At 28.7% G+C, this 57,671-nt stretch carries 66 protein-coding genes and 2 pseudogenes (1 of these 68 running past the window's edge); 62 read left to right on the top strand and 6 right to left on the bottom strand.

Translation table 11 applies throughout. The features are described 5' to 3' along the window. The 8 genes from HBE96_RS13350 to HBE96_RS13315 all read left to right on the top strand — a co-directional run. Positions 1-371, top strand: partial view of a DUF1835 domain-containing protein gene (locus tag HBE96_RS13350; protein ID WP_169298233.1) — the 3' portion only. 658 nt of this gene lie to the left of the window's left edge; only the last 371 of its 1,029 coding nucleotides appear in the window; the start codon falls outside the window, past its left edge; the stop codon is at positions 369-371. Positions 372-986: 615 nt separating this feature from the next. Next, complete coding sequence (locus tag HBE96_RS13345) at positions 987-2,015, top strand: DUF1835 domain-containing protein (protein ID WP_169298232.1); 1,029 nt, start codon at positions 987-989, stop codon at positions 2,013-2,015. Positions 2,016-2,088: 73 nt separating this feature from the next. Then, entirely contained in the window at positions 2,089-3,537 is a 1,449-nt protein-coding gene (locus HBE96_RS13340; RefSeq protein WP_169298231.1) for a sensor histidine kinase, read from the top strand. Positions 3,538-3,736: 199 nt separating this feature from the next. Then, positions 3,737-4,846: a LolA family protein gene (locus HBE96_RS13335; protein WP_169298230.1), complete on the top strand. Its 1,110-nt coding sequence runs from the start codon at positions 3,737-3,739 to the stop codon at positions 4,844-4,846. A gap of 970 nt (positions 4,847-5,816) precedes the next feature. Beyond that, entirely contained in the window at positions 5,817-6,266 is a 450-nt protein-coding gene (locus HBE96_RS13330) for an ASCH domain-containing protein (RefSeq protein WP_169298229.1), read from the top strand. 55 nt (positions 6,267-6,321) lie between these two features. Beyond that, positions 6,322-6,843: a GNAT family N-acetyltransferase gene (locus HBE96_RS13325; protein ID WP_169298228.1), complete on the top strand. Its 522-nt coding sequence runs from the start codon at positions 6,322-6,324 to the stop codon at positions 6,841-6,843. Positions 6,844-7,098: 255 nt separating this feature from the next. Continuing rightward, complete coding sequence (locus HBE96_RS13320) at positions 7,099-7,239, top strand: WYL domain-containing protein (protein WP_243186932.1); 141 nt, start codon at positions 7,099-7,101, stop codon at positions 7,237-7,239. Positions 7,240-7,339: 100 nt separating this feature from the next. Continuing rightward, positions 7,340-7,966, top strand: a complete 627-nt coding sequence (locus tag HBE96_RS13315; RefSeq protein ID WP_169298227.1) for a type 1 glutamine amidotransferase family protein — start codon at positions 7,340-7,342, stop codon at positions 7,964-7,966. A gap of 159 nt (positions 7,967-8,125) precedes the next feature. Here HBE96_RS13315 and HBE96_RS13310 read toward each other — a convergent pair whose 3' ends face one another. Continuing rightward, complete coding sequence (locus HBE96_RS13310; RefSeq protein ID WP_169298178.1) at positions 8,126-8,539, bottom strand: hypothetical protein; 414 nt, start codon at positions 8,537-8,539, stop codon at positions 8,126-8,128. A gap of 512 nt (positions 8,540-9,051) precedes the next feature. Between HBE96_RS13310 and HBE96_RS13300 the strand changes: the two genes are divergently transcribed. The 4 genes from HBE96_RS13300 to HBE96_RS13285 all read left to right on the top strand — a co-directional run bounded on the left by HBE96_RS13300 (position 9,052) and on the right by HBE96_RS13285 (position 12,818). Then, positions 9,052-9,732 (top strand): ABC transporter ATP-binding protein, encoded by a 681-nt coding sequence (locus HBE96_RS13300; RefSeq protein WP_169298226.1) that lies wholly within the window; start codon positions 9,052-9,054, stop codon positions 9,730-9,732. Between the two features lie 4 nt (positions 9,733-9,736). Continuing rightward, complete coding sequence (locus HBE96_RS13295; RefSeq protein ID WP_169298225.1) at positions 9,737-10,399, top strand: hypothetical protein; 663 nt, start codon at positions 9,737-9,739, stop codon at positions 10,397-10,399. Positions 10,400-11,128: 729 nt separating this feature from the next. Then, positions 11,129-12,091, top strand: a complete 963-nt coding sequence (locus HBE96_RS13290) for a helix-turn-helix transcriptional regulator (protein WP_169298224.1) — start codon at positions 11,129-11,131, stop codon at positions 12,089-12,091. A gap of 100 nt (positions 12,092-12,191) precedes the next feature. Further along, complete coding sequence (locus HBE96_RS13285) at positions 12,192-12,818, top strand: type 1 glutamine amidotransferase family protein (RefSeq protein ID WP_169298223.1); 627 nt, start codon at positions 12,192-12,194, stop codon at positions 12,816-12,818. 159 nt (positions 12,819-12,977) lie between these two features. Here the strand turns inward: HBE96_RS13285 and HBE96_RS26685 are convergent, their stop codons facing one another. After that, a complete protein-coding gene (locus HBE96_RS26685) occupies positions 12,978-13,109 on the bottom strand; it encodes a hypothetical protein (RefSeq protein ID WP_281064349.1) in 132 nt (43 codons plus the stop codon). Between the two features lie 90 nt (positions 13,110-13,199). On the opposite strand from HBE96_RS26685, the pseudogene HBE96_RS13280 reads away from it, so the two are divergent. Beyond that, positions 13,200-13,379: pseudogene (locus HBE96_RS13280) on the top strand (hypothetical protein); the annotation flags it as partial. Between the two features lie 441 nt (positions 13,380-13,820). On the opposite strand, the gene pdxR reads toward HBE96_RS13280, so the two are convergent. Further along, positions 13,821-15,227, bottom strand: coding sequence for a MocR-like pyridoxine biosynthesis transcription factor PdxR (pdxR, locus tag HBE96_RS13275; protein WP_169298222.1), 1,407 nt, complete (start codon positions 15,225-15,227; stop codon positions 13,821-13,823). A 102-nt stretch (positions 15,228-15,329) separates the two neighbouring features. Here pdxR and HBE96_RS13270 point away from each other — a divergent pair, with 102 nt between their 5' ends. From HBE96_RS13270 to HBE96_RS13150, 25 genes are all read left to right on the top strand, one after another. Beyond that, entirely contained in the window at positions 15,330-15,755 is a 426-nt protein-coding gene (locus tag HBE96_RS13270) for a CGGC domain-containing protein (protein WP_169298221.1), read from the top strand. A 226-nt stretch (positions 15,756-15,981) separates the two neighbouring features. After that, positions 15,982-16,161 carry a hypothetical protein gene (locus tag HBE96_RS13265; protein WP_206154930.1) on the top strand — a complete coding sequence of 60 codons (180 nt, stop codon included), beginning with the start codon at positions 15,982-15,984 and terminating at the stop codon, positions 16,159-16,161. Between the two features lie 295 nt (positions 16,162-16,456). Next, positions 16,457-16,930, top strand: coding sequence for a pyridoxamine 5'-phosphate oxidase family protein (locus HBE96_RS13260; RefSeq protein WP_169298220.1), 474 nt, complete (start codon positions 16,457-16,459; stop codon positions 16,928-16,930). 375 nt (positions 16,931-17,305) lie between these two features. Continuing rightward, positions 17,306-17,530, top strand: a complete 225-nt coding sequence (locus HBE96_RS13255) for a DUF1659 domain-containing protein (protein WP_169298219.1) — start codon at positions 17,306-17,308, stop codon at positions 17,528-17,530. Between the two features lie 112 nt (positions 17,531-17,642). Next, entirely contained in the window at positions 17,643-18,182 is a 540-nt protein-coding gene (locus HBE96_RS13250; protein ID WP_342590183.1) for an RNA polymerase sigma factor, read from the top strand. Positions 18,183-18,331: 149 nt separating this feature from the next. Beyond that, positions 18,332-18,799, top strand: coding sequence for a VOC family protein (locus tag HBE96_RS13245; RefSeq protein WP_169298217.1), 468 nt, complete (start codon positions 18,332-18,334; stop codon positions 18,797-18,799). A gap of 398 nt (positions 18,800-19,197) precedes the next feature. Further along, a complete protein-coding gene (locus HBE96_RS13240; RefSeq protein ID WP_169298216.1) occupies positions 19,198-19,821 on the top strand; it encodes a VanZ family protein in 624 nt (207 codons plus the stop codon). A gap of 377 nt (positions 19,822-20,198) precedes the next feature. After that, positions 20,199-21,875 (top strand): AAA family ATPase, encoded by a 1,677-nt coding sequence (locus tag HBE96_RS13235; protein WP_169298215.1) that lies wholly within the window; start codon positions 20,199-20,201, stop codon positions 21,873-21,875. A 426-nt stretch (positions 21,876-22,301) separates the two neighbouring features. Continuing rightward, the gene (dmpI, locus tag HBE96_RS13230) at positions 22,302-22,511 is read left to right on the top strand and encodes a 4-oxalocrotonate tautomerase DmpI (protein ID WP_169298214.1); all 210 of its coding nucleotides are present in this window, start codon (positions 22,302-22,304) and stop codon (positions 22,509-22,511) included. A 94-nt stretch (positions 22,512-22,605) separates the two neighbouring features. Then, positions 22,606-23,097, top strand: coding sequence for an NUDIX hydrolase (locus HBE96_RS13225; protein ID WP_169298213.1), 492 nt, complete (start codon positions 22,606-22,608; stop codon positions 23,095-23,097). 219 nt (positions 23,098-23,316) lie between these two features. Next, a complete protein-coding gene (locus HBE96_RS13220; RefSeq protein WP_169298212.1) occupies positions 23,317-23,754 on the top strand; it encodes a hypothetical protein in 438 nt (145 codons plus the stop codon). A gap of 1,080 nt (positions 23,755-24,834) precedes the next feature. Continuing rightward, entirely contained in the window at positions 24,835-25,212 is a 378-nt protein-coding gene (locus HBE96_RS13215; protein ID WP_206154929.1) for a MarR family winged helix-turn-helix transcriptional regulator, read from the top strand. Between the two features lie 12 nt (positions 25,213-25,224). Further along, positions 25,225-25,740 carry a GNAT family N-acetyltransferase gene (locus tag HBE96_RS13210; RefSeq protein ID WP_169298211.1) on the top strand — a complete coding sequence of 172 codons (516 nt, stop codon included), beginning with the start codon at positions 25,225-25,227 and terminating at the stop codon, positions 25,738-25,740. 53 nt (positions 25,741-25,793) lie between these two features. Further along, complete coding sequence (locus tag HBE96_RS13205) at positions 25,794-26,711, top strand: AEC family transporter (protein ID WP_169298210.1); 918 nt, start codon at positions 25,794-25,796, stop codon at positions 26,709-26,711. 221 nt (positions 26,712-26,932) lie between these two features. Beyond that, entirely contained in the window at positions 26,933-27,427 is a 495-nt protein-coding gene (locus HBE96_RS13200; RefSeq protein WP_169298209.1) for a GNAT family N-acetyltransferase, read from the top strand. Positions 27,428-27,706: 279 nt separating this feature from the next. Next, entirely contained in the window at positions 27,707-28,087 is a 381-nt protein-coding gene (locus HBE96_RS13195; protein ID WP_169298208.1) for an SdpI family protein, read from the top strand. 397 nt (positions 28,088-28,484) lie between these two features. Further along, on the top strand, positions 28,485-29,519 hold the full coding sequence (locus HBE96_RS13190) for a helix-turn-helix domain-containing protein (RefSeq protein WP_169298207.1): 1,035 nt from the start codon (positions 28,485-28,487) through the stop codon (positions 29,517-29,519). A 233-nt stretch (positions 29,520-29,752) separates the two neighbouring features. After that, positions 29,753-30,463 carry an MBL fold metallo-hydrolase gene (locus HBE96_RS13185; protein ID WP_169298206.1) on the top strand — a complete coding sequence of 237 codons (711 nt, stop codon included), beginning with the start codon at positions 29,753-29,755 and terminating at the stop codon, positions 30,461-30,463. Positions 30,464-30,523: 60 nt separating this feature from the next. Then, the gene (locus HBE96_RS13180; RefSeq protein ID WP_169298205.1) at positions 30,524-30,889 is read left to right on the top strand and encodes a winged helix-turn-helix transcriptional regulator; all 366 of its coding nucleotides are present in this window, start codon (positions 30,524-30,526) and stop codon (positions 30,887-30,889) included. An 84-nt stretch (positions 30,890-30,973) separates the two neighbouring features. Then, positions 30,974-31,477, top strand: coding sequence for a YbhB/YbcL family Raf kinase inhibitor-like protein (locus tag HBE96_RS13175; protein WP_169298204.1), 504 nt, complete (start codon positions 30,974-30,976; stop codon positions 31,475-31,477). Positions 31,478-31,646: 169 nt separating this feature from the next. Then, the gene (locus HBE96_RS13170) at positions 31,647-32,405 is read left to right on the top strand and encodes a hypothetical protein (RefSeq protein ID WP_169298203.1); all 759 of its coding nucleotides are present in this window, start codon (positions 31,647-31,649) and stop codon (positions 32,403-32,405) included. Positions 32,406-32,465: 60 nt separating this feature from the next. Beyond that, positions 32,466-32,951, top strand: a complete 486-nt coding sequence (locus HBE96_RS13165) for a DUF7832 domain-containing protein (protein ID WP_169298177.1) — start codon at positions 32,466-32,468, stop codon at positions 32,949-32,951. A 49-nt stretch (positions 32,952-33,000) separates the two neighbouring features. Continuing rightward, positions 33,001-33,528 (top strand): NUDIX hydrolase, encoded by a 528-nt coding sequence (locus HBE96_RS13160; protein ID WP_169298202.1) that lies wholly within the window; start codon positions 33,001-33,003, stop codon positions 33,526-33,528. Between the two features lie 153 nt (positions 33,529-33,681). Continuing rightward, positions 33,682-34,158: a GNAT family N-acetyltransferase gene (locus HBE96_RS13155; protein WP_425350735.1), complete on the top strand. Its 477-nt coding sequence runs from the start codon at positions 33,682-33,684 to the stop codon at positions 34,156-34,158. 58 nt (positions 34,159-34,216) lie between these two features. Beyond that, complete coding sequence (locus HBE96_RS13150) at positions 34,217-35,056, top strand: alpha/beta fold hydrolase (RefSeq protein WP_206154928.1); 840 nt, start codon at positions 34,217-34,219, stop codon at positions 35,054-35,056. Positions 35,057-35,189: 133 nt separating this feature from the next. Here the strand turns inward: HBE96_RS13150 and HBE96_RS13145 are convergent, their stop codons facing one another. After that, positions 35,190-35,705, bottom strand: coding sequence for a TetR/AcrR family transcriptional regulator (locus HBE96_RS13145; RefSeq protein WP_169298200.1), 516 nt, complete (start codon positions 35,703-35,705; stop codon positions 35,190-35,192). Positions 35,706-35,812: 107 nt separating this feature from the next. On the opposite strand from HBE96_RS13145, the gene HBE96_RS13140 reads away from it, so the two are divergent. The 17 genes from HBE96_RS13140 (at position 35,813) to HBE96_RS13060 (ending at position 48,691) form a co-directional block, all read left to right on the top strand. Further along, positions 35,813-36,748, top strand: coding sequence for an alpha/beta hydrolase family protein (locus HBE96_RS13140; protein WP_169298199.1), 936 nt, complete (start codon positions 35,813-35,815; stop codon positions 36,746-36,748). Positions 36,749-36,826: 78 nt separating this feature from the next. Continuing rightward, a complete protein-coding gene (locus HBE96_RS13135; RefSeq protein WP_169298198.1) occupies positions 36,827-36,991 on the top strand; it encodes a hypothetical protein in 165 nt (54 codons plus the stop codon). A gap of 9 nt (positions 36,992-37,000) precedes the next feature. Beyond that, positions 37,001-37,537, top strand: coding sequence for an alpha/beta hydrolase (locus HBE96_RS13130; protein WP_169298197.1), 537 nt, complete (start codon positions 37,001-37,003; stop codon positions 37,535-37,537). 116 nt (positions 37,538-37,653) lie between these two features. Beyond that, on the top strand, positions 37,654-37,812 hold the full coding sequence (locus tag HBE96_RS13125; RefSeq protein WP_169298196.1) for a hypothetical protein: 159 nt from the start codon (positions 37,654-37,656) through the stop codon (positions 37,810-37,812). Positions 37,813-37,977: 165 nt separating this feature from the next. Further along, complete coding sequence (locus HBE96_RS13120; protein ID WP_169298195.1) at positions 37,978-38,136, top strand: hypothetical protein; 159 nt, start codon at positions 37,978-37,980, stop codon at positions 38,134-38,136. 211 nt (positions 38,137-38,347) lie between these two features. Beyond that, positions 38,348-38,743 carry a MerR family transcriptional regulator gene (locus HBE96_RS13115; protein ID WP_169298194.1) on the top strand — a complete coding sequence of 132 codons (396 nt, stop codon included), beginning with the start codon at positions 38,348-38,350 and terminating at the stop codon, positions 38,741-38,743. 84 nt (positions 38,744-38,827) lie between these two features. After that, complete coding sequence (locus HBE96_RS13110) at positions 38,828-39,472, top strand: flavodoxin family protein (RefSeq protein ID WP_169298193.1); 645 nt, start codon at positions 38,828-38,830, stop codon at positions 39,470-39,472. A 587-nt stretch (positions 39,473-40,059) separates the two neighbouring features. Further along, complete coding sequence (locus tag HBE96_RS13105) at positions 40,060-40,872, top strand: Rpn family recombination-promoting nuclease/putative transposase (protein ID WP_169298462.1); 813 nt, start codon at positions 40,060-40,062, stop codon at positions 40,870-40,872. A 410-nt stretch (positions 40,873-41,282) separates the two neighbouring features. Beyond that, positions 41,283-41,708, top strand: coding sequence for a GNAT family N-acetyltransferase (locus HBE96_RS13100; RefSeq protein WP_169298192.1), 426 nt, complete (start codon positions 41,283-41,285; stop codon positions 41,706-41,708). A gap of 343 nt (positions 41,709-42,051) precedes the next feature. Beyond that, the gene (locus HBE96_RS13095; protein ID WP_169298191.1) at positions 42,052-42,621 is read left to right on the top strand and encodes a GNAT family N-acetyltransferase; all 570 of its coding nucleotides are present in this window, start codon (positions 42,052-42,054) and stop codon (positions 42,619-42,621) included. Between the two features lie 501 nt (positions 42,622-43,122). Next, positions 43,123-43,446, top strand: a complete 324-nt coding sequence (locus tag HBE96_RS13090; protein WP_169298190.1) for a hypothetical protein — start codon at positions 43,123-43,125, stop codon at positions 43,444-43,446. A gap of 487 nt (positions 43,447-43,933) precedes the next feature. Beyond that, positions 43,934-44,587 (top strand): hypothetical protein, encoded by a 654-nt coding sequence (locus tag HBE96_RS13085; RefSeq protein WP_169298189.1) that lies wholly within the window; start codon positions 43,934-43,936, stop codon positions 44,585-44,587. Positions 44,588-44,714: 127 nt separating this feature from the next. Continuing rightward, complete coding sequence (locus HBE96_RS13080) at positions 44,715-45,344, top strand: HD domain-containing protein (RefSeq protein ID WP_169298188.1); 630 nt, start codon at positions 44,715-44,717, stop codon at positions 45,342-45,344. Positions 45,345-45,598: 254 nt separating this feature from the next. Beyond that, a complete protein-coding gene (locus HBE96_RS13075; RefSeq protein WP_243186931.1) occupies positions 45,599-45,802 on the top strand; it encodes a hypothetical protein in 204 nt (67 codons plus the stop codon). A gap of 102 nt (positions 45,803-45,904) precedes the next feature. Then, positions 45,905-46,342: a MarR family winged helix-turn-helix transcriptional regulator gene (locus HBE96_RS13070; protein WP_169298187.1), complete on the top strand. Its 438-nt coding sequence runs from the start codon at positions 45,905-45,907 to the stop codon at positions 46,340-46,342. A gap of 84 nt (positions 46,343-46,426) precedes the next feature. Further along, the gene (locus tag HBE96_RS13065) at positions 46,427-47,788 is read left to right on the top strand and encodes an MATE family efflux transporter (protein ID WP_169298186.1); all 1,362 of its coding nucleotides are present in this window, start codon (positions 46,427-46,429) and stop codon (positions 47,786-47,788) included. Positions 47,789-47,932: 144 nt separating this feature from the next. Then, entirely contained in the window at positions 47,933-48,691 is a 759-nt protein-coding gene (locus tag HBE96_RS13060; protein WP_169298185.1) for a hypothetical protein, read from the top strand. A gap of 286 nt (positions 48,692-48,977) precedes the next feature. Here HBE96_RS13060 and HBE96_RS13055 read toward each other — a convergent pair. Then, a pseudogene (locus HBE96_RS13055) lies at positions 48,978-49,409 on the bottom strand (4Fe-4S binding protein); the annotation flags it as partial. Between the two features lie 208 nt (positions 49,410-49,617). On the opposite strand from HBE96_RS13055, the gene HBE96_RS13050 reads away from it, so the two are divergent. From HBE96_RS13050 to HBE96_RS13025, 7 genes are all read left to right on the top strand, one after another. Beyond that, entirely contained in the window at positions 49,618-50,301 is a 684-nt protein-coding gene (locus HBE96_RS13050; protein ID WP_243186930.1) for an ArsR/SmtB family transcription factor, read from the top strand. Positions 50,302-50,482: 181 nt separating this feature from the next. Then, the gene (locus tag HBE96_RS26680; RefSeq protein WP_281064348.1) at positions 50,483-50,608 is read left to right on the top strand and encodes a hypothetical protein; all 126 of its coding nucleotides are present in this window, start codon (positions 50,483-50,485) and stop codon (positions 50,606-50,608) included. A gap of 396 nt (positions 50,609-51,004) precedes the next feature. Further along, positions 51,005-51,676: a response regulator transcription factor gene (locus HBE96_RS13045; RefSeq protein ID WP_169298184.1), complete on the top strand. Its 672-nt coding sequence runs from the start codon at positions 51,005-51,007 to the stop codon at positions 51,674-51,676. 127 nt (positions 51,677-51,803) lie between these two features. Then, the gene (locus HBE96_RS26855) at positions 51,804-52,679 is read left to right on the top strand and encodes an ATP-binding protein (RefSeq protein WP_169298183.1); all 876 of its coding nucleotides are present in this window, start codon (positions 51,804-51,806) and stop codon (positions 52,677-52,679) included. A 118-nt stretch (positions 52,680-52,797) separates the two neighbouring features. Next, on the top strand, positions 52,798-53,568 hold the full coding sequence (locus tag HBE96_RS13035) for an ABC transporter ATP-binding protein (RefSeq protein ID WP_169298182.1): 771 nt from the start codon (positions 52,798-52,800) through the stop codon (positions 53,566-53,568). Beyond that, positions 53,558-55,159 carry an ABC transporter permease family protein gene (locus tag HBE96_RS13030; protein WP_169298181.1) on the top strand — a complete coding sequence of 534 codons (1,602 nt, stop codon included), beginning with the start codon at positions 53,558-53,560 and terminating at the stop codon, positions 55,157-55,159. Before HBE96_RS13035 ends, HBE96_RS13030 begins: the two co-directional genes overlap by 11 nt. Before the next feature lie 503 nt (positions 55,160-55,662). Beyond that, positions 55,663-56,049 (top strand): hypothetical protein, encoded by a 387-nt coding sequence (locus HBE96_RS13025; protein WP_169298180.1) that lies wholly within the window; start codon positions 55,663-55,665, stop codon positions 56,047-56,049. A 166-nt stretch (positions 56,050-56,215) separates the two neighbouring features. Here HBE96_RS13025 and HBE96_RS13020 read toward each other — a convergent pair whose 3' ends face one another. Further along, the gene (locus tag HBE96_RS13020; protein WP_169298179.1) at positions 56,216-57,172 is read right to left on the bottom strand and encodes a tyrosine-type recombinase/integrase; all 957 of its coding nucleotides are present in this window, start codon (positions 57,170-57,172) and stop codon (positions 56,216-56,218) included. Positions 57,173-57,671 lie beyond the last annotated feature (499 nt).

Here is a 57,671-nt window from a genome sequence, read left to right as displayed (position 1 = left end):
CCGTAGTAGACAACAATGATGTGGAAATTTCCTTTGATTATATAATTTGGAGAATAAAAGAATTAGTTAAGCTAGGAAAAATTGATTACGCATACAATAAAACTTATCATGGTACATTTGAGAGCCTTAAAATGAATATAAAAATAACAGAAGAGGGATTAAAGGATCTAAGAACTGATGAGAAGGCTATGAGTATTTGGAGAAATAGTAAAAAAGATTTAAATTCAGAAGAGTATATGATAAATGAATACATAGAAGAAGGTAGGCTGGAAGAGAAAGTAAATATAGCCAAAAGATTAAAAGACGTATTAGATGCAGAAACCATAGCAGAAAAAACAGGCTTAACTTTGGGGCAAGTTAAGAATTTATAAAGCACATTGCGACACAACTTTTTAGGTGGAGTCCGCATTGAATATATGGTGTATAAAAGCTGACCATTTATTAAGGATCTCTAATGCCTAAAATTCAAAAAATCTCTACCCACTCAAATGTCCCGTCCTGGGACTTTCGCGGCTTGAATCGTCCTGATTCAAATTACGAGATTTTTTAAATTTTAGACATAAGAGCTCCTAAATTCACTCAAAAGCTTTTATACACCATATATTCAAAGCTCCCTCCACCTAAAAAGTTGTGTAGTAACTATCGTAATTCTAATATTTAAAATTGCTTATAATGCATTATGATCAATCTCTTTCGAGAGGTTTCTACAAAATAGAAAATAACTGATTTTAAACTAAATATATTAATATATCTGCAGGTTTTGCCTTTAATTTTTAAGAGTTATAAGGTATTGATAAATATAATTTTGAATTACTAAAATAACTTATGATAATTTAATTATATGCGTACGCTTGAAGTGAAAATCCAAACTTCCACTGCACTCTTGCGTCACAATATTTTTAAACTGGAAAAGTTGAGTTATAATATAGAAGCTAGTGTGTTTTAATAAATGATATTAAAAAATTAAAAGCCATAGGGAGATAATAATGAATAAGGTAATTAACATATGTTTTTCAGAAAGTGCAGGAGGAAGTTTTAAGCATGCTATTAGTACTAAAATACTTCAAGATAATCAAGAGGTAATAGTTTTTCTTGATGATCTTTCACAGGGATCTATAAAGGGTGGAGTAAATATTGATCAAAGGATTAATTGGTATAATACTTTTACAACAGAAAATCAATTAAAGCCAGCTGCTGAATATGATATAGATGATTTAAAAGAAAATTATAGTGCATTTCATGGTGAAATTTCTAAAGTACATCATAGTGATATTTTATATTTATGGTATAGCTCTAGTAGAGAGTTCTGTGGAATGTTATATGTTTTAGAGCTTTTAAAGAATAGAAATTTAGATATATATTTAATAAATGTAAAAGATACGGTTATTAAACGTAAAGAAATTGAATTTAAGGCTAGGTCTACTGGAGAAATTATACCGGAAAATATAGAAAAATATGCAGCAGCTAAAAGAAAGCTGAATTTAAATGAACATAGAGAGCTTCTTGATAAATGGGAATTACTAAAAAAAGATAATTCTATATTACGTGTTATTAAAGATGGAAAGTTAGAAAGTGTAGATGAAAATTATTTTGATATAGATATACTAAAATATACGCCAAAAGAATTTAGAAATCCTATAAGAACAATAGGAGAGGTATTAGGCAAAAGTGAAGAAAGAGTTTCAGATGAATACATATTTTGGAGAATAAAGGAATTAATTAAAACAGGAAAAATAGAACACAATGGTAAATTTGGAGTTATAGGAATGGAAATAAAAATAAGTGATGAAGGACACAAATATTTAAGTACTGACAAAGATGCTATGGAGATTTGGGAAGAGGATAGAAAAGAATCAGAAGAGGAAGAAGAGATTAGAAAAAAGTATAGACATCAAGGTATAATGGAAGAAAAAATTGATATAGCAAAAAAATTAAAAGATGTTTTAGATGATAAAACTATAGCAGAAAAAACTGGTTTAAGTATAGAACAAGTTAAAGGTTTGGAGGAAAGTTAATTAAAAATAAATGTAAAGAATTTAATAAATAAGTTGAGACTATTAGATTAAATAGTTTAGGGGAGAAATGTACATGAAACTTAAAAGGTGGCTTATATTATCTCATTTAACAGTTATGTTGACACCAGTAATTTCAGGTTTATTATTATATATAATTATAGATAATTATAATAAAAATACTCAAGTTTCAGATTATATGTCTGCTATGAACAAATTTAAAACATATCAGCAGCAATTGGACAATCCTAATATATATACTGGATACCCTTTAAAAGATAAAAAAATTATATCTAGCAAAGACAGCAATTCTATAAAAATAGAATTATATAATGCGGTAGGTCAGGAAATATATTCTTCAGATGATAATATAGCTGGTTTTATTTCAAGGGAGTTTGTATTTTCAGACTTATATAAAATACAAACAGGAGCTAGAGCATATACACTGAAGATGCCTGTATTCAATAAGGACACCGCACTGATAGGATTTTATAAGATAGCTATAGCAAGAGAAGATTTTGTTCAAGGTATAAATTATAGAACTGTTATTACAGTTTTATTTTTTATAATTATAGTTTTATGTATTTTTATATCAGTATGGCTTCTTTTAAACAAGAAACTTAATAGACCAATTAAACTTTTAGTAGAAGGAATGAATAAGTTTGCTTTAGGAGATAAAGACATAGTAGATTACAAATACAGTGACGAGATAGGCGAACTTATAAACCATTTTAATGATATGAAAAAGGATATTGAAGAGAAAAGAGAGATTATTGAGAAGCAGCAAAAATCTAAGGAATATATGATATCTGCCATATCCCATGATTTAAAAACACCATTAACTGCCATAAGAGCTTATGCTGAAGCTATGATTAATGGTGAAAGTTTAGATATAAAAGACAATAAAAATAAAGCTTTAGTTATACTGAATAAAAGTGATTATATGAAAAATATGATAGATGATTTAATGATGTACAATCTTCTTACTACAGAATATAAAATGAATTTTGTAGAACTTGAAGGTTCAGAGTTCTTCGAAATGCTATTTTCAGGATATGATGAATCCTGTACACAAAAGAAAATAAAACTTACTATAGACATAAATGTTCAAGATAAATACAAAGTAGACGTAAGGCAGATGACAAGGGTAGTAGATAATTTGATGGCAAATGCTTTAAGGTATACTCCTGTAGAAGGACGTATATGTATGGGTGCACTTTCACTAGATAATGAAATGCCAGGTTGGTTGAAAATAGGCACAGAAAATAAAACAATTTCCTGGAAAAAAGATGGTTTGCTTATTGTAGTTAAAAATCAGGGTGATGGTATTATAGATAAAGAAAAAGAAAAGGTATTTATGCCATTTTATCAAAGTGATGATTCTAGGAATAAAAAGTTGTGGAATGGTGTAGGATTAGGTCTTAGCATTGTTAAATTAGTAATCGAAAAGCATTATGGTGAAGTTAAAGTATTTTCAGAAGGAAACAGTACAATGTTCGCATGCTGGATACCCGTAGACAGATAAGCCTAGGCATCTAAAAAAATAATAAGTCTGCCTGCTAGTCTATTTTGTGTCGTGTGGCGTTGGAAGAACCCTTAATTGAAATTCATAATTTTAATATTATAAAGAAATTATTAAGTTTAATAAAAATATAAAAAGTATTTATATAATGTATACATAAGGTTAAAAAATTTAGTAAGAGATTAAAAGGAGATGTTTTATTGTGAAGAAGAGAATATTAGCAATATTTACGGCAGCTTTAATAACAGTAAGTTTATTTCAAGGTTGCAGCAGTTTAAAGAAGGATACAATAATACCAGGTGAGGTTATAAATAAGGCTATGAATGCTTATGAAAAACCTAAATCTTATTACAGTGAAGCAAAGATGGAAGTATATGAAAATAGTAAATTAAATGAAACAGCTACAATAAAGGAATGGGCAGATAATTCATCAAATAAGTTACGAAGACGTTATGAATCAAATTCTAATATTAGTGGAAAAACTATATCTACTAATGATGGTAATAAAGTACTGGTATATATGGAGAAAAGCAAAACGGCTATGTCTATGAAGATAGATAGTAATTCGTTAGAGAATAATAATGATTACAAATCTATGCTTATGAAACAACTTAGCATTATATCAAAAACACATGATTTGACTTATAAAGGAGAAGAAAATACTAATGGATTTAAAACCTATCATTTATATGCTAAACCAAAACAGAAAAATAGTATTTTAGGTGATGTGAATTATTGGATAGATGAGGATAGTTGGTTTGTTGTAAAAAATACATCGGAAAGCTCTAATATGAAAACAGCTATGGAATATACAAAAATAAAATTTTCACCTAAATTAGATAGCAGTGTATTTACTCAAAATATTCCTTCTGATGTTAAAGTAGAAGATATAGATAGTAGTACGCCTAAAGAAAACAAAATTGATATGAAGCAAGCAGAAAAAATAGCAGGAAAACCTATTTTAACATTAAAAGAAACATCTGGGTACAAGCTAAAAAGTGTAACTTATATGGATGCACCAGGAGTAAAGCATAAGGAAATAAATCAAACTTATGAAAAAAATGGAGCAGATCAATTAATTCTTACAACTATAGTTCCATATGATAATAAGGCTGTTGAAAATGATGATACAAAAATTGATGGTGAAAAAGATATTACTGTAAGAGGAAAAAAAGGAATGTCTATGGAAGAACCTATAAAAACTATATCATGGAGTGAAGATGGATTTAATTATAATTTGTTAATTCAAGATCCTACATTAAATGTAGATAATGGTAAAAAACTAGTAGAAAGCTTACAGTATTATAAGTAATAATGTGACGTAAGTAACCGAAGAAACGTTAAGCTGTATTCCGGCTGATATATATTGTGCAGGAACACTCGCTTCATTTAAGAAGTTCTAATGCCTGAGATATTAAAAAATGTCTACCTCCTCAAATGTGACGTCCTGTCACTTTCGGAGCTTTTGCCGTCCTGGCAAAAATTACGACATTTTTAGAGTAATGAAACTCCTCTTCCTTTTGTCAGAGGAGTAAGCGATTCGCACAAAATCATAGATTTTGGCTCTCTGCTTAACAATTTCTAAAATTTGCTCGAATGTTCCAGCACAACATATATCAGTCTACATACGTACTATTATTCATATTATCTTAAAAGCGTAGCTTTCATAATAATTATTTTTATCTATATGTTTTAAGTTAGTTATTCTAATCACAACTTAAGGCGCAGCCTGTAAGCACTAGGTTTATTTTTAGTTTTAAATCTATGTGTTATATAGTGCCTTATTTGACTCTTTCCAATCCTAGCAATTTTATTATACCAAAGGGAATATTTTTTGCTTTATATGTCTATCCCGAAGGCTTCCGCCTGAATTTTTAAGAGCTAAATTGTAAAATTATCAATATTAATATGTATAACTGAAGTTGCTAGTTTGGATTTTGACTCACTGCTTAACGGCTCCTAAATTCACTCAGAAGCTTTTATACATCATATATTCAAAGCTACCTCCACCTAAAAAGTTGTGTAGTAACTATTGTGATTCTAATATAAAAAATTGCTTATAATACATTATGATACAGATAAATAGATAATAAAGGCTAAGAACCTTATGGTTCAAAGCAATGTAACCCATTCATGTATCAAAATAAAAGACTTAAAAAATAGAGAGCTAATGTATGTATAGTATATGCTATATTTTGTAAGTTATGTTATAATGAGTATTATTAAAAACTATAGTTTAATAAACAATAGTAAATTATCATATATATAATGGGGGAAAAGGTATGACGGAAAAAGAAATGTGGAACATATATACAAAGAATAACTATGTAAAAAATAAGACCTATGATGCTTGGTGCTTTGGTGGAAATGCTTCAAAGGCAAATAAACTTGCAAAACTTGTAGTAAATGGTATGAAAACAGCAACGACATCTGCTTATCAATTATATGAAATTGATAATAGTCCGTTGCCACCAATAGGTGGTTTAAACGTTATATTAGACTCTGATAATAATGCTGTCTGCATAACTGAGACAACTAAAGTTTACACTTGTCCATTTAATCAGGTATCAGAAAGTCATGCATTTAAGGAGGGGGAAGGGGACTTATCCTTAACATATTGGAGAAAGGTGCATATAGACTTTTTTTCAAAAGAATTAAATGTATATAATCTCGATTTTGATGAAAATATGATTGTTGTTTGTGAAGAATTTAAAGTAGTTTGGAAAGAATAAATAACATTATTTTTAATTTGAATGTTATGACTACATTATATAAGGAGGTATTAAATTGAGTGAATTAATTTTAGTAAAACCATCAAAGGATTTAGAAGAAAAAATTCTGGAATATAAACAAGAGTATTTAGATTTTGAGGAAACTAATATCAATGGCAGTTGTGGACTAGCTCACTATAATAATTTTGATGAATGGCTTGAAATTGTTCTTTCAATTGAGAAAGATAAACTTCGCAATAATGTTCATGCCAGCACATTCTTTTCTGTAAGGAAATCTGATAATAGAATTGTAGGTACTATTCAACTACGTCACTTTTTAACTGATGAATTAGAAAAACATGGAGGGCAAATAGGCTATGGCATTCGTCCAACTGAGCGAAAAAAGGGTTATGGTAAGCAACAATTATTACTTGTTTTAGAAATTGCAAAAGATATGAAAATTCCAAAAGTAATGATTATCTGTGATAAAGATAATATTGCTTCAAGTCAGACTGCGATGAGTTGCGGTGGTATATTAACAGACGAAAATTTCCATGAAGGTAAAGAACAACAAATATATTGGATTAACCTCTGCTAATAAGCATAATCTACAGTAAGTTTCTTGCACAATGTTGTTTTATTAAGTATTATAGGTGGACAATCCCGCCTATAATTTTTAAGCACTATAAGGTATTGATAAATATAATTTTGAATTACTAAAATAACTTAGGCATATTCAAAAAAATAACAAGTCAGTATGTTAGTATATTTTGCGTCATACTGTGTCAACAGGACCCTTTGATAGAACAACTATCATCTGATAGAACGAACTGAATGCAGAGCTAATTTTTTAATGGATGAAAACTCAATACATACCTATGTTCCTTATATTCTACTTCCATATGGTAAATCAATAAAGGTGCTTGAACCAGATAGTTTTAAAGATGCTATGGCAGCAATTCTTAAAGATTTGATGGATCATTATCTTCACTGACCGAATTTGTCAGTGAAGATAATATATAATAGATCTAGATGGAATTTGAGACCATCCTGTAACAAATAGCAACAATGAAATGAATGTGGAGGAATAGAAAATGAAGAATATAGTATATCTTTATGTATTTGATACAATGGCAGACTGGGAAATAGGTTATTTAAGCACTGAAATCAATTCGGGAAGGTACTACAAAAAGGGATTAATGCCGCTAAAAGTAGTAACTGTAGGAATTACCAAGACCGCTATTACTACAATGGGAGGTCTGAAAGTATTGCCAGAAATTGAACTTAAGGAGTGTAGTATTGAAGATACTGCTGCTTTGATTCTACCTGGTGGGAATACATGGACAGAAGCAATTCATGCTCCCATTATACGAATGGCTGAAAAATATTTAGAGAAGGGTATTGTTGTAGGGGCAATTTGTGGTGCTACAATAGGACTTGCTATAGGGGGAGTATTGGATAAGCGAGCTCATACAAGCAATGACTTGGGGTATCTTAAAATGGTCTGTCCAAGCTATGAGGGAGAAAAGTATTATAAGCAGGAATGTGTAGTAACTGATGGAAGTTTGATTACTGCGTCTGGAATAGCTCCCCTTGAATTTGCTTTGCATATATTGAAAATTCTAGATGTATTCTTACCGCAAACCCTAGATTCCTGGTACAATCTTTATAAAACCCAAGAATCAAAATATTTCTTTAAGCTTATGAACTCAATTCAATAAAATGGCTTAAAGTGGGTAAGATAGCTACTTTTCACCACTATATTAACAGAGCCTAAAAATAGGCTCTGTTTTAAATAAGTATTGATAATGAAACATTTTTTAAGGGAACTTATTTTCATTTTATAAATATTATTACTAATTGAAAATCTATCTTGTGATTTACGCCGGTTCGTGTTTATCAATGATATACCATCCAGTTTCCGTTTTCTTAACAGTAAATGTTATTGGTATATCCCATGAACCTCCCACTGCTTTATTTTGAGAATCCTTTATGCTAACTGAATATGTCATTTTAACATAAATTATATCTTTTTTTACACTTTGTGAATCTTCCTTTAGACTAAAGTCTACTTTGAAAGGTTTTTTATATTCAGGATTATTTACTGGATAAGCATTATAAATATTAGTCCTTTTAAACACATCTTCTGACATATGCTTTGACAATTCATCAGAATATCCTTTATCAGTAAGAAATGCTTCCTTAACCGTATTATAGATGTCAATTTTTTTATTGCTGCTGCTTGTTTTGTTTGTTCCGCAAGATGTAAGTGCAAGCATGAAGGCAATTAACATAATTAAATACCTTATACACGACTTTTTAATAATAATCACATCCTTTAACTTGTTAATAAATATAATTAATATATTTGTAATTTTGTATAAATTACCCATTTGTTTAATTATACATAAAATAAATATAAAATTACAAACATTTTACATAAGTTAAACATAAATTGCTTCTCTCCCACTAGAATCCTTTAATTTTGTATCAATATGGGATGTGTGGGATTGTACCAAGAGGCTTTTGCTTTTTATAGTATCTTTTTCTGTGTTAAAGATTTTAAGCCACTTAAACTAATATGTTAAGTGGTTCTGATACAGGTAAAGGGATAATAAAGGCTAAGAACTTTATGGTTTAAAGTAATGTAACACATTCATATATCAAAATAAAAGAGTTAAAAAATAGAGAACCAATGTATGGTACAGCGGGTGTAATATTTTGTAAACTATGTTATAATAAGTGTTGCTAAAAACTATAATCTAATGAACAATAGTAAATTTATACGAATTAAAAGGAGGCAGATATGATAACTTACAAAAACATTAGTTTCCAATATTCTAAAAACAATGACGTAATAAATAATTTAAACTTACATGTAAAAGAAAGAGATATACATGGAATATTGGGACATAATGGTGCTGGTAAAACAACATTATTTAGACTAACATTAGGATTATTAAAACCTCAAAAAGGAAAAATTTTACTAGGCACTAATGACATATCCTATATGCCTACAGATAACGGATTATATGAAAAATTAACTGCATTTCAAAACATTGAATTTAGAGCAAAAATCTTTAAGGTATCTTCAGACGTGTTTAATACTGAGGCAAATTTACTTTTGAAACAATTACATATTTTTAAAAGATCTAATGAATCAGTTTTAAAATGGTCAACTGGTATGAAAAAAAGATTAGCATTGGCATGTGCATTAATAGCTAATCCTAAAATATTGATATTAGATGAACCTACAAATGGAATAGATCCTGAAAGTTTAAATATTGTAGTAAACATGTTGAAAAAAATTAATGAAAATGGAGTTACTATATTATTAAGTAGTCAAGATTTAAATTTTATTTCAAAGGCATGTAATTATATATCCATTATTCAAAATGGAAATTTAGTTTATGAAAATTCTATAAATGTTAATACAAATATAGAAAGTATATATTTAAAATATACTAATAGTAATGTGGAGGAGTGATCCAATGAGTGAAATTTTGTGTATTATGCAAAAGGAATACTGGGAAATTAAATCTATGGGTAAAAAAGAATTAATCATGATTTTTATAGTGTCATTTTTACCACTTATACTATTATTTAAATGTCCTCATAGCTTGTTACCTAAAAACACATTAGCTATTTTTTTTCCTTTAGTTGTATCATTTGCTATAAGTGGTCAACTTGGTTTTTATTCTATTTTGAAAGAAAAAAAAGAAAAAACATTAGAAGTTTTACTATGCTCTAAAGTATCTATATTTTCAATTGTATTAGGTAAAATATTATTACCAGCAATCATAGGATATGTCCTTTCTATATTCTCAATAGTATTTTTGAAATTTGGCTTACTATTTATAAACCCAGCAGATAGGGTTAAAACAAATGATTTAGTATTATTGTTTTCTATTATTATTTCATATACTGGTTGTTCTATTAGTATGTTAACTACTTTGCTTTTTCCAGATGAAAAATTGGCCCCTATTATAAGTGGAGTTTTTATGTTTATTTTAGCTATTATAATATATGAAATTAGTAAGGTTTTCGGATTCAGTATATTTATTACATTTTGTTGCTTAATTAGTATATGTATAATTTCAACTTTTACAGATGTTTGGATTTTGAAAAATAGAAAATCTTTTATTTTTAATTAGTATATTAATTTAATCGGTAAGTTAATAATTTTTCTATTTGGTGTAACAACTGGAAAAGTGAACAATTTATCTAAATACTGTATTATTGAAATTGAACTTTGCAGTGTTTTTTACGTCGTAGTTCAAAGACTATTTGTATCTATTTTAAATTTACGATATATACTCTTTCTGAAAAATTTGCGACGTAACTACTGAAAATAGAAATGCGAACGATGGTATTTGAAAATCAAATAATGCAGTGTTAAAAATACCTATGTTTTTTGTATAGCAACTAAAATATATAGAAAATGTGGTATAATTTTGATATCTACTAAATCACAGTTGTAAATTTTTGTGAAGAGGGTGAATGAAATGAATAAAGTGAAATGTATAAAGAAGCAAAATATTTTATATTTAAATATATTTGTTGTTTCAATATTAGGCTATTTTTATGCATTATCGTTTACAACGTTGGAATTATGGAAACAAGTATTAATTATACTGGCAGCAACTCTTATTATTTTAGTTGTCGAATTTTCAATATTGTATGCATTCAAGAACCATATTAAACATAAAAAGCTCAACTGAAAGTAAATTGGGATTAATAATAATATTCTTATTTAACGAAACAATGAAAAAGACGAACAATTTTAAAAAACACTACATTATTCAATTTGAATTCTGCAGTGTTTTTGTGTCGCAGTATAATGTAAATGATACTATTAAAAATCTAGGGAAGTGGGGAGCATTATGCCAAAAAATGATAATATGCTAGCAATTTTATGGATGCTGAATTCAGGTACAAAAATAACTGCAAAGCAAATATCCGAAAGGTTAGAAATAAACATAAGGTCAGTTTATCGTTATATGGATGCACTCTGTATTAGTGGAGTGCCAATAATATCGGAGCCTGGTCATAACGGCGGATATAGTTTGCTTAACAATTTTATCCGAACACCCCTGTTTTTTGACCTTGAAGAGAAAAAATCACTTTTGCATGCTGCCACTTTTGCAATGGAAGCAGGATATCCTTTTATGGAAGCACTAAATAGTGCAACATCAAAGTTAAAGATGTTCTCGAATCAAGAACAAGAAAAAGTTCTCAATCGTCATTTAGTCGGATTTCAAGTAGTGAGCCGTATTTGTGATCCAGCTGTCAAACCTATATTAATGGAAATTGAGCAAGCTGTTGCTAATGAATGTTCTGTGGAAATTGAATACTGTACAGGTTATGAAGGACATCCTAAGCATAGGGTTGTTGACCCTTATGGGATGCTTTACTGGAACGATAAATGGTATGTTATTGCATTTTGCCATCTTAGGAATGAAATCCGCAGCTTTAGGGTAGATAGAATAGTAAATATTATAAGCACTAAAAATACATTTAAGCGTCCTGAAGCTTTTTCGGCACGTGAGTTTTTTACAAAAAACTTATTATCCAATGTGGAAAACAAAGTAGGACTTTGCACTTTAGTAATTGAGGGCAAATCAGAAGCATTGAATGACCTTTGTGCACATTGGTTTTTAGGATATCATCTGATAGAACGAACTGAATGCAGAGCTAATTTTTTAATGGATGAAAACTCAATACATACCTATGTTCCTCATATTCTACTTCCATATGGTAAATCAATAAAGGTGATTGAACCAAATAGTTTTAAAGATGCTATGGTAGCAATTCTTAGAGATTTGATGGACTATTATCTTCACTGACTGAGTTTGTCAGTGAAGATAATATATAATAGATCTAGATGGAATTTGAGACCATCCTGTAACAAATAGCAACAATGAAATGAATGTGGAGGAATAGAAAATGAAGAATACAGTATATCTTTATGTATTTGATACAATGGCAGACTGGGAAATAGGTTATTTAACCGCTGAAATCAATTCGGGAAGGTACTATAAAAAGGGATTAATGCCGCTAAAAGTAGTAACTGTAGGAATTACCAAGACCCCTATTACTACAATGGGAGGACTTACAATATTGCCGGAAATTGAACTTAAGGAGTTTAATGCTCATGATGCTGCTGCTTTGATTCTACCTGGTGGGAATACATGGACAGAAGCAATTCATGCTCCCATTATAAGAATGGCTGAAAAATATTTAGAGAAAGGTATTGTTGTAGGGGCAATTTGTGGTGCTACAATAGGACTTGCTATAGGGGGAGTATTGGATAAGCGAGCTCATACAAGCAATGACTTGGGGTATCTTAAAATGGTCTGTCCAAGCTATGAGGGAGAAAAGTATTATAAGCAGGAATGTGTAGTAACTGATGGAAGTTTGATTACTGCGTCTGGAATAGCTCCCCTTGAATTTGCTTTGCATATATTGAAAATTCTAGATGTATTCTTACCGCAAACCCTAGATTCCTGGTACAATCTTTATAAAACCCAAGAATCAAAATATTTCTTTAAGCTTATGAACTCAATTCAATAAAATGGCTTAAAGTGGGTAAGATAGCTACTTTTCACCACTATATTAACAGAGCCTAAAAATAGGCTCTGTTTTAAGTAAGTGTTGATAATGAAACATTTTTTAAGGGAACTTATTTTCATTTTATGAATGTTATTATCAATTGAAAATCTATCTTGTGATTTACGCCGGTTCGTGTTTATCAATGATATACCATCCAGTTTCCGTTTTCTTAACAGTAAATGTTATTGGTATATCCCATGAACCTCCCACTGTTTTATTTTGAGAATCCTTTATGCTAACTGAATATGTCATTTTAACATAAATTATATCTTTTTTTACACTTTGTGAATCTTCCTTTAGACTAAAGTCTACTTTGAAAGGTTTTTTATATTCAGGATTATTTATATGATGGCATATAGAGCTGGATGGAATATAGGCACAGGTTCCTTGGTAGCAAATATTCTTCTTGCGCTTATGCTTATTCCAATTGGGATAATATTTTATAAAGAAGGATTTGGTATAAATAAAATATTAGGTATATCATTTTGTATAATAGGATTAATATTCATAAATAAAAGATAATATTTGGTACTAATTTACAAAGCCAGTTAGCCCTTTCATTCTGTAGGAAATCTAATAAATTCTTCATTTCTTTTAGATTTCATTACTTATAGGAGTACATCCGACATACATGTATAATCTTGATTTATCTATAGTAATCAAAATTGAAATGGCTTAAAGAATTAACTTAAATGTTATTCATATATAAGTAATGTATAATCTTCAATTCTAAAAAATCAATTTCAAAGTATGGTGGATAGTTATAATATTATATAGAGTATTATAACGTAATAGTAATTAAATGTGTCACAACTAGTAAACAACATGACGTAATTATTGAAGTCAAAGGTTGATGAAAATTATACACTGTGACATCAGAAAACAAAAGCAGATATAATATCATGGTATGGAGAATAGTAGATGTATACAATAAATAAGAAATATATTTTAAGTATCCACCTACTAAACAAGCCATGCTTTTTTCAACATCCGAATACCTTTTTCAATCTGAAGTTCTGTTAAGCTACCAAATCCCAGCAAAATCATAGGGAATTCACTGGTTACACATTCATTATAATAAATTGAGGTTGGATAGATTTTTATTTTCATATCATGAGCATGTTGAATTAATTCTTCCTCTGTCATTCCGTTTTTAACTTTCAATAAAATGTGTAATCCAGAATTTGCACCTATAACTTCAGTTTTTTCTTTCATATGTTTATCAATTGAAGAAAGCAACATTGAATGTTTTTTACGATATAATGTCCTCATTTTATTTATGTGACTTGAGAAATATCCTTCTTTCATAAATTTATAGAGTGTATTTTGATGGAGTCTAGATACGGTTTGTTTATATATTTTTAAATATTTTTGATATTCCTCAATCAAATTTTCGGGTAAAACTAAATAACTTATCCTGATTGAAGGAATTAGAGATTTTGAAAATGTACCCATATAAATAACTTTACCGTTCCTATCTAATCCTTGCAAAGAAGGAATTGGTTTACCTCTATATCTAAATTCGCTGTCGTAATCGTCTTCGATTATATAACCATTTTTTTCTTCACACCACTTCAATAATTCCAATCTTCGAGAAACTGGCATAACTATTCCACAAGGAAACTGGTGCGAAGGTGTAACATAGACAACTTTAGCAGAACTTTTTCTTAAATCTTCTACGCAAATGCCATCTTCATCTATTGAAATAGGATGGACATCTAATCCTTGGTCTATAAAAACATTTCTTGCTTTATTGAACCCAGGATTTTCAATTGCGTATGTATAGTTTTTACCTAACAGCATACATAATAATATCATTAGATATTGCATGCCTGCTCCAATAATAATTTGTTCTGGAATGCATCTTACGCCTCTTGATTGGAAAAGATATTTGGATATTTCTTTACGTAGACATTCGTCTCCTTGAGGTTCACCTATTAATAAAAGGTCACTTTGATCAGAATATAGGCACTGTGATGCTAGTTTTTTCCATACAGGATGTGGGAAATGATCCAAATCAACATTTCCTGAATTAAAGTCAATTAAGTATTCAAAGTCATCCTTTAATTTTATATTTCCATTAGGTTTATCTACAGATGGTATATTGCAGAATGAATTATCTTCTAGTCTTTTTACAAACATACCTATACGAGGTTTACTTTCTACATATCCTTCCGCACATAATTGTTCATAAGCAGTGTAAATAGTATTTTGGCTAATTCCCAGATAAGTTGCTAATTTTCTTTTTGATGGTAATTTCGTTTCTGGTTTAATTGTCCCAATTTGTATTTGATTTTTGATATATTCATATAATTGCAGATAGAGTGGAGTGTTTTTTGAGTAATCCCAAATAGGCATAATTTCAATCATTTTTTATATCCTCCAATAACTGGTACTATAAAATATGTTAAAACTGGCACTTTTTATTATACCAGATTAAAATTATAATTAAAAGAGAAAGGGGGAATAAGTATGAATACTAAATATGTTGTTATCATTCAATGTGATATTGCACAAAGAAGGTGCAGTGGATTTGCATGTACAAATGCTTTTTATAATAAGGATGGAGTTTTTAAAGATTATGATGATGCCACAAGATATATTTCTTTTACTTGTGGTGGATGCAGTGGAAAAGGAGTTGCAGCTAAATTAGAGCACTTCTCTAAGAAATTAAATAAAAAAACTGATATTACCAAAAATGAAATTGTAGTTCATTTAGCATCTTGCATGGTACATGATAGTCATCATTCTGATAGATGTCCACATGTAGACTATATTAAGAGTATAGTTATAAAGAAAGGTTATAAAAATGTAATAGAGGGATCTTATATAAGTAATAATGCAAGAAGGAAAAGAGAAGAAGGTATATATAACTGTTATGATCAGAATCAGCTTTAATACTAAAAAATAAAAAATCAATAAGATTAAATATGTGTATGTGAGTAAATACTTCTTAATTAAAAATAAGACATAGCAGTATAGGTAAATAATATCCTTCTAAATGGATAATATATAAGATTATGATACAGCTTTCTTATTATTTGTGTCTATATAATCTTTACGTCATACATAACTTATCAAATTATTATAAATTGACGATATTTGATAAAAGGAAGGAATAACTATGTTTAAGGAAATAAGAAGAAAAGACAGAAAACTTGAGATTGTAGAAGCAATAGAAGTATTAAATAAATATTCACCAGATTATATTGAAAAGGGTAAGATATATATTGCAAATGCAGGATCAATAACTAAAGTGATAAGAATAAATGTTGAGCATATTTCTGGTAAAGCAAGAAGATAATTAATGTCAATATTTCTTTAACATTTGATAATGGTTAATCTAACTAACCACCATTAGTACTTCTGTAAGAAATAAAAGGTAATTCAGGATAAATTATTATCACAATTATCTTTTTTAATTTGCTTTTGTTGTTAGATAATGTGGCATATGAAAGATATAAAAAAACTCAATAAATAGTAATTTGTTGAGTTGTTTATTATTAAATTATGAAGAAAATTTATAAACAATGAAATGTATAAATCAGAACTTGTAGGAACAAGAAAATTATAGGATATATTAAATGTGGAGGTGTTTTATGAATAGAAAAGATCGTGAGATTACGGATCAGCAGGAAATCATTGATGTACTTCATCGGTGTAATACATTACGTTTGGGAATGTTTATGGATGATTATCCCTATGTTGTACCTGTATCATTTGGAGTTGATGAAGTTGATGGGAAGGTGATTATTTATTTTCATGGAGCTATTAGAGGTCAGAAAATTGATTGTCTTAAAAAGAATAATCATGTTTGTATAGAGGCAGATGTTTTTTATAAAGTTGAACCTACGAGAATCGGTATTACTGCACGATATGAAAGTATCATCGGATTTGGGACAATCGAGGAAACTGATGAGGAAGAGAAACTGCATGGGCTGAGAAAAATGGTCGAGCATTACCAGTTTTCGGAATATCCGATTGACCGGTGTAGAGGACTAAGTAATACTGTTGTTTATAGAATTGTTGTTACCGAACTTACTGGAAAGAGAAATCTTCCGGGAAGTGATTGAGACAAATTCCAATTTTTAGAGTTGATACAAGATACTTTTAGATTCAGTTCTGTCGTATCTTTCTTATATTGAGCATCATAGGTAGACAATCCTATCTATAATTTTTTAAGTTATATTTCAACACTATATTAAAACATAGCTTAAAAATAAAAAGTTAGTAGTGTGTAAGGCAACGGTTAGAAGAAAGACAAAGGGTGTCCATTGAATGTATCGTAAAAACCATGTTATAATGTAAAATGTAGAAAGATATAAATAGAGAAAACAGCCTTAAGAGATAAAACTCTTGGGGCTTTTTTAGTACAAAAAATTATTATTTTTAGGCATGACCATTTTCTGGACTATGGTATATAGATTAAGTGAAAGGGGTTGATATATATGGCTGCAAAATCAACAAAGCTTGAAAGTTCAATGATTCTTAAATACAAAGATGGAACAGACAAAAATGGAAAGGACGTAATTAAGAAACTAAATTTTTCAAAGGTTAAGACTTCAGCAGTGGATCAGGACGTTTTTGATGTGGCAAAATCAATTGAAACTCTTCTTGGAAAAACTTTAGATGAGCTTATAAGAGTTGATGAAAACGGAATAACAAACGCTTAAAAATCAGGTGCTGCAATTGAAAATTAAAAGGAGGGGATGTTTAAATGGCAAAATCATTATCAATGAGTTTTTTAACTGATGATAAGAAGAATAGTAATAGTAAATAAGGGTGGTGTTTATCATAGAAGAACTTGTTAAAAAAGCTAAGAGTGGAGACAGAGCTGCAGTGGATGAAATCATAGGAAAGTTTAAGTATTTTGTAATTAAGCAGGCATCTAAGTACAGCATACCATCTTATGACTTTGAGGATTTGGTTCAGCATGGACATCTTTCTATAATAAAATCAGTACATCTTTATAATACTGGTAGAGGATCCTTTACTACATACTGCACAAATGCAGTTATAAATAATTTCAAGGCACTTTTAAAAGGACAGATAAAACACTATAGGGAAATTCAAGATGAAAATGCTATTAATCTTGAAGCCTATGATTTTACTCTTGAAGATGAAGTAATTGCATATGAGGAAGCATCAAAACTTAAAGAAGTTTTGTACAAGCTTCAAGGTACGGAGAAAAGTATTATTGAAAGTGTGTATATAAAAGGTACTAGTCTAAAGAAAGCTGCAGCTGATTGTGGAATAAATTACAGGAAGGCTATTAAAGTGAGAAGAGAAGCACTTAGGAAGTTGAGAAAGTATTTAAATAGTTAAGTTTATAATAATGATAAGGGTAAAGTGTATCTATTGAGAATTTAAGATGGATACACTTTATTTTTATTTGTAATAAAGTAAAGTTTGATATTTGTAAAATATGTTATAATTTAGTAAAAGATAAATAGTAATTTGAAAGGAGAAAATTTATGAAATTTAAGAATCCTATGTTGGTTGTAACAGATATGGAAAAATCAAAAAAATTCTATAAAGATGTTTTAGGCTTAAGGGCTATTATGGACTTTGGGGCTAATGTTACTTTAACTGGTGGTGTTGCTCTGCAAACAAAAGAAAGCTGGAAAGAGTTTATTCAGAAAGATGATAATGAAATAATTTTTAGTGGCAACGATGCTGAACTGTATTTTGAAGAAGATAACTTTGACAGCTTTATTGAAAGATTAAAAGCTCTTAAATATATTGAATATGTTCACCATGTTTATGAACATAGATGGGGACAAAGAGTGGTTCGTTTCTATGATTTAGATAAGCATATCATTGAGGTTGGGGAAAATATAAAAGTTGTATGCAAACGATTTTTGGATAGTGGGCTTACTGTAGAAGAAACAGCAAAAAAAATGGATGTTCCCATTAAATTTGTTCAAGCATGTGCAAAATAAATTCCAATTTAACATTGAGTATTACAAATAGGAATTTAAGGGGGGTACTGTATTGTATGGCATTGATTTAGAAATAGATAAACTCCAGTATCTCTTTTCGTGTCGAGAGTAGGGGGAGGTTGATGGATATATTGAAAATGAAATAGATGATGTGTTCCTTTATAGAACGGATATTCTTTTAGAGGAGTATTCTTTCTACGATAATGAAGTGAAAGAAGTATCGTATGTTTCACTTGAGAAATTCAAGGTAATGGTAGAAACGCATTCCACTATGCTTATGCCTTACAAAACACATTATATTTTTTTACTACCAGCCTTGGGTAGGTGGTAAGTTTGGTTTATTACATGGATTTGATTTCGTACTTACCACGGCAAATTCTAATTTGGAGGTAAATTCTATGGATAAATTGCTTTTTATTGGATATGAATTTTTGACAGGGTTTGTTCCTTTTATTGTGACTTTCTTGATACTCAATAATATGAATAAACGTAAGGGTATATTAACATCAAGAATTCATTGTGGAATTATTATTGCTTTTGCAATTTATATAATTTCCGTATTTTATTTTACAGGAACAGGAACTTTATATGATATACTTCATTATCGCTTTCAAATAAAGGAAAAGATAAATTTTATACCATTTTCCAATGAAATTGATATAGTGTCATATTTACAAAACATATTACTTTTTATTCCTTTTGGTATTCTACTTCCTTCTTTATGGAAAAAGTATAATAAAGTGCTCTATATTCTCGTATCAGGATTTTCATTTTCAATGTTTATAGAAGTCTCTCAATTACTAAACAATAGAAGCACTGATATTGATGATTTAATATTGAATACCATAGGTGGACTAATTGGATATGGTATATATAAAATATTTGTTTGTGTAATAAAAAGTGAACCTGAATCATGTGATTGTTCTAAATGGGAGCCCATCATATATATAGCTGTAATGTTTATGGGACGTTTTCTTTTATTTAATGAATTTGGACTTGCAAAATTACTTTATAGATTTTAAATGATTAGACAAATTCGAACTTATTGAAAAATGGTAGGCTCCAAAAAGATGATGCCCATTCAAAAATAAAGTGTATCTATTGAGAATTTAGGATTGGTACACTTTATCTTTTATTGCAATAAAGTAAAGTTTAATGTTTGTAAGTTATGTTACAATTTAGTAAAAGATAAATTAGTAATTTAATGATTTATGCCATTGCATAAGTAATAAAAATTATACAAAAGGGGTATTGCTTTTTAGATAAGGTAAGTTTTAATAAGATAGTATTTCGGTTATAATTAGTATGTAAAGTGAGACTGTTATATTGTAAAAAGCAGGCATAGTCAAAGGTAAAATTGTTTTGACAATAAAATTAAATGAGGAGTTGAAGTGATAAGGTGAATTTCAAACCATTACCAATAGGAATAGATAATTTTAAAATGTTAATAACCAGAGGATATTACTTTGTTGATAAAACATTACTTATAAAAGATATAATTGATAATAAAGCAGCAGTAAATTTGTTTACAAGACCGAGAAGGTTTGGAAAGACATTAAATATAAGTATGCTTCAGTACTTCTTTGAGAATAGTGAAAAAGATAATTCGTACCTTTTTGAAGGATTAAATATAATGAAAACAGGAGAAAAGTATACTTCTCATATAGGTCAGTACCCTGTGATTAATTTGTCCTTAAAATCTGCTAAGCAGCCAACCTTTGAATTGGCATTAAAATGTATTAAAGATGAACTTGTAGATGAATTTAGGCGTCATGATTATATTTTGAAAAGTGATAAATTACTTAAAGAAAAAGAAGAATATGAAAGAATAGAAAGAAAAGAATCTGGTGAAGAACTTTACATAACAGCCCTAAAGTTCCTATCGCAATGTTTAGAAAAGTATCATGAAAAAAAAGTCATAATACTTATAGATGAATATGATGTACCGCTTGAAAATGCATTTTTTGAAGGTTTCTATGATAAAATGATTGCTTTTATAAGATCACTTTTTGAATCGGCATTAAAAACAAACTCTTCGTTAGAATTTTCAGTGATAACGGGGTGCTTAAGGATTTCAAGAGAAAGCATATTTACAGGTTTAAATAACTTGGAGATTATTTCGATTTTAAATAAATCTTATGATGAATATTTTGGATTTACACAAAATGAAGTAAATAAAATGCTTGGAGATTATGAGCTGAATGAAAAAGAAACTTTAATAAAAGAATGGTATAACGGATATATTTTTGGAGATGCTGAAGTCTATAATCCATGGAGTGCAGTTAGATTTGTAAAAGATTTGGCAGTTAGTAAAAATACATTTCCATCATCCTATTGGGCCAATACAAGTTCAAACAGCATAGTTAAGAGTCTTATAGAAAAGGCAGATACTAGAACAAAACAGGAAATAGAGCTTTTAATTGAAGGAAAAACTATAGAAAAGCTGGTTCATGAAGATATAACATATGATGAAATTTATGATTCTATGGATAATTTGTGGAATTTTATGTTCTTTACAGGATATTTTAAAAAAGTTAGCGAAAGAATGGATGAGGAAGATAATCGTTATATAGAATTAAGCATACCAAATAGAGAAGTGAAGTATATTTTTAGAACAAAAATCTTAAAGTGGTTTGAAGAAAAGATAAAAACAAAGGATTTAAGTGTTTTATATGCTGCAATAATTAATAAAGATAGTGAAACTTTTCAAGAAGAACTTAATAAACTACTAAGAGAAACTATAAGTTTTAATGATGCCTATGAGAATTTTTATCATGGTTTTGTAGTTGGAGTACTGGCAAATATGCACGATTATATAGTAAAATCAAACAGGGAGTCTGGAGATGGTCGAAGTGATATTTATATAAAATCTCCATCAATATTTGATCCGGCAGTAATAATGGAACTTAAGATATGTAAAGAACCAAAAGATATTTATAAAATGTGTGATGAAGCTTTAGCTCAAATAGAAAAGAATAAATATGATGAGGAACTTAGTCAGGAAGGTTATGAAAATATAATTAAATATGGTATTTCATTTTATAAAAAGGATTGCATTATTAAATTGGGAGAATAGTAAACTAATAAAGCATATAAGGCTAGACATTTCAAGTGAATTAGAAATGCCTAGTCTTTTTTATAAATTTAAAGAATTTTAATGATAATAATTCAAATTATTTAAAAGATTACCTAATTAATTTACAATATTCATATTTGACAGGACAACTGAAAAAATGCGTTATCCAGTTGGAAAATCAAAGAATCTAATTGTATTAAGCAGTATTCTTCCGGATAAAGTATTTCATAATTTGGTAAGTGCTGAAATGCAGAAGTGACAAAGTAAGAATAATATACACTTTATTTTTATTTGTAATAAGATAAATTTTGGTATTTGTAAACTATGTTATAATTTAGTAAAGGATAAATTAGTGATTTATCTGGTAGGTGATATAATTAATTTATATTTAATAATAAAATTAAAATGTATTTAGGAGTGATGTAAATGCCATACATAACATTAGAAAGTGGAAAATTAACTAAAGAACAAAAAGAAGAATTAATTAAAAGATTAACAGAGGTCTCATCAGAAATAATGCATATTCCAAGTGAATTTTTTCTTACCACTATAAAAGAATTACCTGATGAGAATATTGGAATTGGAGGAAAAACAATCGATAAAACAAAAAAAGAATATATGGATAAGCAACATTAATATGAAGATAAATTTCAATTTAGGGTTGAGCAATGTAAATAGTAATTTGTTGGCTATTCAGAAAAATAAAATTTATAACAAAGGAGAGAAATGGATGGAAAAGTTTGCAAAGCCAGCAGTAGGTGCAATTATTGAAAAGGAAATAGATGGAGAAAAATTTATTCTGGTGCAGGAAAGACAAAAGGAATATGGTGGTAAAGAAAATGGAATGCTTGAAATCCCAGCTGGAAAGATTAGAGAATATGAAAATGTTTTTGAAGCTTTGCGTAGAGAAGTAAAAGAAGAAACAGGATTAATTATTACAAAAATAAATGGAGAAGAGTGTAGTGCACAATCTTGTGTTAATGGTAATAAAGTTATTAGTTTTCAGCCATATTGTGTTACTCAAAATTTATCTGGAGCATATTCGCTTATTTTAAATACATTTCTTTGTGAGGCTGAGGGGGTACTAGCTGAATCAACAGATGAAACACAAAATATACATTGGCAAAAAGCTGATTTTATACTAGATATGTTAAAAACTAATCCAGATAGCTTTTTTCTTATGCATGTCAATGCACTAAAGAAATATTTCAAATTACTGTAAGAGACAAATTCCAATTTATCTGGCTGAACAAAATGACTGTAATGTGTGTTTGAGCTGATGGGCATATTGGATATTATTGTAAAATTAATAAGTTCTACACTTCTGAATTAAAAGAATGTAGAACTATTTATACTAAAAGAATTTATGTAATTATATTAATACATAAAGCCATATTTGTAAGATGTTATGAACTAAATAAGATATAAATGGAGGATAAAGATGATAAATGCAAATGAAGCCAAAGAGATATTAATTAGAATGTTAAATGAAGCTGGTTTTAACTTTGATAGTCCTAATCCTAAATTAGCATGGAAAACCTTCAAGGAATTTTTTAATACCAAGGTAGACTGTGCTGATGATGCTTTACTATTCCAATGTGGGGGATATGACTTTACAGGCGAGAATTTATTTTACCTTGAGTTTGTAAGACAGTTTGTTTTTGAAACAGATGGAGAATATGACCATATGGAACAATTAAGGTTTACATTATATTTTAAAACAGTTACGGAATTAAAAGAGCTAGAAACTAACTTATGGTCATATGACTGTGATTCAGTAGATGAATTCTTCAGTAAAGTTGAAAATATGAATTATTTTAAAATGCTTATTGAGAATTATGTTTCAGTTAAATGTGAAGTTAAGCAAGGGGAAATTTAATCATAAACAGGAGCTAAATATTACTTTAATTAGTATGTAATTTTCCTATTTAATGCAACAACTGAAAAAATGGACAATTCGCAAAAACACTGCATTATTCAATTTTGAATTTTGGAGTGTTTTTTAGTTATTTTTTAAAATTTGCATTTTAATATTGATATATTAAAATAAGTAGATAAATTTATAATACAAAAATTATGCGACGTAAAGGTGCAGTGGAAGTTTGGATTTTAACTTTTACTCCGTGATATATGATAAGTGTTTCATCACGGCTAAATGTATTAAGCAGAGAGCCAAAATCTATGATTTTGTGCGAATCGCTTACTCCTCTGAGGAAACGAAGAGGAGTTTCCAATTTAAAATAAAGCTTGAAGATTTGCAAAACCTAAGAACTTTGTCAAACTCGGTTCCCTCAAACAAGACTAAAGTTCTAAGGCTTTCCAAATCTTCAAGCTAAGAATAATATTAAAACAATTTAGCTAATGTGATGAAACACTTATCATATATCACTGCATAAAAGTTAAAATTCAAACTAGCAAGTTCAAGTGTACGCATCTAATTACATTGTTATAAGTAATTTTAGTAAGCCAAATTATATTTATAATCATAACTTACAACGCCTAAAGATTAATGCTAAGCTTGCTGTTAGTCTAATATATTTAGTTTAAAAATCATCTACTTTCTATTCTGTTGAGATGTCTTAAAAGAGAATTATTATTTATGTGATTGAAAAGCATAATGCGAAAACATACAAGTATTTCAAATAAGTTACTATTTTTTCAGACTGCGCCATAGGATATTATTAAAATAGTTTAAATATACATAAACTAGGCAATAAGTATTATGAAAGTTACTTCGTTTACGTCGCAATATGCTTTAAATATGACAATTAAAAAAAACTAAGAATTAGTTAGCTCTAATAAGGGAAAAATATAGTTGAAGTTTCAACTAATATGTGCTACTATAAATATAGTTGAAATTTCAACTATATTTAGGGGGTGAGGACTTATTAAATATTTAAATAGTGACATATTAAGGGAGATAGGAAGCTTATCAAGATGCATACATTCTATAAGTGATTTGAAATTTAAAGAGATAAATCTACAAAAAGGACAATTTACATTTTTAACAAGGATATGTGAAAATCAAGGAATTAATCAAATTGATTTATCAAACCTTTTAAAAGTAGACAAAACTACAACAACAAAGGCTATACAGAAACTCATAGAAGCAGGATATATAGTGAAAAATAGAGATGAAGTTGATAAAAGAATGTGGAGGCTTTATCCAAAAGAAAAAGCATTGGAGATATACAAATTTATTATTGAAGAAGAAAATAGGAATATTGAGGTTTGTTTTAATGATTTCAGTGCTGAGGAAAAGGAAATAGTAAATAAATTAGTTAAGAAAATGAGAGAAAATATTGAAAATGGCTGGAAAGAAATAAAAAATTTTTAGGAGGATTTTAGAATGAGAAAAGCAGTTATTGAAGATACAAAAGAAATTATGCAAATTATAAAGGAAACTATTGCAGAAATGAGAACCTATAATAATACTCAATGGGATGAAAATTACCCTCAGGAAAAAGATTTTATGAAGGATATCCAAAGAGGAGACTTATATGTAGCAGAAAGAGAAGGAAAGTTGGTTGGTTTCGTATGCATTAATAAAGTAGAACCAGTTGAGTATAATGGATTAAACTGGTCATTGAAAGAAGATTGCATGATTGTTCATAGGATGGCAGTTAATCCGAACTATAGAAGAAGTGGAATTGGTACTGAATTAATGAAATTTGGTGATGAATTAGCTTTAGCTAACAATATAAGATATTTAAAAACAGATACCTATTCAATAAATACTAAAATGAACGCATTATTTAAAAAATGTGGCTATGAATTAGTTGGAGAAATGAGTTTTTTAGGAAAGGAAAGACCATTCTATTGCTATGAAAAAGTATTAAATAATTCAATTGAGAATGGTGTTTAGTTATAAATCCACATTATTCAGTTTTATTTTATAATTTGAAAGGTGCTAATAAATTGAATAATTATATTAATATTATAAATCAGGTTGCAATTTTAGCTTTGATAATGGGCGTTGGTTTTTTTGCAGGAAATAAGAATTTAATTAATGATGAACTAAGTAGAGGGTTATCTAACATATTAACGAATATTGCATTACCTACATTAGTAGTAAGTTCCTTTATAATAAGTTATTCTAAAGAATTATTGGGCAGCATTCTGGAAATTTTTGTTATATCCATTATATTTCACGTTGTTATTATACTACTTAGTAGGTTTGTCTTAGGCAAATATAACATTGATAAACAGCAAATAATTAAATTTATGTTTATATTTCCTAACGGTGGGGCAATGGGAGTGCCTTTAATATACGGGCTTTATGGCCAAGTTGGAGTTCTTTACTTATCAATTTTTTTAATCCCTTATCAGATACTATTTTGGACATATGGGGAAGGGCTATTTTCTCATGAAACAAGCAGCGTTGACCTAAAAAAGTATTTAAGTAATCCTAATATAATTGCTGTAATAGTTGGGTTATTTATATTTATTTTATCTATAAAAGTATCTTTCATAATAAAACAAACACTTAGTGATATAGGAGCTGTTACAATGCCTTTATCCATGATGATAATAGGTGAGAAGATTGCTTCAATGAAATTTAAAGAAATTATATTTGATAAGGATGTATACTTTTGTTCTTTTATGAGACTTATAATTGCTCCTATTGTAATGTTTGTCATAATAAGTTTTCTTAATGGGACACCTTTAATAAAAAATATATGCATAGCAGCAGAGGCAATTCCAACGGCTACTGTTACGGTGCTGTTTTGTGAAAAGTATAATTATAATACGATTTTAGCCTCAAAGTGTGTTTTAGCTACACACGTTCTATCTATAATCACCATACCAGTTATGCTTATGTTTTTTAGATTTTAAATAATTTCTGAAAAATAATTTTTGTATATTTAATTATACAGATTAATACACAATTGAAACATAAAGTGTATCTATTGAGAATTTAAGATGGGTACACTTTATTTTTTATTGCAATAAAGTAAAGTTTGATATTTGTAAACTATGTTATAATTTAGTAAAAGGTAAATTAGTGATTTGCAGAGATGTTTTACAGAAAGATTTTACTTAATGGAGGTAGCAAAATGATAATACAAACTAAGCGCTTGGAGCTTAATCCATTAACACTTAATCAATTAGAACTATGGATTGAAGATATTACTGAACTTGAAAAAGAATTAGATTGTTCTTATAAGGCAGAAGCAATGGAAGGATTTTTTCTTGAAATAGTAAAGAAACAGTATGAAATAATCCAAAAAGACCTCAATAATTATTTATGGCATAGCTTTTTTCTATTAATTCGCAAGGGTGATAGGGTTGTAGTAGGTTCAGCAGATTTCAAAGATATTCCTAACGAAAATGGCGAAGTTGAGATTGGGTATGGCTTAGGTAAAGAGTTTGAACATAATGGCTATATGACAGAAGCTGTAAATGCAATGTGTGAGTGGGCATTAAAGCAAAATGGTGTTACAAGTGTAATTGCTGAAACCTATTTAGAAAATTTGGCGTCACAAAAAATTTTAGAGCGTTGTGGATTCAAAAAGTATAAAGAAGGAGAAACTTTTTGGTGGAAATTGTAAGTAAAATCTTCTGCCTATAAATTCTAATTTGAGGTTGAGTAATGTAAAAACAGTAATTTATGAGTAATTTGATAATTATGCGCCAGGACTATAGAAATTGATAATACGAATAATGTTTTTGGAAAAACGAATAATGCGGTGAAAAAATAGTATGAAGTTCCTCTATAAAGTATATGGAATTAATTACTACTAAATGCTATAATTTAGTAGTAATTGAGACAGAATAGTAATTAACTGGGATATTGTGGTTATTACTATTTCATAATATGGGGGGAGCATATGGGATTTAAAATATTTATAATTGTTTGCAATTTAATTATTCCAGTTATTATGTTGTTTTTGGGAGTGAAATTTAGAAAACATGGGCCCAAAAATATTAATGGAATTTATGGTTATAGGACTTCAATGTCAATGAAAAACAAGGAGACGTGGGAATTTGCACATCAATATTGTGGAAGACTATGGATAAAGCTAGGACTTATAATGTTAATTATATCTATTATTGTTAGTGTGCTAGCATTTACGCGTTTCGATAGAGCTCAAGGAATTATTGATGCAATACTAGTGACTATGCAAACTATTGCTTTAATTGTATCTATTTTTCCTGTTGAAAAAGCATTAAAAAATAATTTTGATAGAAATGGAAACAGAAGAAATTAATCATCATTAATTTGTAATATTCTTATTTAGTGTAACAACTTAAAAGATGAACAATTTATACGAACATCCCATTATTAATTTGAATTTTGGGATGTTTCTTTGTCATCTTGTGAAAATATTCTGACATAACTTTTTAAATTAGGAATGTGAAAGATGGTCTTTGAAAATGGAATAATGCAGTGTTAAAAATTCCTAAGCTTTTTATATAACCGTGAAAATACTGTATCACAAGTAAGATCCTGAATGTTTTATCAAGAAAACTAAGTTAACCAATAGTTAATTTTTAAGAATAAAAAATGAAAATGCTTCAATTGTTTAAACTACATAGCTTTGATATGATTTAATTAACAGGGGTTGAAGTTAACTAAATGTATAGATAAGTGAAGGAGTTTATTTTATGAGAATAAGTGAAATTATTAGAAATTGTAGAAAAAAAGAAAATCTTACTCAAGAACAAGTTGCTAATTATTTAAATATTAGTGCACCGGCAGTGAACAAGTGGGAAAATGGAATATCATATCCAGATATAACGTTGCTATCACCTCTCGCACGTGTTTTGAAAATTGATGTTAATACCCTATTAGCATTTAATGAAAAATTAACAGAGACAGAGATTAATAAATTTGGGAAAGAAGTTAGTGAAATAGCATCAAAAGAAGGTTTTCAAAAGGCTTTTGAAAGAGGTAGTGATTTAATCAAACAGTATTCAATCAGTGATGAATTAATACTCAGAATATCATCAATATTAAGGTTATTTTTAGTTACACATCCAATGGAAGGAAAGGACAAATATGGTGAGAAAATTATTGCTTGGATTGAACTTACCGCAGCAAGTAGCAATGAAAAGACAGCTTCTATGGCAAAGATATTACTAGCTGCAATGTATAGAGAGAAAAAAGATTATGAAAAAGCTCAAGAAGTATTAGATAAAATTCCAGATATGGATGTAGACACAGAGAAAAAAATTCAACAGGTACTATTACTTGAAAGCAGTGGAAAATTTGATGAGGCTTACAACGTTTGTGAATATTTATTATTTAGAGATGCACATGAAGCATTGGTAGCTTTATCTTTTATAATAAAGATGTTATTAAAAGAAAATAAATTTACTGAGGCAGAAGAATACACAGAACGTGCAAAAAGTGTAGTTGAGGTGTTTGATTTAGGATTGTACCAGAAATATGAATTAGATTTATATTTAGCAGTGGAAAAACAAGATAAAGAAAAAACTATAGAGATGATTATAAATATGGTAAATGAAGCAGACAGTATGGATAATATGAAGTCAAAGCTATACAAGTATAGAAAATGGAAGTCATCCAATAGTTGGAACAAAGATAAATATGAAAGCTTAGCAAAAATGAGAATTAAAAAAGACAAAAAACTTGATTTTGTAAAAGATGATCCTAGAATAAAATTTTTGCTGGAATAATATTAAATTCTTATTTAACGAAATAATCGAAAAAGCGAATAATTTTTCTGCACACTGCATTATTTAATTTTGAATTATGCGGTGTTTTTGTGTCATATTTTAAATATAAAGTGTATCTATTGAAAATTTAAGATGGGTACACTTTATTTTTTATTGCAATAAAGCAAAGTTTGATATTTGTAAGTATGTTATAATTTACTAAATAGTAATTTGTTCAAAAAGGAGGAAATAAAATGACTGAACTAATAACGTTAAAATTATTATTTGAAGCGGGAGAAATAAAATTCTACATTTATCCAGTTGTAATTAAAAATAATGATGATTTAATTTTAATTGACACAGGATTTCCTATGTTTTTGCCAGTAATAGAAAAAGCTTTTGAGAAAAAAGGGTTAGATATCAGAAAGCTTCAACAAGTTATTTTAACTCACCACGACCATGACCATATGGGAGCAGTAAAGGAAATTGTAAAAAAATATCCTTCTGTAAAGGTGAAGTGTTCTGCAGAGCAAATTCCATATGTTTTAGGAAAAAAGAAATCACTTAGGTTAGAACAGGCAGAAAAGTTTGGTGCAGATGATAGATTTATACAAACAATAAAAAGTGTAGAATATTTGGATTCTGTTTTAGAAGTAGCAGATAATGAAATTATCTGTGATGGAGTAAAAGTTATTGAAACATCAGGGCATATGCCAGGACATATCTCTATTTATATTGAATCAATGAAAACCTTAATAAGTGGAGACATGTTAGTTTTAGAAGATGGTGTATTATGTATTGCTGATGAACAATTTGTGTTAGATAAAGTGGCAGAAATAAATTCATTAAAGAAAATTCTTAATCTGGATATTGAAAAAATTATATGTTTCCATGGTGGAGAGTACAAAAGTAATAATTTAAAAGAAGATTTGAAAAAAATTATTGCAAAGGGGTATAAATGCTAAGCAACAAATTCCAATTTAAGTTTGAATAATGTAAGTAGTAATTTGTTTTTAGGAGATAAAATGAAAATAAGAAAAGAGTATACTTGCCCTTTAGAGTTAGTGCACGATATGATTAAAGGAAAATGGAAATCAATTATATTATGGCGGTTACGATTAGGTGCTACATCATTGGCTAAATTAGAAAGAGATATTGATGGTATTAATCAAAAGATGCTGCTAGAACAGTTAAAAGAATTGATTGAGTATGGGTTTGTAGAAAAGGAAACATTTGATGGATATCCTCTTCATGTGGAATACTCTCTAACAATAGATATGGGTATGCAGATTATAAATGCTCTAAAAATCATGCAGTCTATCGGAATTGATTATTTAAAAGAACATGGTATGGAAGAAATATTGATTGAAAAGGGAGTTACTAAAGAATAATACCCACAAAAAAGTCGGTAATTTACGTTATAGATGCTTTTTGCTATAGTTTTTTTATAAATAAAAGTGTTGGAGGTAAATAATATGATAGTAACAAGTACGGGTATTATAAATGGGATTATTCAAAATCAATATGGTAGCCGAGGAAAATATTTTAATGAAAATGGAATTCCTACTTTTTCTCTTCCATTTAAAATTGTAAATGCTCCTGTAAATACCGTTTCCTTTGCAATAGTATTGGAAGATAAAGATGCGTATCCAGTGACAGGTGGCTTTACGTGGATACATTGGCTTGTAGCTAATATTACACGTAATGAATTGAAAGACAATGAGAGTCAGACATCATATGATTTTATACAAGGTATAAATAGTTGGACTAGTTTACAAGGAAATCAGCAATCAAGAAAACTATCTTGTTATTATGGTGGTATGACACCACCAGATAAATCACATTTATATGAGCTTCATGTTTTTGCTTTAGATAAACTGTTAAATCTAAAAGTAGGTTTCTTGCTAAATGAACTATACCATGAAATGGATGGATATATTTTAGAACAATATACGTTGAAAGGAACTTATGAAAATTAATCTTCTGCTATATTGTTCTTTTAAATACAAAGATAAAGTGGATCTATTGAGAATTTAATATAGATCCACTTTATTTTTTATTGCAATAAAGTAAAGTTTGATATTTGTAAACTATGTTATAATTTAGTAAAAGATAAAATAGCAATTTATCGACGAGAGGAGTTAAATAATGAACCTATTTACAATAAATTATGCTGCATTGGGGAAAAACGAAAAAAAGCAGATGTATTATGATTTTTCAGAGAATGCCCAAGAAAGTTTTAATAAATATTCCGATAAGACACAAATATTAGCACAACTCCTTTTTATTAACAGAGTGTTTAATTCATATAGTGAAGCAATGATGAAAGTTGGAAAAGAAATGTCTATTCTGATGAAGGATGCACTAAACATGTTGTGGGATTGTTTGGAGAACAAATGTGATATCAGTAATTTTGAGGTGTTTTCTAATGGAATTGATGCTGCTACTTTATATCTCAATACAGGAGAGGAAATAGAAGCAGAGGAAAATCTGAATTTCTGGGAAAAATATTCAGATGAATGGCATTATACTACTAATTCAATATTATTGCTTAATGCTTTTGGTGCATTATTTTTTCAAATACATGAAAAAAGTATAGATTGGTATTCAATAAGTGAGGACTGCCTTTTAGGAGAGCTTAACGAAATTGTTGGAAGTTATTTTGAAGATGTTTATACAAATCCAACAGATGGGTATAAATATGATGAGTTAGAATTGAGAATAAGCCAAATTTGCGAAAGTTCTACTTTTGTAAAGATTATGTCATATATAATAAAAGACATGAAAGAAGCAATAAATTCTGAAGAAAAAGGTGTTAATGAAATTACAAGATTAAGAGCTGAATACAAAAATAAGTTTTTATTTTCAACAATAGAATGTGAAAGATTAGCTGAGTATTTTAAATAGTAATCTTTTATGATTGTGTCTTTAGTATAATACAAAGTTATAAATAGTAAATTTGAAAGGATGAATGACGTAATGGCTGTTTTCGATAGTTATGATAATTATTATGATAGAGCAATGAAGGCGTATTGCTCTACAGAGAAAATAGATTCTAAAAATATTAATGATGAACAAAGTAGGATAATTATTGAAAGATCTTGTGTTCATATTGGATTTTATCTTACATGGATTATTAATAATAATCTTGTAGGAGGCATGCATAAGAAATATGATTCGGAAAAGCTTGAAAAGGTGGAAAAAAAAGAAATGACAGGTGTTGATTTTTTTCTAACATGTTGTGATGGTAAGCTGTGGAGTGATGATTTTAATGATGAAGGATTAGCATTTACTGAATATTATTATGCTAGTGGACAGTTTATGAAAGATTACATAGATTTCATTTTTAATGAACTGAATGATATTCCTTGTGAATTTGCTTTTGACTGGAAGGATTATAAAAAGTTTGAAGTTATATTAGATAGGAGATATGAGGTGTTTTGCAAAAACTAAAAATTTAATGAACTATTCTAAATAGCAATTTATGGAGGTACTGTATTGTATGGAAATGATAGATATTTATGACGAACTAGGTCAAAAATGTGGTAAGACCGAGGAAAAATACGAGGCTCATAAAAAAGCACTTATTCATAAAGGTGTTTGTGTATGGATTATTAATTCTAATGATGAGATACTACTACAAACTCGAAATAATCAAGTTATGTTCCCAAATATGATGGATATTTCGTTTTCAGGGCATATCCAAGCCGGTGAAACATCTTTAGAAGCAGCTATACGAGAAGGAAAAGAAGAACTTGGCATTGATTTAGAAATAGATAAACTCCAGTATCTCTTTTCGTGTCGAGAGTATGGGGAGGTTGATGGATATATTGAAAATGAAATAGATGATGTGTTCCTTTATAGAAAGGATATTCTTTTAGAGGAGTACTCTTTCTACGATAATGAAGTGAAAGAGGTATCATATGTTTCACTTGAGAAATTCAAGGTAATGGTGGAAACACATTCCGCTATGCTTATGCCTTACAAAACACATTATATTTTTTTACTAACAGCCTTGGGTAGGTGGTAAATTTAGTTTATTACATGGAGTTGATTTTGTACTTACCACGACAAATTCCAATTTAAGGTTGAGTAATGTAAATATTAAATTTATGAGGTGATGAATATGAAACTTACATTGGTTCCACTTAAATCAGAAAACATTGCAGTTTTTAAACGAGACATGCAAGAGGCATTTCAATATGGATATGAAAAGGAATGTGGGGCATCCGATGAATTAATTTTGCCAGAAAAGGATATAGATGATTCACTCAATGCCAATGGTGCTGAAGCGTATCAGGCAATTATTAACGGTGAGGTTTCTGGTGGAACAGTCATAAATGTTGATAAGGAAACACATCATAATCATTTGGATTTTCTTTTTATTAAAGTTGGTTGTCAAGGAACTGGCGTTGGACAGGCATTTTGGAAGGCAATAGAAAATTTACACCCTGAAACAAAGGTATGGGAAACATGTACACCATATTTTGAAAAGAGGAACATTCATTTCTATGTCAATAAATGTGGCTTTCACATTGTTGAGTTTTATAACCCACTCCACAGAGATCCAAATATGCCAGAGACTGTAGGCGGAATGCCAGCTGATGAAGGTGATTATTTCTTTAGATTTGAAAAAAATATGAACAGAACACTTTTATAAATTCCAATTTAAGTTTAAGTAATTTATCGAGAATAATTGAAATGTTACTTAATGTTTTATGTATACGGAAGCGAGGTTGTGTAAGGTGAATGGTAAGGAGTTAAAGACAAGAAGGGGGACTGTTTATTATTGGATTAGTCGTAACAAAAATCCCCACGCAAAATGTATCGTTTTTACGCATGGTGTAACCGCCGACCACTCCATGTTTGAAAAACAGGTGGAATACTTTAAACAAGAATATACGGTAATTACATGGGATGTTCCTCTCCATGGTCTTTCACACCCATATTCAAATTTTACATATGAGAATTGTGCACATGATCTGATGAAAATATTGGATCAGGAAAAAATTGATAAGGTAATATTGGTCGGTATGTCTATGGGTGGCTATCCTAGTCAGGAGTTCGCATTTCATTATGCTGAAAAAGTAGAAGGTTTTATAGCACTTGATACCACACCTTTTGGCATTATTTATTACTCAAAATTAGATATTTGGTGGTTAAAACATGTTGCTTTAATAGCAAAATGTTTTTCAGCAAATGCTTTGCGAAAAAGCATGGCAAAATCTGTTTCTAGGACGAAGTATTCATATGACAAGATGATAGAAATGCTTGCAACATTTACAAAATCCGAAATTATTGAACAAATGGATACTGCTTATGGTGCCTTTATAAAGGAAAATAAAGATGTTAGTTTTTCTTTTCCGGTACTGATTTTGCTTGGCGAATTTGATAAAACTGGAAAAGTAAATCAATATTGTCAAGCATGGTCAAAGAAAGAGGGATATCCACTTCATATAATAAGTAATGCATCACATTTTTCAAATGGAGACAATCCAGAACAGGTAAATTATGAGATACAGGAATTTATAAGTGGATTAAGGAAGTATAATATGTAGAACTGATAAGTTCCAATTTAAGGTTGAGCAATGTAAATAGGAATTTGTAAGGAAAGTTATATCGTTGCATTGTATCGATTGTATCCCTTAACCCCTACAGTTAATTGGGTTTGGAAAATATACCAAGGTAGTTTTAATTTTTGCTTTTTAATTTCTCATATGCTTTAAACATTGCATTGAGTTCATCAGGAGTTTCGGTAAAATCATTGTCAATCATTGCCCGAATAAAGCTGTAAATGGAATATGCTACAACATAGGAAAAGTATTTTTCGGCACCAGAGACATCTTTTGGAATAAGAACTTTTCTAAACAACTCTTCAACTAAGTATATCTGTCCTTGTTGTTTTATAGCTCGAACAAACTCACGTTCAGAATAAAAGTATTTAATGAGGTGACTACCAACATCATTAGAGATCTCGGTTTCGGTACCAGCATTTTCACAGTAATTTGCCCATTTCAGAATAAGATAATAAATAATTATTTCATCGACTGACTCAAAATTCCTGTAATAGGCATTCCTTGATACACCTGCTTTTTCACAAATCTTTTTGATAGAAATATCTTCTTTTTGCAATAATAATTTATAATATGCCAATGAGATGCTTTCTTTAGTTAGATTATTAAGGTCTTCATTTCGCTTGTTTTTCATTTTATAGCTCCTATGGTGTCACAAATGCATACCATTTGTGACTTTATTTATGTTTAATTATACTGTATATTATATGGTGTAACATATGTTACGTCAAGGAGGCAGCAATGAAAAAAGTGTTAAAGATTATGGGTATAATTATTTTAGTACCGATTGTACTGATTATTATATTGTTGATTTGTTTATCATTTAAAAAATCAGTTCCAAGTAGATACTGGGAAAAGGTTGAAACAGATGGTGCAATAGAAAAAAAATATTCAAAGTTGGGTGAGTATAAAGTTAATTCAAAAAGATACGATGCTCCGGAAACAGCAGAAGAACCAGGAAAGAAAAAGTTTTTTGAAGTGTGGTATCCAAAAGAAAAAGGTAAATATCCTTTGATAGTTATGATTAACGGAACAGGTGTGCCATGTGATAAATATGATGATGTATTCAAGCATATTGCAAGTTTCGGATATGTTGTTATTGGAAACAATTATGAGATAAACTGGAACGGAAAACACCCCTCAGAAACATTAGATTTCGCATTAAATACTGAAGAAATAGCCAACATGATTGATAGAAAAAAAATAGCTGTGGGAGGTCATTCTCAAGGCGGCATGGGAACATTTAATGCAATTACTCAATATGAAAATGGAGCTATGTATGATGTGGCATTCTCAATCAGTCCTACAAATAAGGAACTGGGGATTGCATTAAATTGGGGATTTGAATTAAATACAAAAAACGTCTACGCATATCACCTAGATAAAATAAACATACCTATGATGATTATGTCAGGAACGGGCCCATTTGATTCCGATACTGTAATACCTTTTGATAAGATGAAACAATATTACCATGAATTACATGCTGATAAGGTAATGTTTAGAAAAAGCAATGTTGACCATGCTGATATGTTATATCATGCAAATGCATATGTTATTGCTTGGCTGGATTATTATTTGAAGGATATTTCTGAAAACAGAAAGGCTTTCTTTGGAGATAGTCCCGAAATTAAAACCAATTTACATTATCAAGACTTTTGTAGCGACAAAGAATGACATATACACAAATTCCAATTTAACATTGAGTATTACAAATAGTAATTTGTTTATATTAGAACTTGAAGGAGAAATGATTTGAATAAAGTACAGAAGACTGCTTATGAATTAATACAAGCAGATGCAAGGTTTTTATATACATTAACTGATATTTTTAAAAATGCTCAAAATATTAGTAGTAATTATATTTGTATGAGCCTACTTTATTTAACTAAGCAAATAAGACAATTTATTTTGAAATAATATGTAAAAATGACTAATTCAGGCGAAAATTTTTGGCTTGAAGAAAAAATCGACATACCAAAAGGAACTATTACAAAGTATGAATTTGAAAGCTCATATTTCATAGAACCTAGAGGCATAAATGTTTACAAACCATCTGGTTATAACAAGGATTCATCACCTTATGGTTTTATTACATTGACAGATGGCTATGATTATATAAATGTTCTTAAAGCAGAACAAGTCTTGAATAATTTGATTGCTGATAAAAAAATCCCGCCTATTGTAGCAATTTTTATTGATTCAACAGATAAAAGATCTGAGGATTTATCGTGTAATGATTTATTTTGTAATTCTGTAGCAAATGAAATGATACCTTGGCTTAAAGAAAAATATAACTTATCAAAGGATCCTCAAAAGGCGGTAATTGGTGGCTTGAGCCTTGGAGGATTAACAACTACATATATGGGATTAAAACATTCTGAGGTGTTTAGAAACGTACTTTGTCAATCAGGTTCATTTTGGTATAAGCCTATAAAATCAGATAAAAAAATGAATGTCAAGTAGAGCTTGAAAAGAGAAGTAGTGAACTTGATTGTTGGATGAGTGAACAAATAAAATTAAGTCCAAAACTGCCATTAAAGTTTTACATGAATATAGGCGTTCTTGAAAATAAACAAACAATGATTAACAATTCATTGAATGTTAAGAACACATTAGAATCATTAGACTATCATGTTGATTTTGAATTTTTTAAAAGTGGACATGACTATCTGAGTTGGGGCCAGACTCTTGCTACTGGATTAATTGCACTTATTGGATACCAGGATGATACAGAATAATGTAATGTTATAACATTGTATAAACTATGTGTTCCCTTGTATAATCAAATTTTTGAAGAAGCGTATTTGGATGTTAAAAACAATTGTTATCAAGTTAAGAAAAGAATCAGAAATTGGTTTGGTATAGAGTAATATGTATTCAGAAAAGAAAGGTATGATATTGAATTGTGGAAGACGGAATATTTTCCACGTTATTGGACTGCAATCACTTTTTCATCAAACATAATAGATTTACCTGAAAAGTTTTCTAAGGTTTTGATTAATGATAACAACAAAGGTGGTAATTGGTTTGTTGATTTCAAAAACTTAATGAAGGATGGGTGAATAGAGAATTTTGATGCGACATCTATTATTGAATGGGATGATGATGGAAAAATTAAATACTTAAAAGAGTTTGGTTGTAAACTTCCCAATTATAATCCTTATGAAAATGGAGATGTTCCAAAATTGAAAAACATTAAAATGTGGACTTAAACAACTTCCAATTTGTTTTGCTAAAATGAACCTAAAACTTGTAATAATAAGGAGAAAAAGTTTGTATAAATATACACGAAAAGATCTATCAGAATTATTTAATATAGGAAAAGAAACTTTGAGATATTATGAAAATATAAATTTGATACCTAATCCAGCTAGGAATGAAAGTGGTTATAGAGTTTATGCGGAGGAAGATGTATTAAGAATTAAATTTATTATTCGAATGAAAAATTATGGATTTAGTTTAAGAGAAATATCGGATTTGATTAAAATGGTTAGTAATGATAAATGTGCTCATCAAGATAAGTTAGTAAATTATATAGATAACAGGATAACTAGAGTTGAAAATCAAATTCAAGAATTATATAGATTGATAGAATTATTAAATAAAGTAAAGGAAAATAAGCATTTAGGTGAATGTGATTTTTTTAAATCTTTAATAAGTAATTCTTGACATTGTTCTATAGTACAACCATTATACTATTAATAAAAGTAATTACATAATTAAATTTTATAAAAGAGGAAATGGGGTATTAACATGAAGATAATTGCTGTTAACGGAAGTCCAAGAAAAAACGGGAATACAGGAATTTTGTTAAACAAAGCTCTTGAGGGAGCAGCTTCAAATGGAGCAGAAATAGAATTGATCAATCTATATGATTTGAACTATAAAGGATGCAAAAGTTGTTTTGCATGTAAATTAATAAATGGTAATAGTTATGGAAAGTGTGCTATTAATGATGAAATGAAGCCAATTTTAGAAAAAATCAAGAGTTCAGATGCTATAATTTTTGGTTCTCCAATTTATTTGGGATCAATTACAGGTGAAATGAGATCTTTTATGGAACGATTAATTTTTCCATATTTAGTCTATGATGAAAATCATTCTTCGCTTTTTGATAGAAGAATTTCTATAGGATTAATTTATACATTTGGAGTTAATGAACAAAGATTGGAACAAACAAAATGGAAAGAAGCTCTTAAATATAATGAATTTTTATTGGAAAGATTTTTGGGAAAAACAGAATCACTTTTTGTAACTGATACTTATCAATTTGATGATTATTCAAAATATGTTTCAACAGCTTTTGATGCTAACGAAAAATTAAAACGTAGGAAGGAAGTATTTCCACAAGATTGTAAAAAAGCATTTGAATTGGGAAAACGACTAGTCCAAATATGATAGGAGACTAAAAAAATTATAGCAAATGAATATAATGACTAAGCAACAAATTCCAAGCTTGCAAATATGGATTTATAGATATAAGTTATAGGCTTTATCATAGAACAAGAAGCTTTACAGCTGATAATCTTTCCAAAGCAAAAGTAATAATTGATTAAAAAGCAATCATTAAGTATTGAATGTACTACTAACTTATAAAATTTAATCTTCATATTAGGCATAATAAAAAATGCGACTTAAATGTTTTTTGAAAATGGAATAGTGCAGTGTTAAAATTTCTATGCTTCCTGTAAAACTATGGGAATATATGGATATTATGGTATAATTTTTATAATAATTAAATCGCAGTTGAAACATAAAGTGTATCTATTGAGAATTTAAGATGGGTACACTTTATTTTTTATTGCAATAAGATAAAGTTTGATATTTGTAAACTATGTTATAATTTAGTAAAAGATAAGTAGTAATTTATTAAAAAATGAATAGGATATAAATTATATTTGAGTATATTGAAACATAATGTTTAATTAGCTATAATATTGATAATAATAAATACAAAAGATAAAAATAAGGTAAGGTTAATATTAATGAATAAAACTCTAAAAGAATTAAATCTTGAAGATGATTTTTTGTTTGCAAAAGTTATGAGTGATAAACAGATTTGTAAAGAATTATTGGAAAAGATTTTAGAAATTGATATAGAAAAAGTTGAAATGATAGAGGAGCAGAAAACCATAGATTTATTGCTTGAAAGCAAAGGCATCAGGCTTGATGTTTACGTTAAAGATGAAAATAATACAATCTATAATGTAGAAATGCAGCGAGGAAAGCATAAAAATTTACCTAAAAGACTAAGATATTATCAAGGAAGCATAGATTTAGATTTAATAAGCAAAGGCGAAGATTATAGGAAGCTTACAAAAAGTTATATAATATTTATTTGCACATTTGATTTGTTTAATAAAGGACGCCATAAATATACTTTTGAAAATATATGCTTAGAAGATAATAGTATAATGTTAAAGGATGAAGCACAAAAAATAATATTAAATACAAAAGGAATCATGAATGATTTAAGTGAAGAATTATTAGAATTTCTTAAATATGTAGAAAATTCAACGGATGATACAGTAAATAAGTCTAAAGGAAATCTTGTTAAAAGTATACATAAAAGAGTACAGAAAGTTAAAAATGATATTTCAGTGGAGGTGGAATTCATGACTTTATTGGAAAGAGATAGGGAAAAAATTGAAGAAGGAAGAGAAGAAGCAATAAAACAACTTATATTGAAACAATACAGTAAAGGACTTTCTATAGAATATATTGCAGAAATAAATGAATTTGATCTTGAATATGTAAGGGATGTAGTGAAAAACAATACACCTAAAATTAATAATTAAAAAATTTTGCATGATAAAATTTACTGATGAGGTAATTCTCGTCAGTATTATTTTTGCTCATAATCTCTTTTTTTAGTTTATGTAAAAGGATGAAAGTTTTTTTAAAACAGTAAATGTAATATTTACTCAATGTTCTATAATACTAAATGAAAGAACTACGGTTTTTATTGAATATGCTCCTCTTGAAACTGCTTGGGTTCCCATAATTGGTTATTAATTGCGACTTAATAAATGTTGCTTAAATCTGTGTAAGGCTAGTTTTTTGACGTTTTGTAATCCACCTGTTTATTATATTTTTATCCTTGTGGTACTACCTCAAAAATGGAAAATCATTTAATATTACTTATTATGAAGTGAAAAATACAATCACAAATTTATTTATTAATTAGCAAAATTCGGGAGGAATAAGTATGTATGATTATACTATAAAGGAAAGTAATAGAGAGGAAGCAGAATTAATTGTTGATGGCATAGTCAAGTATAACTTATCTAAAGTTCCACTCACCCAAGAAGCTTCCTTTATATGGATAAATAGGGCTATTGTAGATGCAAATGGAGATATTATTGCAGGGATAAATAGCAAAATGTACTGTTGGAATTGTTTATATATAGATGTTTTGTTGGTTAAAGAAAATCATAGAAAAGATGGGCTTGGTTCAAAGCTTTTAAGTGAAGTAGAAAAAGTTGCTAAAGATAAAGGGTGTTATCTAATTCATTTAGATACATTTGATTTTCAAGCAAAGAATTTTTATATCAAGCATGGATATGATATTTTTGGAATATTATATGAGTGTCCACATGGACATAAAAGATACTTTATGAAAAAAAGAATATAGTTTAGAATCTTCATATTTGACGCAACAACTCAAAAAATGAACAATTTGCAAAAACACTGCATTATTCAAAGTTAAATTATGTGGTGTTTTTGCGCCGCATTTCAAATAAAATGTATATATATCTTTAAGACGTGATATATACATTTTATTTGAAGATTATGCGACGTAGGTGGTGAAGAAGAAAGTACGAACGATGCTCTTTGAAAATGTAATAATGCAGTGCTAAAAATGCTTATATTCTATATATTCATAAAAATATGTGGAAAACGTGGTATAATTTTGATATTAATTAAATCACAGTCGTAAAAAAGTGAGTAAATTTATATTTGGGGGGGGAATGTTAATGAACCACTTGGGAACACAAACTATAGAAACGGAACGACTGATATTACGTCGATTTGAAATTAGTGATGCTCAAGATATGTTTAATAACTGGACAAGTGATGAAGATGTTACAAAGTATTTTATGTGGTCTGCGCATAAAGAGATAGATGATTCAATAAAACATATTAAGTCACTTATCGATGAATATGAAAAAGTGAGTACTTATGTCTGGGGAATTGAACTTAAAGAAATTCATCAAGTTATTGGTCAAATTGGAGTGACTAGGTACAACGAGAATGTAGAATCTGTTCATGTTTATTATTGTATAGGTAAGTCCTGGTGGAATAAAGGGATAACCTCTGAGGCTTTTTCTGCAATAATAAAATATTTAATGGATGAAGTAAGGGTTAACCGTATAGAAGCTAGACATGATCCACGTAATCCTTACTCTGGCAAAGTAATGGAAAAGTGTGGTTTGAAGTATGAGGGCACACTAAGGGAAGCTGGTATAAATAATCAGGGAATATGTGACGAGTCATGGTATGCGTTGCTTAGAAAAGATTACTATGAAAATGAGCATATATCATAGTTTAATTTTATAATCCATGCCCAATCGTATTAGTATTTTCTACAAGTTAAAAGATTTGATTTTCAATTGCATCAATTTCTTCTTAATTTAACATAATGACTAGAAAAACGAACAATTTACTTAAACACTGCATTATTCAAAGCTGGATTTTGCAGTGTTTTTACGTCGCATTACAAAGACTATTTGTATCTATTTTAAATTTACGATATATACTCTTTCTGAAAAAATGTGATGTAATTATCAAAATTTTAAAATCCCAATGATGATCTTTGCTACGAAAATAGAATAAGCAGTAGGCGTACCATGTCAAATCTCATACCCATTTTTATTGGCGGCTGTTAGGCAAATCATGAATCGTTGAAAATTAAATAATACGGTGTTAAAAAGTGGTATAAAAAGTTTAATATTTACAAGTTATATGGAGTAAATGGTTTTAAAATGATATAATGTAAGTATTTGGGACTAAATAGCAAAATGAAATTTTTATACAAGGAGGAAATTATGTATAAATCGAAACAATCAAAGATTGGAATTATATCTTTTTTTCTAGCATTTATCCCTATTATATATGCTGTTATACAGGCCATTCTAGATTTTTCTACGCCTATAGTTTCAGGATTTAACAAAGGAGCAGCAATTTCATATTTTATTATGAATTTAATATTTGCTATATCTTTGGTCAGTTTGGTTCTTGGTATTGTTGCACTTACGCGAAAAGGATATAAGAAAGGTTTGCCGATAAGTGCAGTGATAATAAGCGGATTAATTTTATTGATACCACTTATTAGTTCAATAAAAAGTATTACCAAAGTATTGAATATTTAAGTTATTTAATTGGAAAAGTAAAACTTACTACTATAGTTTTTACATGAAATAAATAACAGTTGTAAATTTATGTATAGTATTTATAATGTGGAATGACCCAGATTTATATATCACTTTTCCTACAGATAAGCCTATATTGGCACAACACGATATCGACGCACCGTTTCTAAAAGATAGTGATTGTAATTTGTAATTGATACTAAACTATTTAGAATAATTCAACATTTTAGTTTTGTATATTCTTATTTAGCGAAATAATTGAAAAAATGAATGATTCATAAAAACACTGTATTATTTAAAAATTTTACAGTGTTTTTTCGTGGTATTACCAAAAACTAGTTGTATCTATTTTAAATTTACTGAGGTTTGGCTTGATATGTAACAATATTACAAATATGATATAATCTTTATAAACCTTAGTGAAAATTATAAAATAAAATTTAATAAAGTTTATTGATTTAATTTTTATGCAATTGGAGGAATATTAATGTCTTTTGAGAGAAATAAAGATGACAATATAAATAATAATAATTTTATAAGTATTACTAGCAAAGTAGTAAAAATATCAGATGCTAAAACAGATGAAAGACTCCATCAGTTGCTGAAAGAATATGCTAAGTTAGTGACTGTACGTACTCATCCCCATAAATTTAAGGAAATAGAACAGTATTTTTTTAAACAATGTGATGCTTTACCTCTAGCCTTAAATGATGATCGTTTGAGCCTTTTTAAAGCAGATGTGATTATGAGACATTTTAAAGATAAGGAGCATAAAGCACCAAGATTTTCTGATATGACAGACGAAGAAATAACAAAATGGCATAAAGAAAAAAGTGATTTGTTTCTTGAGGCTCAGTGCGCTCATCCTCAACAATTTGGGCTTAATATTCATGGATACTATTTACCTCATACAGAACGTAATAAAGTTTTTTACGATGATCCTTATCAAGGGAGTGATATATGTTTCTTCTTTGAGGAAACTACGGAGGAGTACTATTTTACCTGTGTTGAATGTAATCTTATGTATCAAGTAATAATTTTTATTGGTATAAGTGAGAATGATATTAAAAAACATAATCAACATTTCGTAACATACATCAATGCAATGGTTGAAATGGGATATTTGCCTAAATTATATTAAGAACGATAATTTTTAATATCTATATATAAAGATAAATAGTAATTTGTAGAGCAACTTAACAGCGATTTAACTAACTATGGAACAAGGTAACAAGCTAGAATTTGCATTATACATATAGGAGGATAATATGTTTCCAAATAAAGAAATGGCTGAAAAAGAATTAGAAATAGCAGGACAATTAAACCAAGGACCGTGGACAGAACATTCTATCAATGTAGGATTAGCGGCTCAAATTATTGCAGAAAAATGTAGTAATATTAACCCAGTCAAAGCATATGTGTTAGGACTTCTTCATGATATAGGTAGAAGATATGGAGTAAGTGCTAGAAGACATGGTATTGATGGATATAAATTTATGAAGGAAAAAGGGTGGGATGAAGTAAGTAGAATTTGCTTGACACATTCATTCCCAGTACCTGACTTTGACAAAGAAATAGGGAAAAATGATATGAGTGATGAAGAAAGCGAATTTGTTAGGAAGTATCTTAATGACATAATTTATGATGACTATGATAGACTGTTGATTGTTTGTGATGCACTTGCAGATGCTCAAGGTTTTTGTATGTTAGAAAAGCGGTTTGTTAATACAACAAGACGTTATGGAACATTTCCATTTACCGTGGAGCGTTGGAATGCAACATTTGAAATGAAAGAGTATTTTGAGCAACAAATGAATTGTTCTATATATGATATTCTTCCAAATATAAAAGAGAGCACATTTATAGATGTACCACTATGGAAACCACCAGTAAAATAGACAAATTCCAATTTAAGTTTGAGTAATGAAAATAGCAATTTATTTTTAGAACATAAGATGAAAATAAGAAAAAAAGTACACTTGCCCATTAGAGTTAGTGCACGACATGATTAGTTGTTTTAAAGGAGCTTGCTTCTAAAAAGTATTTTAATGAAAATAAAACTTTTATTGAAAATTTAAAACCTGATGTTCTTTTAATTGAAAGTAGACCTGAACAACTGGATAATGGCAATTTTGCAGATGGTCCTACTGAAATGCTTTATTGCCATTTGATAGCAAATAAACTTGGTATTCCAGTAAAAGGTGTTGATTGGGGTATCCCAGATGACAAAAATAAGCCTAATTCAACTAATTCTATAAGGGATAACTATATAAATGAAAATATATTAAAAAACGTTATTGGACATAAAAAAGTGTTAATTTTAATGGGAACGGGTCATGTACCGCTTGAATATTAATGAAAGAAACATTATAAATATAAAATAAATATTGACACTTTGAATTCTAATTGTTAAACTATAAATAGTTAGCAATCTAAGAAAATTTCGGGAGGAATTTGAATGACTAATTCTAGATACTCTATACAAACACCATATTCACAATTAATAAGAAGTATTGCCATAAAAATGAAACTCAGTTCTGATGAAAAAGTGAAAAAGTTAGGATTAAATTCTCAACAAGGACGCATGATAGGTTATATTTATGAACATCAGGACAGTGGTATTATTCAAAAAGATTTGGCACGAGCATTTCAACGTACAGAAGCAAGCATTACAAGTATGCTTCAAGGGTTAGAGAAAAAAGGATATATAGAAAGAAGAATTCCTAAAGAGAATGAAAGACAAAAATATATATATGTATTGCCTAAAGGTGCTGAATTAATAGAAGATTTTAATAAATCATTGGTTGAGGAAGAGGAAAATATTATTGCAAGCTTGACGGAACAAGAAAAAGAGACGTTGTTAGCTTTGCTATTGAAAGTAGATAGAAATTTATAAGTTATTAATATAATAACTTATACCTAAAAACTTAGAACTCTAAGAATATGAATTCTAAGAATACTTATTGTGGAGGATGAAATTATGAAACAAAAATTGTCAAACGAATATTATTTAGAAAATGCACCAATTACTAAGGCAATTGCACATTTGTCTATTCCTATGATGATTGGTATGTCGGTAGGTACAATATATAATGTTATTAATGCTTTTTTTATTGGACTATTAAAAAATACAGATATGTTAACTGCCATTACTTTAGGACTACCAATTTTCACTATATTGATGGCTTTTGGAAATATGTTAGGAGCTGGAGGTGGAACATTTATAACTCGTCTTGTTGCAAAACAAAATATAGATAAAGCTAAGAAGGTAGCAGGATATACTTTTTACAGTAGTATTACCATAGGAGTTTTGCTTGGAATAATCTTAACAATAGCACTTACTCCTATTGTTAAGATTATGGGGGCAGATACTTCTGCTATTATTAATTATACAAAAAGCTATTCTTTAACTATGTTTATTGGTGGTTTTGCAATTGTAATGAACTTTGCATTGGAGCAGGTTGTGAGAGCAGAAGGAGCATCAAAAGAATCAATGTTCGGAATGGTTGTAAGTACAATTTTTAGTCTTATTTTTGACCCATTATTTATACTATTATTTAAATTTAATGTTGTAGGAGTAGCATTGTCAATGATTTTAGCTAATATAGCTTCATCTATTTACTATGTTTATTACTTGGAAACGAAAAGTGAGAATTTAAAAGGATTTATTAAGAATTTTAATATTTCTCTTAAAGATAAAATAGAGATATACAAAATTGGGGTTTCTGAACTGTTCCTAGCTGGTTTTCTAATTATTACAACTCTTCTCTTGAATAATTATTCAATTAGATATGGAGAAAGTGTAGTAGCTAGTTTTGGGATTGCTTTGAGAATTGTACAAGTACCAGAATTTCTTGCAATGGGGCTTGCACTAGGAATTATTCCTTTAATTGCATATAATTTTTCTAATGAAAACTTTAAGAGATTAAAGGACAGTATAAAACAATCAGCTTTATGGATTTTGGGATTATCAGGCGGAGTTGTTACTTTAGTTTATATTTTTAGAAATGTAATTATTCATCTGTTTTCTAATGATGCAGCAGTATTAAGTGTTGGAGTTTATATCATGGCTGCCATGCTTATTTCCGCATTTTTCAATGGATTTACAACATTATTTATAGGAATTTTTCAAGCATCAGGTCAAGGAACACCATCAACAATTATGTCAATTACACAGGGAATTCTTTTTATTCCTGTCATAATAGTATTGAATAATTTCTTTGGATTGCATGGTGTTATATGGTCCATGACCATTACAGAAATAATTACATTTTTGACTGGAGTAATACTATATATTATTTTTAATAATAAACTAAAGAAGAATCAAGCAGTAGCAAACTAGCATCAATAAATATTGTATCTATTGAGAATTTAAGATAGATACACTTTATTTTTTATTGCAATAAAGTAAAGTTTGATATTTGTAAACTATGTTATAATTTAGTAAAAGATGAAATTGTAATTTATCGTGGAGAGGAGTTAAATAATGAATCTATTTACAATAAACTATGCTGCATTGGGGAAAAACGAAAAAAAACAGATGTATTATGATTTTTCAGAGAATGCTCAAGAAACTTTTAATAAATATTCAGATAAGACACAAATATTAGCACAACTTCTTTTTATTAATAGAGTGTTTAATTCATATAGTGAAACAATGATGAAGGTTGGAAAAGAAATGTCCATTTTGATGAAGGATGCACTAAATATGTTATGGGATTATTTGGAGAACAAGTGTGATATCAGTAATTTTGAGGTGTTTTCCAGTGGAATTGATGCTGTTACTTTATTTCTCAATACAGGAGAGGAAATAGAAGCAGGGGAAAATCTAAATTTCTGGGAAAAGTATTCAGATGAGTGGCACGATACTACTAATTCAATATTATTGCTCAATGCTTTTGGTGCATTATTTTTTCAAATACATGAAAAAAGTATAGATTGGTATTCAATAAGTGAGGATTGCCTTTTAGGAGAACTTAACGAAATTGTTGGAAGTTATTTTGAAGATGTTTATACAAATCCAACAGATGGATATAAATATGATGAGTTAGAACTTAGAATAAGTCAAATTTGCGAAAGTTCTACTTTTGTAAAGATTATGTCATGTATAATAAAAGATATGAAAGAAGCAGTGAATTCTGAAGAAAAAGGTGTTAATGAAATTACAAGACTAAGAGCTGAATACAAAAATAAGTTTTTATTTTCACCAATAGAATGTGAAAGATTAGCTGAGTACTTTAAATAGTAATCTTTTATGATTGTGTCTTTAGTGTAATACAAAGTTATAAATTCCAATTTAAGGTTGAGTAATGTAAATAGTAATTTGTTTTTAGGGGATAGTGTGAAAATAAGAAAAGAATATACCTGCCCATTAGAGTTAGTGCATAACGGTAGCTACGTCCCTAGATAATTCATCTAAACTTAGTGGAAGAAACAAAACTCTAAAGAGAAAGCGATTCACCTTAAATCAAAGATTTAAATGCTCCTCTCTAAAGTAAAACAAGTGTATATACTAATTTATATGAACATGTTTATTTTATGGTGCGTTGCTTAGGTATCCTACTCTCACAAGGCACACCTATCTGACATTTTCCACAGCCCAATCTAGGCTTATATTTTTCAGCTGTTTTGCTCAAAAACTTAGAGCATATCATGTGATCTTTACCATTTTCTATAGATATTGCATTGACTGGACATTTTTTTGCACATGAACCACACATGGAACAATATTCATAGACATTTTCATACCCTCTCTTCTGAGGTGGCAAATATAATTCTGTGATTATACTACCAAATCTTCCAGCCATACCTTTTGGGGTTATGAGACCTTTAGAAAGTCCAAATGTTCCAAGTCCACATACAAAAGCCACATGTCTTTCGGACCAATTGCTTGTAAATGATGCTTCTAGGTGGGGCGAATATTCCTTAGCCCAAAACCTTTCATCCAAAGCAGGCACTACACTAAATTTCTTTAATATATTCATTCAAATTATAATGAAGGAGAATAACCATATAGAAACTACATAATAGTTCATATACTACTTTTAAGTTTTTTACAAAAGTGCTCCCCTAACTATAATTTAAAATAAATTTATGATATTATTATATAACGAAATTATTTCGATATATATGGAAGTAATGTATTTAATTTATATAAATTTGGAGGCTATTATGTTGAAACCAGATCCTATGATAGATGATATAGCATCATTAATAGCAGATTCTTCTAGATGTATAATGCTTATGAGTCTGCTTGGAGGACAACGTACAGCAGGAGAATTAGCTAAAGCAGCTAGTATAAAACCACAAACAGCAACCTTTCATTTATCTAAAATGGTTAATGCCGGAATAATTGAAAAGTATGCATATGGTCGATATAGATATTTTAAATTAGCTAATGAGGATATTGTAAAGTTACTTCAATTGCTTATGAAGCTTTCAAAATCACCTAAAATAACTTCACTAAGCCAGTCTATACATTCAGAAGCTTTAAGAAACGCAAGACTTTGCTATGACCATATTGCTGGAAAATTAGGAATAAAGCTTACGAAAGCTCTTTTAAAATTTAACTATATTGAATTAGAAAAAGACATATTTTATATTACTGAGTTAGGGTATAAAAAATTTATTGAACTAGAAATTATAAAAAGCAGAATAAAAGATATAAAAGGGCTAAGTGGCACTAAATGTTATGATTGGAGTGAAAAAGACTATCATATAGCTGGTAAGCTAGGATATATCATTGCTAATGGATTAATTGAATTATGTTGGATTAAAAAATCTCAAATAAATAGAGAATTAGAGATTACTAAGGTAGGCAAAGTAAATTTATATAAGAATTTTGATATAAGTTAATTTTTACCCTATATGAAATCATATATAGCATGTACCCATACATTTAAAGAAACAGAGCAGTATTTTTTATAGGGAACGTTAAAATCAATTTTAATAATGACAAACTATAAATTTAAACTTCGAATCTGATATTAAAAAAGGTAAATTTAACATAGTAGTTCTAGATGACAAATATAATATTTTGAAAGTAATAAAAGCAAATTCAAATGGAAAAGAAAAAATAAATGCCACACAGGATGGAAAATATAAAGTTGAAATGCTAGGAAAAAATGCTGGAGGAAAAGCGTTTGTATATTGGAGCAAATAAATACTTGCTAGTTTGTAAGTATAGCCCAATATCAATAGAGATTGATTTATAGAAAATAATTCATATTTTAAAGTTAAGTATTATAAATAATAAATTAAGTTGAAAAAATACTTAAACAATTTATGAGTAATTTGAAATTATTGTGACATAACTTTTGATACTGTAAACACGAATGATGCTCTTTAATAATTGAATAATCCAGTGTTAAAAATTTCTACCCTTTCTGTAAAATAATGAAAATATATGGATGTTATGATATAATTTTTATAATAATTAAATCGCAGTTGCAAAAAATTATGAAACTTAGTTATAAGAATGAGAAATTTTAAGTAGTCTAAGCATAAATTTAGTATATTTATTTAACTTTTTCTTTTATGAAAATGGGGGATATAAACTATGAAAATATTAATTGTTGAAGATGATATTTCTATCGCTGAGTTGCTTTGTGATTCATTACAAAAGTGGGGTTATGAAGTTGACTATATAAGAGATTTTTTGAATATTACAGAACAGGTAGCGAGAATAGTACCACATTTGCTGTTATTAGATGTCAAATTACCATTTTATAACGGATTTTACTGGTGTAAAGAAATACGAAATATTTCTAATATACCAATTATTTTTATATCTTCAAACAGTGACAAAATGAATATGGTAATGGCAATGAATATGGGGGCTGATGATTACATCACTAAGCCTTTTGATATATCAGTGCTTGTGGCAAAAATACAAGCTTTACTTAGGAGAACCTATACTTTTCAAAAACAAAATAATATGATTGAATACCATGGCTTAATTTTATTGATTGATGAAAACTCAATTTCATACAATGGTCAAAAGGTAGAGCTAACAAAAAATGAATTTAAAATTCTGGAGCTTTTGCTAAAAAATAAGGGGTGTCCCATTTCAAAAAAAGATTTGATGATGAAGCTATGGAATGACGATTATTTTGTTAGCGATAATACTTTGTTTGTAAACATTGCCCGTTTAAGAAAGACACTTGAAGATATAGGATTACCTGAGATAATAGTCACAAAGAAAGGTATTGGATATATGGTAAATGAATAGTATGAAAACATTGATTTTTTGTCTAAAAGCATTTTTAAAATCAGCTTATCGACAGATTATTTTTTTTCTTTTTTGCATAAGCTTTTATGTTTTATCCGCCATATTGTATAAAAGTCTGGTTTCATCAGTGATTTACACCATTTATGTACTTACATTTCTTGGTGCTGTTTATTTTATCGCTGAATTTATAAGGTTTTATCGTAAACATATATTTTTACAAAATGAAATTAACAAAGATTTAATTACAATAGAAGAAGAAAATTTTAGCAATAATCTTATTGAAACAGATTACCAAAACTTATTACTTAAATTATATAATCAGTCAAAGCGTTTGTTAGATGATAGAGAACAGTTAAATAGAGAGCAGTCTGATTATTTTAATTTATGGGTGCACGAAATCAAGACTCCAATTTTTGTTTTAGATCTTCTTGTTCAAAATAAGATTAAGGACACTGATACTATACTTAAATTTAAACAAGAATTGTTTAAAATCGAACAATATACTGAAATGGTTTTACAATATCTAAGAATTGAAAGTCTTACAAAGGATTTTAAATTCCAGCAATATTCTCTTTATAAAATCGTAAAAAATGCTGTAAAAAAATATAGTATAATTTTTATCAACAAGGATATAGAACTTAAGTTACTTGAATTTGAGACAACCGTACTTACGGATGAGAAATGGTTTTCCTTTATATTAGAACAAGTGTTATCTAATTCACTGAAATATACAAAAGAAGGAAGGATATCCATAGAATTTGATGCATATTTGAACGAACTAAGAATTTCAGATACAGGTATTGGTATTGCTTCTGAAGATTTAGAAAGAATTTTTGAAAAAAGTTTTACAGGATACAATGGAAGAAGCGATAGGACATCAACGGGAATGGGTTTGTATCTCTGCAAAAAAGTAGCTTGTGCATTAAATATTGAAATATCTGCAGAGTCTGCACTAAGACAAGGAACAACAATCAAGCTGCGTTTTGATAAATATAAAGTATAATTTTTACATGACAAAAATGTAATGTTAGATATAAAAATGTCATCTAGGCTTAAGATATAGAAACTTCTTTTACTATATAATTAACTTATAAAGCGAGTTAGTAATGGGAGGAATTGTTATGGCATTTTTAGAAGTAATAAAATTAAAAAAGATTTATAAAGCAAAGCTGGGAAACGTACAGTATACAGCGCTTAAAAATGTAAGTTTTTCTGTAAAAAAGGGAGAGTATGTTGCAATTATGGGGGAGTCTGGATCAGGAAAAACAACTTTGCTTAATATAATCAGTACACTTGATAAAAGTACTGATGGTCAAGTAATTCTTGACGGAATGAATATGTCTATGTTAAAAGACAAAGAAATTTCTTCATTTAGAAGAAAAAATCTCGGTTTTATATTTCAAGATTTTAATCTTTTAGATACCTTTTCGGTAAAAGATAATATTCTTTTACCGTTGGTTCTTTCAAATGTTCCAATTGACAAATCAAAACAAGAGCTGGAACTGCTTGCTAGACAACTTGGACTAACCGAACTTTTAAATAAGTATCCTTATGAAATTTCTGGTGGACAAAAGCAGCGTGTAGCAGTTGCCCGCGCCCTTATTACACAGCCCAAACTGGTATTAGCTGATGAACCTACCGGAGCGCTTGATTCTAAGTCTGCTGGTAATTTACTTACACAGTTTGAAGAAATTAATAAGAACGGACAGACAATTCTAATGGTGACCCATAGCACACAGGCAGCAAGTCATGCTAGCCGTGTACTTTTTATTAAAGATGGTGTTGTATTTCATCAGCTTTATAGAGGAGATTTGACAAGACAAAAGTTTCTTCAAAAAATATCCGATACACTTACCCTAATTATATCTGGGGGTGTCAATCATGAAAACTAAATTTTGTTTTAAGCTGGCAATAAATAATCTTAAAAGAAACAAACAAATTTATATTCCTTATCTTATTGCAAGCATTAGCACCATATTTACTTTTTTAGTGTATGTAGCAATTGGAACTACAAGCACAATGACAAGCTTGCCACTTCAATCAGAATTTGTTCAGACTTTCTTTAAAGTAGGAACGATTATTATTGGGCTGTTTAGTGTATTTTTTCTAATTTATGCTAACAGTTTTCTGATGAAACAGCGAATGAAGGAGTTTGGATTATTTTCTATTCTTGGACTTGAAAAAAGGCATATGATACTTGTTTTATTTTTCGAAACAATCTTTATTGCTATTACATCTTTTATTTGTACACTGATTCTTGGACTTGTTTTTGGAAATATTTTCTTCAGGTTATTTGTCAATATTATGCATCTTAACGGAGAGAATTATTTTTTTATTGGAGCAAGAGCAATTACAAAAACATTCTCGTTACTTGCAATTATTTATGGAATTGTTTTTGGAATCAATATCTTTAAGATACATCATACCAAAACTATTTCTCTTTTGAAAAGCAATTCCATTGGTGAGAAAGAACCTAAAGGTCATAGTTTAATTGCAATTGTTGGTTTTGTATTACTTATATTTTCTTATCTTTATGCTCTCTCTGCTACCAAGATTTCGGATTTAATTCTGTTTACACCGATTTTAATGACTGCTACCTACTTAGTATTCATAGCGGGTAGTATCGCTATTTTAAAAGCAATTAAAAAGAATGAAAAGCTATATTATAAGCCGCAAAATTTTATATCAGTTTCAAATCTTATGTATCGTATGAAAAAGAATGGTGTGGGGTTAGCCAGCATTTGTATTTTTAGCACAGCTATTATTTTCTTGCTTTCTGTTGTTTTCTCTGTATATTTTGGTAAGGATAACATGCTTAAAACAAGATTCCCAAATTCCATTGAAATAAAAGCAACTGAAAATCTTGAGGGGTTTTATACCAAAATTCATCTTCTTGCAAAAAATAACAATATAACTTTAAATGATAAACAAGATGACTTTTCAGAAGCTGATAATCAGTACACTCTGTCTTTTAATACAGAAGGAACTGAAAAAAATCGAATTGCATTTGCAAAGAATATAAAGAATTCTATAAAAGAAAAGTCAACTATTACTTACTTTGCAAGCAGAGATTTAGAGAGCCTTAATTGGTATAATTACTTTGGCGGTGGTTTATTTTTATGCGTCTTTATGGGAGTTCTATTTTTGATTGCACTTATATTGATACTCTACTATAAGCAGCTTTCAGAAGGGATAGAGGACAAAAAACAGTTTCAAATTCTACAAGATGTTGGAATGGATAAGTGTGAAATAAAGTCTACCATTAATCAGCAAGTAAAATTGATGTTCTTCTTACCTATTGGAGTAACAATTCTGCACATGATTGTTGGATATAATTTAATATGCAGAGTTTTAGCGGGATTTCACTTATCAGATACACTATTAATTTTCAAATGCATATTAATTGTAATTATAGTATTCTTTTTTGTTTATGTTGCAGCATATAAGATTACATCAAACATTTATTATAAAATCATTAATTGATTGCAATAGTAAAGTATGGTAAGCTAAATATGGGGGAGTTAAATCCACCGCTAACAAAACAATCAAAAAATCGAACAATTTTTATAAACACTGCATTATTCAATTTTGAATTCTGCAGTGCTTTTGAGTCGCATTTCAAATTTGGGATAGATAGATCTTCTTTTTATATTAGTATTATAGGTGGACAATCCCACCTATAATTTTTTAAGATGTTTTTATCAAATAATTCTTAAAATGAAATGAAGTTTCCTTAAAAATACATTTTTAAATTGGATTTTATACTGTTGAATTAAAATTAAATTTATTATATTAAACCATAAGGCTTCGCCTTAATTTTTGAGCGTTATAAGGTATTGATAAATATAATTTTGAATTATAAAAATGACTTAATACAATTTAATTATATGTGTACACTTGAAGTTACTAGTTTGTATTTTAACTTTTACTAAGTGTAATAAACGATAGTAATTTATTGAGAATGATTATAAATGGGGGATAGTTAAATGTTATGTAAAGAAGATATAATTAAAATACTCAAGGAAATAGATTTGCCATTAAGTGAATATTGGATAACTTCTGGTGCAGGATTAGTGATTCATGGAGTTAAAGAAGCCACAAGGGATATTGATTTGGGGTGTACAACAAATTTAATTGAACAATATTTGAGAAAAGGCTGTCAATACAGAGTATCATATGATAACTTAAAAATAGTAGAAGTAAGTGACAAGATTGAATTGCTTGAAAATTGGTTTGTAGATGAAATTGAATTCATTGACGGATTGCCAGTTGGTAGTTTAGAAAGTATTAAAAAACAAAAAATGGAACTGGGGAGAGACAAGGATATTTATGACATAAAACTTATAGATGAATATATTAAAAATAAAAAGTAATTCTTAAGATGAAATGAAGTTTGCTTAAAAATACATTTTGTTATCAAAACCACGTTTTTAAAATATGGAGCTATAAGCCTTTTGAAATAATAATATACGCAGTGTACTAAGAAAAAACATTAAGCTATATCAGCCGGAATACAGCTTAACGTTTCTTTGGTTACTTTTATCTAACAGCCTGTAATTTTTTTACCTCAGAAGGGGGTATTTTTCTAAAACCTTTATCTGTTCTATATGCTTTAATTAAACCTTTATTACACCATTTAATTACAGTAATAGGTGCTACATTAAATATTTTTGCAAATTCTGAAGGGGTAAGCATTTCCTTTAAGGACTTGTCCAAGTAACTTTTATGTTTTGTAGTATAACCTAATAACTCATCTATTTCTTTCAGAGTATATCCCTGTTCTTTTAACTTAAGTTTGTAAAAGTCTCTTAAAGTAGTTATAGTAATATTGTCGTCAGGACAATTTTTCCGTAGTATCCAGCGCAGTCCTGTATCTGTATATTTTGTACCCCTCTCATTTATAAAAAGGTAATCTTCCATAGTATATATCTCTTTCAAATATAATTTTAAACAGCTTTCTACATTGGAATTCATAGGAACTTTTCTTGTATAGGAACCAGTTATATTTATAACTCTTTCATCAAAATCTAAATCTTCTAAGGTAAGTTCAGTAACTTCAGCAGCTCTTAATCCAGAATACGCAATTAAATTAAGCATAGTGTAGTTTTTTATTCCATCTATAGAGCAAATTTTTTGAAGTAAGTTTTCTATGTATTTTTCATTTACATAATTATTCTTATTAACTTTGGCTTTTGACATTTTCACTTTCAGAGAATTATCTATTACCATTTCTTTTTGAATACCTTCACTTATTAAAAAGTTATTATAGGATTTAAAGAAATTAATATAATTATTTATATAACTTTCACTTATGTTTGAAGAAATATTCTTTATGTACTTTTTAACAATGTTTTTTTCTAATGTTTTAAATGGAATTTTTATAACTTCTTCATACCATTTTAAGAATTTCCTTAAATAATATATGTATAGGTATATAGAACTGTCCTTCATATTTTGTTTTAGCAAATAATTATTATATTTATAAAAATCATTCATTTTTCATTCTCCTAATTTAAGTATACTTTAATATAAATTATAACAAATTATTGCATATAGAAAATATATTTTATAATATTTTTGCTACTAATATATGAGTATACTTATTAAATTTTCAAAAAGTGGGAATTGTTAGGAAAACATCACTGCTGTTAAGAATATGATAGTTAGTAACTAACTAATATATGTATTTCAGGGTGAATGAATAAATGCGAATGTCAGGATATTAACATAACTTTGAGTTAGGTAAATACTTATTTGGCTTAAAGTATAGCATTAAATAACTTGGAATAGATTTTGATGTATTTATGATCATATAAAAAATTGTATTGCACTAATATAAAAAGTCCAGCTAAGAAATGTCAATAAGAAACTTCAGTTATGCAATTTTAAAATCTAAATTTCATATTGAGGATAAAACATGATTTATAGGTTATTTCATCCAAAATTAATAGAAACACTTATACAGTTTTATAAAATGGATTTTCAAAAAACTTTT

Origin of the sequence: Clostridium muellerianum (assembly GCF_012926525.1) — a bacterium.
Taxonomy (GTDB): Bacteria; Bacillota; Clostridia; order Clostridiales; family Clostridiaceae; genus Clostridium_AM; species Clostridium_AM muellerianum.
Note: the sequence above shows the minus strand (reverse complement) of the source record. Positions and strands in the feature narration are given on the sequence as shown.

Coding starts and splice junctions, on each gene's coding strand:
- HBE96_RS13345 (WP_169298232.1), top strand. CDS start 987: ATGAATAAGGTAATTAACATATGTTTTTCAGAAAGTGCAGGAGGAAGT.
- HBE96_RS13340 (WP_169298231.1), top strand. CDS start 2,089: ATGAAACTTAAAAGGTGGCTTATATTATCTCATTTAACAGTTATGTTG.
- HBE96_RS13330 (WP_169298229.1), top strand. CDS start 5,817: ATGACGGAAAAAGAAATGTGGAACATATATACAAAGAATAACTATGTA.
- HBE96_RS13320 (WP_243186932.1), top strand. CDS start 7,099: ATGGATGAAAACTCAATACATACCTATGTTCCTTATATTCTACTTCCA.
- HBE96_RS13315 (WP_169298227.1), top strand. CDS start 7,340: ATGAAGAATATAGTATATCTTTATGTATTTGATACAATGGCAGACTGG.
- HBE96_RS13310 (WP_169298178.1), bottom strand. CDS start 8,539: ATGTTAATTGCCTTCATGCTTGCACTTACATCTTGCGGAACAAACAAA.
- HBE96_RS13300 (WP_169298226.1), top strand. CDS start 9,052: ATGATAACTTACAAAAACATTAGTTTCCAATATTCTAAAAACAATGAC.
- HBE96_RS13295 (WP_169298225.1), top strand. CDS start 9,737: ATGAGTGAAATTTTGTGTATTATGCAAAAGGAATACTGGGAAATTAAA.
- HBE96_RS13290 (WP_169298224.1), top strand. CDS start 11,129: ATGCCAAAAAATGATAATATGCTAGCAATTTTATGGATGCTGAATTCA.
- HBE96_RS13285 (WP_169298223.1), top strand. CDS start 12,192: ATGAAGAATACAGTATATCTTTATGTATTTGATACAATGGCAGACTGG.
- HBE96_RS26685 (WP_281064349.1), bottom strand. CDS start 13,109: ATGACATATTCAGTTAGCATAAAGGATTCTCAAAATAAAACAGTGGGA.
- pdxR (WP_169298222.1), bottom strand. CDS start 15,227: ATGATTGAAATTATGCCTATTTGGGATTACTCAAAAAACACTCCACTC.
- HBE96_RS13270 (WP_169298221.1), top strand. CDS start 15,330: ATGAATACTAAATATGTTGTTATCATTCAATGTGATATTGCACAAAGA.
- HBE96_RS13265 (WP_206154930.1), top strand. CDS start 15,982: ATGTTTAAGGAAATAAGAAGAAAAGACAGAAAACTTGAGATTGTAGAA.
- HBE96_RS13260 (WP_169298220.1), top strand. CDS start 16,457: ATGAATAGAAAAGATCGTGAGATTACGGATCAGCAGGAAATCATTGAT.
- HBE96_RS13255 (WP_169298219.1), top strand. CDS start 17,306: ATGGCTGCAAAATCAACAAAGCTTGAAAGTTCAATGATTCTTAAATAC.
- HBE96_RS13245 (WP_169298217.1), top strand. CDS start 18,332: ATGAAATTTAAGAATCCTATGTTGGTTGTAACAGATATGGAAAAATCA.
- HBE96_RS13240 (WP_169298216.1), top strand. CDS start 19,198: ATGGATAAATTGCTTTTTATTGGATATGAATTTTTGACAGGGTTTGTT.
- dmpI (WP_169298214.1), top strand. CDS start 22,302: ATGCCATACATAACATTAGAAAGTGGAAAATTAACTAAAGAACAAAAA.
- HBE96_RS13225 (WP_169298213.1), top strand. CDS start 22,606: ATGGAAAAGTTTGCAAAGCCAGCAGTAGGTGCAATTATTGAAAAGGAA.
- HBE96_RS13220 (WP_169298212.1), top strand. CDS start 23,317: ATGATAAATGCAAATGAAGCCAAAGAGATATTAATTAGAATGTTAAAT.
- HBE96_RS13210 (WP_169298211.1), top strand. CDS start 25,225: ATGAGAAAAGCAGTTATTGAAGATACAAAAGAAATTATGCAAATTATA.
- HBE96_RS13200 (WP_169298209.1), top strand. CDS start 26,933: ATGATAATACAAACTAAGCGCTTGGAGCTTAATCCATTAACACTTAAT.
- HBE96_RS13195 (WP_169298208.1), top strand. CDS start 27,707: ATGGGATTTAAAATATTTATAATTGTTTGCAATTTAATTATTCCAGTT.
- HBE96_RS13190 (WP_169298207.1), top strand. CDS start 28,485: ATGAGAATAAGTGAAATTATTAGAAATTGTAGAAAAAAAGAAAATCTT.
- HBE96_RS13185 (WP_169298206.1), top strand. CDS start 29,753: ATGACTGAACTAATAACGTTAAAATTATTATTTGAAGCGGGAGAAATA.
- HBE96_RS13180 (WP_169298205.1), top strand. CDS start 30,524: ATGAAAATAAGAAAAGAGTATACTTGCCCTTTAGAGTTAGTGCACGAT.
- HBE96_RS13175 (WP_169298204.1), top strand. CDS start 30,974: ATGATAGTAACAAGTACGGGTATTATAAATGGGATTATTCAAAATCAA.
- HBE96_RS13170 (WP_169298203.1), top strand. CDS start 31,647: ATGAACCTATTTACAATAAATTATGCTGCATTGGGGAAAAACGAAAAA.
- HBE96_RS13165 (WP_169298177.1), top strand. CDS start 32,466: ATGAATGACGTAATGGCTGTTTTCGATAGTTATGATAATTATTATGAT.
- HBE96_RS13160 (WP_169298202.1), top strand. CDS start 33,001: ATGGAAATGATAGATATTTATGACGAACTAGGTCAAAAATGTGGTAAG.
- HBE96_RS13155 (WP_425350735.1), top strand. CDS start 33,682: ATGCAAGAGGCATTTCAATATGGATATGAAAAGGAATGTGGGGCATCC.
- HBE96_RS13150 (WP_206154928.1), top strand. CDS start 34,217: ATGTATACGGAAGCGAGGTTGTGTAAGGTGAATGGTAAGGAGTTAAAG.
- HBE96_RS13145 (WP_169298200.1), bottom strand. CDS start 35,705: ATGAAAAACAAGCGAAATGAAGACCTTAATAATCTAACTAAAGAAAGC.
- HBE96_RS13140 (WP_169298199.1), top strand. CDS start 35,813: ATGAAAAAAGTGTTAAAGATTATGGGTATAATTATTTTAGTACCGATT.
- HBE96_RS13130 (WP_169298197.1), top strand. CDS start 37,001: ATGACTAATTCAGGCGAAAATTTTTGGCTTGAAGAAAAAATCGACATA.
- HBE96_RS13125 (WP_169298196.1), top strand. CDS start 37,654: ATGATTAACAATTCATTGAATGTTAAGAACACATTAGAATCATTAGAC.
- HBE96_RS13110 (WP_169298193.1), top strand. CDS start 38,828: ATGAAGATAATTGCTGTTAACGGAAGTCCAAGAAAAAACGGGAATACA.
- HBE96_RS13105 (WP_169298462.1), top strand. CDS start 40,060: ATGAATAAAACTCTAAAAGAATTAAATCTTGAAGATGATTTTTTGTTT.
- HBE96_RS13100 (WP_169298192.1), top strand. CDS start 41,283: ATGTATGATTATACTATAAAGGAAAGTAATAGAGAGGAAGCAGAATTA.
- HBE96_RS13095 (WP_169298191.1), top strand. CDS start 42,052: ATGAACCACTTGGGAACACAAACTATAGAAACGGAACGACTGATATTA.
- HBE96_RS13090 (WP_169298190.1), top strand. CDS start 43,123: ATGTATAAATCGAAACAATCAAAGATTGGAATTATATCTTTTTTTCTA.
- HBE96_RS13085 (WP_169298189.1), top strand. CDS start 43,934: ATGTCTTTTGAGAGAAATAAAGATGACAATATAAATAATAATAATTTT.
- HBE96_RS13080 (WP_169298188.1), top strand. CDS start 44,715: ATGTTTCCAAATAAAGAAATGGCTGAAAAAGAATTAGAAATAGCAGGA.
- HBE96_RS13075 (WP_243186931.1), top strand. CDS start 45,599: ATGCTTTATTGCCATTTGATAGCAAATAAACTTGGTATTCCAGTAAAA.
- HBE96_RS13070 (WP_169298187.1), top strand. CDS start 45,905: ATGACTAATTCTAGATACTCTATACAAACACCATATTCACAATTAATA.
- HBE96_RS13065 (WP_169298186.1), top strand. CDS start 46,427: ATGAAACAAAAATTGTCAAACGAATATTATTTAGAAAATGCACCAATT.
- HBE96_RS13060 (WP_169298185.1), top strand. CDS start 47,933: ATGAATCTATTTACAATAAACTATGCTGCATTGGGGAAAAACGAAAAA.
- HBE96_RS13050 (WP_243186930.1), top strand. CDS start 49,618: ATGTTGAAACCAGATCCTATGATAGATGATATAGCATCATTAATAGCA.
- HBE96_RS13045 (WP_169298184.1), top strand. CDS start 51,005: ATGAAAATATTAATTGTTGAAGATGATATTTCTATCGCTGAGTTGCTT.
- HBE96_RS13035 (WP_169298182.1), top strand. CDS start 52,798: ATGGCATTTTTAGAAGTAATAAAATTAAAAAAGATTTATAAAGCAAAG.
- HBE96_RS13030 (WP_169298181.1), top strand. CDS start 53,558: ATGAAAACTAAATTTTGTTTTAAGCTGGCAATAAATAATCTTAAAAGA.
- HBE96_RS13025 (WP_169298180.1), top strand. CDS start 55,663: ATGTTATGTAAAGAAGATATAATTAAAATACTCAAGGAAATAGATTTG.
- HBE96_RS13020 (WP_169298179.1), bottom strand. CDS start 57,172: ATGAATGATTTTTATAAATATAATAATTATTTGCTAAAACAAAATATG.